Annotated in this window: 51 protein-coding genes (2 of these 51 cut by a window edge); 17 read left to right on the top strand and 34 right to left on the bottom strand. The window is 65.0% G+C overall.

From position 1 onward, the window contains the following. From LK539_RS01600 to LK539_RS01680, 17 genes are all read right to left on the bottom strand, one after another. Positions 1-550: the 5' portion of an XRE family transcriptional regulator gene (locus LK539_RS01600; protein WP_227799155.1), read on the bottom strand. The gene continues 29 nt to the left of window position 1, outside the view; 550 of the gene's 579 nt are visible here — the first part of the coding sequence; its start codon is at positions 548-550; the stop codon falls past the left edge of the window. A 102-nt stretch (positions 551-652) separates the two neighbouring features. Next, positions 653-2,233, bottom strand: coding sequence for an alkyl hydroperoxide reductase subunit F (gene ahpF, locus LK539_RS01605; RefSeq protein WP_227799156.1), 1,581 nt, complete (start codon positions 2,231-2,233; stop codon positions 653-655). A gap of 122 nt (positions 2,234-2,355) precedes the next feature. Beyond that, positions 2,356-2,919 carry an alkyl hydroperoxide reductase subunit C gene (ahpC, locus tag LK539_RS01610; protein ID WP_227799157.1) on the bottom strand — a complete coding sequence of 188 codons (564 nt, stop codon included), beginning with the start codon at positions 2,917-2,919 and terminating at the stop codon, positions 2,356-2,358. A 334-nt stretch (positions 2,920-3,253) separates the two neighbouring features. Beyond that, the gene (locus tag LK539_RS01615) at positions 3,254-4,468 is read right to left on the bottom strand and encodes a hybrid sensor histidine kinase/response regulator (protein WP_227799158.1); all 1,215 of its coding nucleotides are present in this window, start codon (positions 4,466-4,468) and stop codon (positions 3,254-3,256) included. Continuing rightward, on the bottom strand, positions 4,465-5,082 hold the full coding sequence (locus LK539_RS01620; protein WP_227799159.1) for a chemotaxis protein CheB: 618 nt from the start codon (positions 5,080-5,082) through the stop codon (positions 4,465-4,467). The genes LK539_RS01615 and LK539_RS01620 overlap by 4 nt, the downstream gene beginning before the upstream one ends. Further along, on the bottom strand, positions 5,079-5,927 hold the full coding sequence (locus tag LK539_RS01625) for a protein-glutamate O-methyltransferase CheR (RefSeq protein ID WP_227799160.1): 849 nt from the start codon (positions 5,925-5,927) through the stop codon (positions 5,079-5,081). The genes LK539_RS01620 and LK539_RS01625 overlap by 4 nt, the downstream gene beginning before the upstream one ends. 2 nt (positions 5,928-5,929) lie before the next feature. After that, positions 5,930-9,412, bottom strand: a complete 3,483-nt coding sequence (locus LK539_RS01630; RefSeq protein WP_227799161.1) for a response regulator — start codon at positions 9,410-9,412, stop codon at positions 5,930-5,932. Between the two features lie 121 nt (positions 9,413-9,533). Beyond that, positions 9,534-12,101, bottom strand: coding sequence for an excinuclease ABC subunit UvrA (gene uvrA / locus LK539_RS01635; RefSeq protein ID WP_227799162.1), 2,568 nt, complete (start codon positions 12,099-12,101; stop codon positions 9,534-9,536). Positions 12,102-12,368: 267 nt separating this feature from the next. Next, complete coding sequence (locus tag LK539_RS01640; protein WP_227799163.1) at positions 12,369-13,247, bottom strand: DUF6602 domain-containing protein; 879 nt, start codon at positions 13,245-13,247, stop codon at positions 12,369-12,371. 117 nt (positions 13,248-13,364) lie between these two features. Continuing rightward, the gene (locus tag LK539_RS01645) at positions 13,365-14,489 is read right to left on the bottom strand and encodes a PIN domain-containing protein (protein WP_227799164.1); all 1,125 of its coding nucleotides are present in this window, start codon (positions 14,487-14,489) and stop codon (positions 13,365-13,367) included. Between the two features lie 207 nt (positions 14,490-14,696). Then, complete coding sequence (locus tag LK539_RS01650; RefSeq protein ID WP_227799165.1) at positions 14,697-15,941, bottom strand: glycosyltransferase; 1,245 nt, start codon at positions 15,939-15,941, stop codon at positions 14,697-14,699. Positions 15,942-15,947: 6 nt separating this feature from the next. After that, positions 15,948-16,484 (bottom strand): pyridoxamine 5'-phosphate oxidase family protein, encoded by a 537-nt coding sequence (locus LK539_RS01655; protein WP_227799166.1) that lies wholly within the window; start codon positions 16,482-16,484, stop codon positions 15,948-15,950. A 96-nt stretch (positions 16,485-16,580) separates the two neighbouring features. Beyond that, positions 16,581-17,027: a MarR family winged helix-turn-helix transcriptional regulator gene (locus tag LK539_RS01660; protein WP_227799167.1), complete on the bottom strand. Its 447-nt coding sequence runs from the start codon at positions 17,025-17,027 to the stop codon at positions 16,581-16,583. Continuing rightward, positions 17,014-17,901 carry an alpha/beta fold hydrolase gene (locus tag LK539_RS01665; RefSeq protein ID WP_227799168.1) on the bottom strand — a complete coding sequence of 296 codons (888 nt, stop codon included), beginning with the start codon at positions 17,899-17,901 and terminating at the stop codon, positions 17,014-17,016. Before LK539_RS01665 ends, LK539_RS01660 begins: the two co-directional genes overlap by 14 nt. A 70-nt stretch (positions 17,902-17,971) precedes the next feature. Beyond that, complete coding sequence (locus LK539_RS01670) at positions 17,972-19,039, bottom strand: SDR family oxidoreductase (protein WP_227799169.1); 1,068 nt, start codon at positions 19,037-19,039, stop codon at positions 17,972-17,974. A 59-nt stretch (positions 19,040-19,098) separates the two neighbouring features. Further along, positions 19,099-19,566 carry a DUF1854 domain-containing protein gene (locus LK539_RS01675; RefSeq protein WP_227799170.1) on the bottom strand — a complete coding sequence of 156 codons (468 nt, stop codon included), beginning with the start codon at positions 19,564-19,566 and terminating at the stop codon, positions 19,099-19,101. Further along, a complete protein-coding gene (locus tag LK539_RS01680; RefSeq protein WP_227799171.1) occupies positions 19,566-21,845 on the bottom strand; it encodes an ABC transporter ATP-binding protein in 2,280 nt (759 codons plus the stop codon). The genes LK539_RS01675 and LK539_RS01680 overlap by 1 nt, the downstream gene beginning before the upstream one ends. A gap of 311 nt (positions 21,846-22,156) precedes the next feature. Here LK539_RS01680 and cphA (LK539_RS01685) point away from each other — a divergent pair, with 311 nt between their 5' ends. The 6 genes from cphA (LK539_RS01685) (at position 22,157) to LK539_RS01710 (ending at position 31,995) form a co-directional block, all read left to right on the top strand. Beyond that, positions 22,157-24,331, top strand: a complete 2,175-nt coding sequence (gene cphA, locus LK539_RS01685; protein ID WP_227799172.1) for a cyanophycin synthetase — start codon at positions 22,157-22,159, stop codon at positions 24,329-24,331. 69 nt (positions 24,332-24,400) lie between these two features. Then, positions 24,401-26,971: a cyanophycin synthetase gene (gene cphA / locus LK539_RS01690; protein ID WP_227799173.1), complete on the top strand. Its 2,571-nt coding sequence runs from the start codon at positions 24,401-24,403 to the stop codon at positions 26,969-26,971. Then, a complete protein-coding gene (locus tag LK539_RS01695) occupies positions 26,971-27,822 on the top strand; it encodes a MaoC/PaaZ C-terminal domain-containing protein (RefSeq protein ID WP_227799174.1) in 852 nt (283 codons plus the stop codon). The genes cphA (LK539_RS01690) and LK539_RS01695 overlap by 1 nt, the downstream gene beginning before the upstream one ends. Positions 27,823-27,966: 144 nt before the next feature. Then, positions 27,967-28,206: a hypothetical protein gene (locus LK539_RS01700; protein WP_227799175.1), complete on the top strand. Its 240-nt coding sequence runs from the start codon at positions 27,967-27,969 to the stop codon at positions 28,204-28,206. A 151-nt stretch (positions 28,207-28,357) separates the two neighbouring features. Continuing rightward, positions 28,358-31,024: a DNA mismatch repair protein MutS gene (gene mutS, locus LK539_RS01705; protein ID WP_227799176.1), complete on the top strand. Its 2,667-nt coding sequence runs from the start codon at positions 28,358-28,360 to the stop codon at positions 31,022-31,024. Beyond that, the gene (locus tag LK539_RS01710) at positions 31,024-31,995 is read left to right on the top strand and encodes a hypothetical protein (RefSeq protein ID WP_227799177.1); all 972 of its coding nucleotides are present in this window, start codon (positions 31,024-31,026) and stop codon (positions 31,993-31,995) included. The genes mutS and LK539_RS01710 overlap by 1 nt, the downstream gene beginning before the upstream one ends. A 194-nt stretch (positions 31,996-32,189) precedes the next feature. On the opposite strand, the gene LK539_RS01715 is transcribed toward LK539_RS01710, so the two are convergent. Further along, positions 32,190-32,723, bottom strand: coding sequence for a peptidylprolyl isomerase (locus LK539_RS01715; RefSeq protein ID WP_227799178.1), 534 nt, complete (start codon positions 32,721-32,723; stop codon positions 32,190-32,192). Positions 32,724-32,801: 78 nt separating this feature from the next. Between LK539_RS01715 and LK539_RS01720 the strand changes: the two genes are divergently transcribed. The 3 genes from LK539_RS01720 to LK539_RS01730 all read left to right on the top strand — a co-directional run bounded on the left by LK539_RS01720 (position 32,802) and on the right by LK539_RS01730 (position 34,963). After that, positions 32,802-33,923: a cupin domain-containing protein gene (locus LK539_RS01720; protein WP_227799179.1), complete on the top strand. Its 1,122-nt coding sequence runs from the start codon at positions 32,802-32,804 to the stop codon at positions 33,921-33,923. 12 nt (positions 33,924-33,935) lie between these two features. Next, entirely contained in the window at positions 33,936-34,415 is a 480-nt protein-coding gene (locus tag LK539_RS01725) for a hypothetical protein (protein ID WP_227799180.1), read from the top strand. 269 nt (positions 34,416-34,684) lie between these two features. Continuing rightward, a complete protein-coding gene (locus LK539_RS01730; RefSeq protein WP_227799181.1) occupies positions 34,685-34,963 on the top strand; it encodes a hypothetical protein in 279 nt (92 codons plus the stop codon). Between the two features lie 144 nt (positions 34,964-35,107). Here LK539_RS01730 and bamC read toward each other — a convergent pair whose 3' ends face one another. The 10 genes from bamC to LK539_RS01780 all read right to left on the bottom strand — a co-directional run bounded on the left by bamC (position 35,108) and on the right by LK539_RS01780 (position 43,421). After that, the gene (bamC, locus tag LK539_RS01735; protein WP_227799182.1) at positions 35,108-36,256 is read right to left on the bottom strand and encodes an outer membrane protein assembly factor BamC; all 1,149 of its coding nucleotides are present in this window, start codon (positions 36,254-36,256) and stop codon (positions 35,108-35,110) included. Between the two features lie 40 nt (positions 36,257-36,296). Beyond that, positions 36,297-37,178: a 4-hydroxy-tetrahydrodipicolinate synthase gene (dapA, locus tag LK539_RS01740; RefSeq protein ID WP_227799183.1), complete on the bottom strand. Its 882-nt coding sequence runs from the start codon at positions 37,176-37,178 to the stop codon at positions 36,297-36,299. Positions 37,179-37,235: 57 nt separating this feature from the next. Then, positions 37,236-37,802 (bottom strand): bifunctional 2-polyprenyl-6-hydroxyphenol methylase/3-demethylubiquinol 3-O-methyltransferase UbiG, encoded by a 567-nt coding sequence (locus LK539_RS01745; RefSeq protein WP_227799766.1) that lies wholly within the window; start codon positions 37,800-37,802, stop codon positions 37,236-37,238. 15 nt (positions 37,803-37,817) lie between these two features. Then, a complete protein-coding gene (locus tag LK539_RS01750; protein WP_227799184.1) occupies positions 37,818-38,477 on the bottom strand; it encodes a site-2 protease family protein in 660 nt (219 codons plus the stop codon). 80 nt (positions 38,478-38,557) lie between these two features. Next, on the bottom strand, positions 38,558-39,181 hold the full coding sequence (locus LK539_RS01755) for an L-threonylcarbamoyladenylate synthase (protein WP_227799185.1): 624 nt from the start codon (positions 39,179-39,181) through the stop codon (positions 38,558-38,560). Positions 39,182-39,199: 18 nt separating this feature from the next. After that, positions 39,200-40,075, bottom strand: coding sequence for a protease HtpX (gene htpX, locus LK539_RS01760; protein WP_227799186.1), 876 nt, complete (start codon positions 40,073-40,075; stop codon positions 39,200-39,202). 196 nt (positions 40,076-40,271) lie between these two features. Further along, positions 40,272-41,102 carry a 3',5'-nucleoside bisphosphate phosphatase gene (locus LK539_RS01765; protein ID WP_227799187.1) on the bottom strand — a complete coding sequence of 277 codons (831 nt, stop codon included), beginning with the start codon at positions 41,100-41,102 and terminating at the stop codon, positions 40,272-40,274. An 84-nt stretch (positions 41,103-41,186) separates the two neighbouring features. After that, a complete protein-coding gene (locus tag LK539_RS01770) occupies positions 41,187-41,735 on the bottom strand; it encodes a FlgO family outer membrane protein (protein WP_373889510.1) in 549 nt (182 codons plus the stop codon). A gap of 7 nt (positions 41,736-41,742) precedes the next feature. After that, positions 41,743-42,414 carry a hypothetical protein gene (locus tag LK539_RS01775; protein ID WP_227799189.1) on the bottom strand — a complete coding sequence of 224 codons (672 nt, stop codon included), beginning with the start codon at positions 42,412-42,414 and terminating at the stop codon, positions 41,743-41,745. A 110-nt stretch (positions 42,415-42,524) separates the two neighbouring features. Beyond that, the gene (locus LK539_RS01780; protein ID WP_227799190.1) at positions 42,525-43,421 is read right to left on the bottom strand and encodes an alpha/beta fold hydrolase; all 897 of its coding nucleotides are present in this window, start codon (positions 43,419-43,421) and stop codon (positions 42,525-42,527) included. A gap of 145 nt (positions 43,422-43,566) precedes the next feature. On the opposite strand from LK539_RS01780, the gene LK539_RS01785 reads away from it, so the two are divergent. The 5 genes from LK539_RS01785 to LK539_RS01805 all read left to right on the top strand — a co-directional run bounded on the left by LK539_RS01785 (position 43,567) and on the right by LK539_RS01805 (position 46,975). Beyond that, complete coding sequence (locus LK539_RS01785; protein ID WP_159702913.1) at positions 43,567-44,091, top strand: gamma carbonic anhydrase family protein; 525 nt, start codon at positions 43,567-43,569, stop codon at positions 44,089-44,091. 3 nt (positions 44,092-44,094) lie between these two features. Next, a complete protein-coding gene (hslO, locus tag LK539_RS01790) occupies positions 44,095-45,048 on the top strand; it encodes an Hsp33 family molecular chaperone HslO (RefSeq protein ID WP_227799191.1) in 954 nt (317 codons plus the stop codon). A gap of 33 nt (positions 45,049-45,081) precedes the next feature. Then, a complete protein-coding gene (locus LK539_RS01795) occupies positions 45,082-45,510 on the top strand; it encodes a thioesterase family protein (protein ID WP_227799192.1) in 429 nt (142 codons plus the stop codon). A gap of 179 nt (positions 45,511-45,689) precedes the next feature. Beyond that, positions 45,690-46,304 (top strand): DVUA0089 family protein, encoded by a 615-nt coding sequence (locus LK539_RS01800; RefSeq protein ID WP_227799193.1) that lies wholly within the window; start codon positions 45,690-45,692, stop codon positions 46,302-46,304. A 164-nt stretch (positions 46,305-46,468) separates the two neighbouring features. Next, on the top strand, positions 46,469-46,975 hold the full coding sequence (locus LK539_RS01805) for a Dps family protein (protein ID WP_227799194.1): 507 nt from the start codon (positions 46,469-46,471) through the stop codon (positions 46,973-46,975). Positions 46,976-47,259: 284 nt separating this feature from the next. Here the strand turns inward: LK539_RS01805 and LK539_RS01810 are convergent, their stop codons facing one another. The 5 genes from LK539_RS01810 to LK539_RS01830 all read right to left on the bottom strand — a co-directional run bounded on the left by LK539_RS01810 (position 47,260) and on the right by LK539_RS01830 (position 51,871). Then, on the bottom strand, positions 47,260-47,520 hold the full coding sequence (locus LK539_RS01810) for a DNA-binding protein (protein ID WP_227799195.1): 261 nt from the start codon (positions 47,518-47,520) through the stop codon (positions 47,260-47,262). A gap of 16 nt (positions 47,521-47,536) precedes the next feature. Then, a complete protein-coding gene (ftsB, locus tag LK539_RS01815) occupies positions 47,537-47,878 on the bottom strand; it encodes a cell division protein FtsB (RefSeq protein ID WP_227799196.1) in 342 nt (113 codons plus the stop codon). Between the two features lie 48 nt (positions 47,879-47,926). Continuing rightward, on the bottom strand, positions 47,927-49,213 hold the full coding sequence (gene eno / locus LK539_RS01820) for a phosphopyruvate hydratase (protein WP_227799197.1): 1,287 nt from the start codon (positions 49,211-49,213) through the stop codon (positions 47,927-47,929). A 127-nt stretch (positions 49,214-49,340) separates the two neighbouring features. Beyond that, a complete protein-coding gene (kdsA, locus tag LK539_RS01825) occupies positions 49,341-50,195 on the bottom strand; it encodes a 3-deoxy-8-phosphooctulonate synthase (RefSeq protein WP_227799198.1) in 855 nt (284 codons plus the stop codon). Continuing rightward, positions 50,192-51,871 (bottom strand): CTP synthase, encoded by a 1,680-nt coding sequence (locus LK539_RS01830; protein ID WP_227799199.1) that lies wholly within the window; start codon positions 51,869-51,871, stop codon positions 50,192-50,194. The genes kdsA and LK539_RS01830 overlap by 4 nt, the downstream gene beginning before the upstream one ends. A 198-nt stretch (positions 51,872-52,069) precedes the next feature. Between LK539_RS01830 and LK539_RS01835 the strand changes: the two genes are divergently transcribed. From LK539_RS01835 to LK539_RS01845, 3 genes are all read left to right on the top strand, one after another. After that, positions 52,070-53,206, top strand: a complete 1,137-nt coding sequence (locus tag LK539_RS01835) for a YjgN family protein (protein WP_227799200.1) — start codon at positions 52,070-52,072, stop codon at positions 53,204-53,206. A 12-nt stretch (positions 53,207-53,218) separates the two neighbouring features. Then, positions 53,219-54,265 (top strand): M48 family metallopeptidase, encoded by a 1,047-nt coding sequence (locus tag LK539_RS01840; RefSeq protein ID WP_227799201.1) that lies wholly within the window; start codon positions 53,219-53,221, stop codon positions 54,263-54,265. Positions 54,266-54,391: 126 nt separating this feature from the next. Further along, entirely contained in the window at positions 54,392-56,086 is a 1,695-nt protein-coding gene (locus tag LK539_RS01845) for a methyl-accepting chemotaxis protein (protein ID WP_227799202.1), read from the top strand. Positions 56,087-56,159: 73 nt separating this feature from the next. On the opposite strand, the gene LK539_RS01850 is transcribed toward LK539_RS01845, so the two are convergent. Then, positions 56,160-57,287: the 3' portion of an amidohydrolase gene (locus LK539_RS01850; protein ID WP_227799203.1), read on the bottom strand. Its footprint extends 210 nt past the window's final position; the window shows 1,128 of its 1,338 coding nt (coding positions 211-1,338); its start codon lies off the right edge, out of view; its stop codon occupies positions 56,160-56,162.

Here is a 57,287-nt window from a genome sequence, read left to right on the forward strand (position 1 = left end):
TCTGGGTTGCCAGCGCCACCAGGTAGCGTGCCGGCCTGGCGCTCGTATTCTGGAAGGAGACCGGGCGGTCCAGGCGCATGGCCAGGCAATCGCCCGCGGCCAGTTGCCAGCCTTCGTCGCCGGCCGTGATTTCCATCGTTCCCTCGATCATCCAGACCTGCTGCTCGACGCCCTGGGTCGAGGTATCGAAGGCGACCCGCTGGCCCGCCGGGAACACGACCTCGACCAGCTGGATCGGCAAGCGCAGCGGCGGCGACAGGTTGCGCCGGGTGTAGCCGGTGACGGGATCGGTCCACACCGGCTGGTCCGCGGCACGCGATAGCGGCGACGCTTCCGTGCCATCCCCCTGCTCGAACAGCGAGGCCAGCGTGACGCCCAGCGCACTGGCCAGCTTGTCGAGCACCGTGGCGGTCGGGCTGCTTTCGCCCCGCTCGATCAGGGAAATGTTCGACCGGCTGACCCCGCTTAGCTCGGCCAGTGCAGCCAGCGACAGGTCCGCCTCCTCGCGCAAGGCCTTGACCCGGCGCGCAATCAATTCGTTGATGTCCATTCATCCATTATAGTGGATTTTTTATCCTGTAAACCGTCAGGCACCGGCAAAATAAAACGCCATCCCGCAAAGGGATGGCGTTTCTTGTGCCGCTAATCAGACTCAGGCAGCCTTGGCTTCGACCGGGCTTTCCTCTTCCACCGGCTGGCGCATCAGGTAGTCGAATGCTGCCAGCGATGCCTTGGCGCCCTCGCCCACGGCGATCACGATCTGCTTGAACGGCACCGTGGTGACGTCACCGGCCGCGAACACGCCCGGGATCGAGGTCTGGCCCTTGGCGTCGACTTCGATTTCGCCGTGTGCAGACAAGTCCATCGTGCCCTTCAGCCATTCGGCGTTCGGCACCAGGCCGATCTGCACGAACACGCCTTCCAGGTCGATCCGCTTGACCTCGCCGCTGTTGCGGTCCTTGTAGGACAGGCCGTTGACGATCTTGCCGTCGCCATGGATCTCGGTGGTCTGGGCCGACTTGATCACGGTGACGTTCTTCAGCGAGTACAGCTTGCGCTGCAGGACCGCATCCGCACGCAGCTCGGCGCCGAACTCGATCAGGGTCACTTCCTTGACGATACCCGCCAGGTCGATCGCCGCTTCGACGCCCGAGTTGCCGCCGCCGATCACGGACACGCGCTTGCCCTTGAACAGCGGGCCGTCGCAGTGCGGGCAGTAAGCCACGCCGTGGTTGCGGTATTCGCGCTCGCCCGGCACGTTGATCTCGCGCCAGCGGGCGCCGGTGGCGATGATCACCGACTTCGATTTCAGCACGGCGCCGGTTTCGGTGTGCACTTCGATCAGCTTGCCTTCAACCAGCTTGTTGGCGCGCTGGGTGTTCATGATGTCGACTTCATAGTGCTTGACGTGCTCTTCGAGGGCGACGGCGAACTTCGGACCGTCGGTTTCCTTCATCGAGACGAAGTTCTCGATGGCGAGCGTGTCCAGCACCTGGCCGCCGAAGCGGTCGGCCAGCACGCCGGTACGGATGCCTTTGCGGGCGGCGTAGATGGCCGCGGCCGCGCCGGCAGGACCGCCGCCGACGATCAGCACGTCGAACGGGTCTTTCTTGTTCAGTTCTGCCGCCTTGCGGGCGCCGGCATTGGTGTCGATCTTCGACAGGATCTCTTCCACGCTGGTACGGCCCTGGCCAAAGTGCTGGCCGTTCAGGAACATCATCGGTACCGCCATGATCTGGCGCGCTTCGACTTCGCTCTTGAACACGCCGCCGTCGATGGCGACGACCTTGATGCGCGGGTTAATCACCGACATCGCGTTCAGCGCCTGCACCACTTCCGGGCAGTTATGGCAGGACAGCGAGATGAAGGTTTCGAAGACATAGTCGCCGTCCAGGTTCTGGATCTGGTCAATCACGGCCTGGTCGAGCTTGATCGGGTGGCCACCCACCTGCAGCAGGGCCAGCACCAGCGAGCTGAATTCGTGGCCCAGCGGGATACCGGCGAAATCGACGCCGATATCGGTGCCCACGCGCCTGATCGAGAACGAAGGCTTGCGGGCATTGTTGCCGTCGTTGCGCACGGTGATCTTGTCGCTCAACGCGGCGATTTCGCGGAGCAGTTCATCCATTTCGCGCGCTTTCGGCGAATCATCCAACGATGCAACGAGCTCAATCGGCTGCACCACTTTTTCCAGATAGGCTTGCAACTGCTTCTTGAGGGTTGCGTCCAGCATGATGTTTTCCTTGACTATGACGTTGTTCTTAAAGGGTATGACAGTGCCTGGGATCAAAAACAGACCCCTGAAATGCACCGGGCCGCCACGGCGGCCCGGGACAGGTACTACGGAACGACTGATTAGATCTTGCCGACCAGGTCCAGCGACGGGGTCAGGGTTTCAGCGCCTTCGGTCCACTTGGCCGGGCACACTTCGCCCGGGTGCGATGCGACGTACTGGGCAGCCTTGACTTTGCGCATCAGTTCCGATGCGTCACGGCCGATGCCGTTGTCGTGCACTTCCATGATCTTGATCTGGCCTTCCGGATTGATCACGAAGGTGCCGCGCAGAGCCATGCCTTCTTCTTCGATCATGACTTCGAAGTTGCGCGACAGGGTGCCGGTCGGGTCGCCGATCAGCGGGTAGTTGACTTTCTTGATAGCGTCCGAGGTGTCGTGCCATGCCTTGTGGGCGAAGTGGCTGTCGGTCGACACGCCGTAGACGTTCACGCCCATCTTTGCGAATTCCGGCTGGAATGCAGCCAGGTCTTCCAGTTCGGTCGGGCAGACGAAGGTGAAGTCAGCCGGGTAGAACATCAGAACCGACCAGGTGCCCTTGAAGTTCTCTTCCGTCAGATCGACAAACTTGCCGTTGTGGTAAGCGGTTGCCTTGAACGGCTTGATCTGGGTGTTGATGAGGGACATGTATTCTCCTGTTTTCGGGTGGTTAAGGATTTGATAGACGCCAGTGTACCGAGCTGGACATCTTTTGTGAAATTGATTGAAACGATACTGTCGATTGATTTTTACTATCGAACAAGTATATCTCCCCCTTACGGGGCAATAACCGGCCGGCAATCGGCGCGATCCGTGAAGTGTGGACGAAACGACAGCGGCGCGCAAGCTGCGCGCCAATCGTATCCGCGAAATCGATAGATTTTCGTAGGGTGGTCGGGTTCCCCGACCGCGCGTTCAGCAGGTGCGAGCACGGTTGTGACGCAGGCCGGAGCTGGACGCGCGGTCGGCAGAGCCGACCACCCTACGCGATCGTCGGCACCGCCGCCGTCTGCTCGCAGGTCGGCAGCACAAGGGTGAAGGTCGAGCCCTCCCCCGGCCTGCTGGTCACGCGCAGTTCGCCCCCGTGCGAGATCGCCAGCTGGCGCGAGATGTACAGGCCCAGTCCGAGCCCTTTCGGCTCGCCGTTGCGGGCGCCCCGCTCGTAGGGCTCGAAGATGCGTTCCAGGTCGCTCTGGGCGATACCCTTGCCTTCGTCGCGCACATGGATGCTGACCGTATCCTGTGCGTACTGGACGCTCACCTCGACCGGCTGGCCGCCGCCGTAGCGCAGCGCATTGGTGAGCAGGTTGACCACCACCTGCTCGATGCGGAACTCGTCCCAGCAGCCCTGCACGGGCGGATGCGGCAACAGCGACAGCTTGCAGCCGGTGGCGGCGGCCTGCAGCGACAGGTCGCTCACCACGCGTTCCAGCAGGTCCATCAGCTCGACCGCCGCCGGGCGGATCGACAGCTGGCCGCTGCGCATGCGCGAGACGTCCAGCATGTCGTCGATCAGGCGGATCATCGACTTGATCTGGCGCTCGTCGCGCCGGATCATGGCTTCGAACTGGTCCGGGCTGATCGAGGCCAGCGTGCCGCGCTTGAGCTGCAGGCTGCGCATCTGCGTTTCCAGGAACAGGGTGTTGAGCGGCGTGCGCAGCTCGTGCGCCACCAGCGACATGAACTCGTCGCGCATGCGCAGGGAGCGCTGCAGCTCTTCCTGGGTCTGGTGCAGCTCGCGCAGCAGGGTTTCCTGCTCCTGGCGGCTGCGCTCGAGCGCGGCCATCTGGCGCTGCATCTGGCGCCGCTGCTGGTCGAGCGTGACGAACACGTTGACCTTGCTGCGCACGGCGTCCGAGTCGAGCGGCTTGTAGAGGAAGTCGACCGCGCCCGTCTCGTAGCCCTTGAAGGCGTAGTTCAGTTCGCGCCCGGCGGCCGACACGAACACGATCGGGATGTTGCGGGTGCGCTCGGTACCGCGCATCAATTCGGCCAGCTCGAAGCCGTCCATGCCGGGCATCTGGACGTCGAGGATGGCGAGCGCGAACTCGTGTTCAAGCATCAGCGCCAGCGCATCCATGCCCGAGGAGGCCTGGAACACGAGGCGCCCTTCGCCGCGGATCAGGGCGTCGAGCGCGCGCAGGTTTTCCGGCAGGTCGTCGACGATCAGGAGTTTGCTTGGGTCTTGGGCGCTCATGGGTTCCTCAGCATGGGAAGCAGTGTCCGGATGGCGGACAGCGGCAGCACGAGATCGGGGGCGCAGCGGCGGATGGCTTCCTCGGGCATCGCGCTGGCCTGGGCTTCGTTCGGGTCCTGCACCACCGTCAGGCCGCCGCGTTCGCGGATCCGGCACATGCCGTCGGCGCCGTCGTGGTTGGCGCCGGTCAGCAGGATGCCGGCCATGGCCGGGCCGTAGGCGTCGGCGGCGGACTCCATCAGGACGTCGATCGCCGGACGCGCGAACTGGACCGGCGGCTCGCAGCTCAGCGAGAAGCAGCGGTCGCGCTCGATCGACAGATGATAGCCCGAACCGGCAAAATAGATCACGCCGGGCTCCAGCTGCTCCTTGTCGCGCGCCTCGCGCACCGGCAAGGCGGCGCGCAGATCGAACAGCTCGGCCAGGCGGCTGTCGCGGTCGGCGGGCACGTGCAGGATGCAGACCACCGTGGAGCGGTAGTCCACCGGGATCTCTGGCAGCAGGCCGATCAGGGCATCGACCCCGCCGGCCGAGCCGCCGATCACGACCAGCTCGGTGCGGCGCCCGCGCAGTGCCTCGCCGACCTGGCCAATGGCGCTCAGGGGAATGCTCATGCGGCGCCCTTGCGGTAGATGCGCTCGCGCCGCGCCAGCACGTCGAAGCGGTCGACGTAGCTGGAGAACTCGATGCTCTCCTTGCTGCCCAGCCCCATGAAGCCGCGGTAGCACAGCGATTCGTGGAACAGGCCGAGCACGCGGTCCTGCAGCTTGCGGTTGAAATAGATCAGGACGTTGCGGCAGCTGACGAAATGGGTCTCCGAGAACACGCTATCAGTCGCCAGGCTGTGGTCGGCGAAGGTGACGTTCTCCACCAGCGAGCGGTCGAACAGGGCGCCGTCGTAGGCTGCCGTGTAGTAGTCGGAAAAAGCGCGCTTGCCGCCCGCCTTCTGGTAGTTCTCGGTGTACTGGCGCATGGCCTCCACCTTGAACACCCCGCGCCGCGCCGCTTCCAGCGATGCCGGATTGATGTCGGTGGCGTAGATCAGCGAGCGTTCGAGCAGCCCCTCTTCCTGCAACAGGATGGCCAGGGAATACACTTCCTCGCCGGTGCTGCAGCCGGCCACCCAGAGCTTCAGCGACGGATAGGTCCGCAGGAAAGGAAGGACGTGCTCGCGCAGCGCGATCCAGTATTCCGGATCGCGGAACATCTCGGTGACGGGAATCGTCAGGTACTGCAGCAGCTGGGCGAAACCGTCCGGCTCGTGCATGACCTTGGCCTGCAGGCTGGATACGGTGTCGCATTCCATCTCGCGCATGGCCACCAAGATGCGGCGCTTCTGCGAGGCTCCGGTGTAGTCGCGGAAGTCGTAGTTGTACTTCAGGTACACCGCCTCCACGAGCATTTTCAGCTCGATGTCGAAATCGTCCGGCGGATTGGGATCGAGGGGAAGCATTGTCATCCTTAGATGCGTTCCAGTGCCGGCATCCACACCCGGAGCAGCGAGTACAGGCGCGAGAGGTCGATCGGTTTGGCCAGGTAATCGTTGGCGCCGGCAGCCAGGCACTGCTCCTGGTCGTCCTTCATCGCCTTGGCCGTGATGGCGATGACCGGCAGGCGGTCGAAGCGGCCGTCGGCACGGATGCGGCGCGTCGCTTCCAGGCCATCCATGCCCGGCATCATCACGTCCATCAGCACCAGGTCGATGCCCGGCACCTCGTCGAGCTTGGCCAATGCTTCGAAGCCGTTGCGTCCCACCTCGACTTTCGCGCCGCGCGACTCGAGCGCGCTGGTCAGCGCGAACACGTTGCGCACGTCGTCGTCCACCAGCAGGATGGTACGCCCTTCGAACACGCGGTCGCGTCCGCGCACGGCCTTCAGCATGGTCTGGCGCTCGGACGACAGCTCGCTCTCGACCTTGTGCAGGAACAGCGTGACTTCGTCCAGCAGGCGCTCGGGCGAACGGGCGCCCTTGATGATGATCGAGCGCGAATACTTGAGCAGTTCGGCCTCCTCGTCGCGCGTCAGGTTGCGGCCGGTGTACACGATCACCGGCGGGAAGGAGCACAGCTCCTCATGCGACATGCGCTCGAGCAGCTCCCTGCCCTGCATGTCGGGCAGCTTGAGGTCGATGATCATGCAGTCGAAGGTCTGCTCTTTCAGCAGCGTGAGGGCTTCGCCGCCCGTACCCACCGCCGCGATCTGCACGTCGGCGTCGGCGATCAGCTGCACCACGCTCTCGCGCTGGCGCTCGTCGTCCTCGACCAGCAGCACGCGCTTGATCTTCTGGCTCGATTTTTCCTGCAGCTTGCGGAACACCTCTTCCAGCTGCTCGCGCGAGGTGGGTTTCAGGGCGTAGCCGATCGCGCCCAGGTGCAGGGCTTCGCCGCCGTTCTCGATGCTCGAGACGATGTGCACCGGGATGTGGCGGGTAGCCGGGTTGTCCTTCAGTTGCTGCAGCACCGACAGGCCGGAGCTGTCGGGCAGGCGGATGTCGAGCAGCACGGCGTCCGGCTTCTGGGCCGAGGCCAGCGCCAGGCCTTCGCCGGCGCTCAAGGCCACCAGGCAGCGGTAATCGAGTTCGTGCGCCAGGTCGAACAGGATGCGCGCGAATTCCGGTTCGTCTTCGATCACCAGCACCGTGCGCGTGCCGGCCGCCGGTTCGTCGCGGTCGTCCGGGAAGCTGGCCAGCGGCTCGGTCTGGGCTGGAGTGGCCGCCGCGGCCGGCGCCGGCGTGGGTGCGGCCGCCGGCTGGAACTGCACCTGCGCCGGCGCCAGCGTCGGCGCCGCCGGCGGGGTCGCCGCCACCGCGCCGCTCTTCGGCAGGCTCAGGGTGAACAGGCTGCCCTCGCCCGGATTGCTGGACAAGCTCAGGTTGCCGCCCAGCAGGTTGGTCAGGTCGCGCGAGATCGACAGGCCCAGGCCGGTGCCGCCGAAGCGGCGGCTGGTGGTGCCGTCGGCCTGGTGGAAGGCGTCGAAGATCTTTTCCTGCTGGTCCGGCGCGATGCCGATGCCGGAGTCGCGCACGCCGAACTGGACCCAGCCTTCCGGCGTCACGCCCACGCTCATGGCAACCCGGCCGCTGTCGGTGAACTTGACGGCGTTCGACAGCAGGTTCTTGAGGATCTGCTCGACGCGCTGGCGGTCGGTGGTGATCGATGCAGGCACGTTCGGCTCGATGCTGACGCTGAAGTCGAGCGCCTTCTGGCGCGCCAGCGGTTCGAAGGTGCGCGCCAGGCCCTCGACCATGCGGCGCAGCGGCACTTCTTCCGGCACCAGTTCCAGCTTGCCCGCTTCGACCTTCGAGATGTCGAGGATGTCGTTGATCAGGTGTAGCAGGTCGTTGCCGGCCGAGTAGATGGTCTGGGCGAAGCGCACCTGTTCGTCGTTCAGGTTGCCGGCCGCGTTATCGGCCAGCAGCTTGGCCAGGATCAGCGAGCTGTTGAGCGGCGTGCGCAGCTCGTGCGACATATTGGCCAGGAACTCGGACTTGTAGCGGCTGGCGCGCTCCAGCTCGAGCGCGCGCTGGCGCAGCTGTTCCTGGGCCGCGGTCAGGGAAGCGTTCTTCATGTCCAGCGCCAGGGCCTGCTCGGCCAGCTGGTCGTTGGTGGCGCGCAGCTCGGACTGCTGGTTCTCCAGCGCGGTCTGCGATTCTTCCAGCGCGCGCGACTGCTCTTCCAGCTCCTCGTTGGCGGTGCGCAGCTCTTCCTGCTGCACCTGCAGTTCTTCGTTCAGGGTCTGGGTCTCTTCCAGCGCATGCTGCAGGCGCTGGCGGTACAGCACCGCCGCCATCGACGCGCCCACGGCCGGGGCGATCAGCTCCATGAACTCGCGGTCGCGCGCCTGCACCGGGTGCAGGAAGCCGATCTCGATCACGCCCTTGACCTTGCCGTAGTTGTAGACCGGCGCGATCAGGATCTCGCGCGGCGAGGCTTCGCCCAGCGCCGATCCCACCTTGATGTAATTGTCGGGCAGTTCGCGCAGGTGCAGGATGCGGTTCTCGTTGGCGGCCTGGCTGGCCAGCGACTCGGTCGGCTGGATCAGCTGGGCATGGTCGGCGGCATCGTGCGCGAAGCCATAGGCGCCGATGCGGCGCAGCACGCCCTCTTCGCTGCGCACGTACATGGCCGACACCACGCCTTCCAGGTAGCGCGTCACCTGTACCAGCACTGCCTCGGCCAGCGGCTCGAGCGCATGGATGCCGGCGCTGCGGGTCGCCAGTTCGGCCTGGCCGGTGCGCAGCCAGTCCTGGTGGCGCAGCTGGGCATTGTGCTCGGCCTCGTGGTCGAGCACTTCCTGGTAGGACTGCGATAGGCCCACCAGCTGGCGGCGGCCGAACAGCGCCAGGCCGATACCGACCAGCAGGCTCAGGAGCAGGAAGCTCGCCACCGACCAGGTGGTGACGCGGCGCGCGGAATCGTTGCGTTCCTGCAGCAGGCGGCGCTCGGCGTCGAGCATGAGTTCGAAGGTGCGGCGGATCTCGTCGGTCAGGTTCTTGCCGCGCCCGGTTCGCACGGCGCCCACGACGTCGCCGTCGGCGCGGCGCAAGGCGATCATCTCGTTGGCAAACGCTTCCCACTGGGCCTGGGCCGACTGGATCCGGCGCACGCGGTCGGTCTGCACCTGGTTGTCCTCGACCATTCGCCCCAGGCTGCGCAAGCCGTCCTGCATGCGCTGGCGCGCCAGGTAATAGGGTGACAGGAAAGTCTCGTCGCCGGCGATCAGGTAGCCGCGCATGCCGGTTTCCATCTCGGCGGAGAGCTTGCTGACTTCCTGCGACTGGCCGATCACCCGCTCCGAGTGCTCGACCCAAGTCAGGACATTGATCAGGTAAGCGATGATGGCGACGAAGACGATCGCCGTGACGACGCTCAGCGCCAGGGGCAAGGCCACATTGCGGGAAAGAATGCGGCGAAACTGCGAATTATCGATGGATGAGCCGGGCATGCGCGACGAAAAGTTAGGAAAAAAATATCCTAAGTGTAACGCAAAGCTTGTCTTTTCTCGCACACAATTGAATGAATGAAATGCATCTCCATTGTCTTATCAGAAATACATTTCTACAAATTCAACTTGCAATGTGTCGGGCCAGGTAGGGCGCGGTGCGGCTTGTCTTGCACCGCGCCACCTCTTCCGGCGGCCCGGCGCAGATCAGCTTGCCGCCTTCATCGCCTGCGCCCGGGCCGACGTCGATCACCCAGTCGCAGCCGGCCACCACCCGCATGGTGTGCTCGACCAGGATCACCGTATTGCCGGCGTCGACCAGGCGGTTCAGCTGGAGCATCAGGCGGTCAGCGTCACGCGGGTGCAGGCCGGTGGTCGGCTCGTCCAGCACGTAGAGCGTGTTGCCGCGGCCGGCGCGCTGCAGCTCGGTGGCCAGCTTGATGCGCTGGGCTTCGCCGCCGGACAGTTCGGTGGCCGGCTGGCCCAGGCGCAGGTAGTCCAGCCCCACCTCGACCAGCACCTCCAGTGCGCGCTCGACCAGCGCCTCGCCCTTGAAGAAGTCGGCCGCCTCGCCTACCGTCATGCCCAGCACCTCGGCAATGTTCTTGCCGCGGTAGCGCACCTCGAGGGTCTTGGCGTTGTAGCGCGCGCCCTCGCAGGTCGGGCATGGCGCATACACGCTGGGCAGGAACAGCAGCTCGACCATGACCGAGCCTTCGCCGGCGCAGTGTTCGCAGCGGCCCTTGGCCACATTGAAGGAGAAGCGCCCGGCATCGAAGCGGCGCTTCTTCGCGTCCGGCGTGGCCGCGAACAGCTTGCGCACCTGGTCGAACAGGCCGGTATAGGTGGCCAGGTTCGAACGCGGGGTGCGCCCGATCGGCTTCTGGTCCACCCGCACCATGCGCCGGATCTGGTCCATGCCTGCCACGATGCGGCCTTCGAGCAGCAAGGGCGCTTCCTGTTCCAGCCCAGGCTCTTCAAGCTCGGGCGCTTCCGCTTCAGCCGTCCCCTGCCCGAGCGCCGCGCCGACCAGCTCGACCAGCACCTGGCTGACCAGGCTCGATTTTCCGGAGCCGGACACGCCGGTCACCGCCGTCATGACGCCCAGCGGGAAGGCGGCCTCGATGCCGTCCAGGTTGTTGCGGCGTACGTCCTCCAGCCTGAGCCAGCCGATCGGCTCGCGCGGCCTGCGTTTTGCCAAGGGCGCCTCGTCGAACAGGTAACGCCGGGTCTGCGATTGTTCGACCTGCTTCAGGCCCTCGGGCGCGCCGCTGTACAGTACCTTCCCGCCCCGCTCGCCCGCCTGCGGACCGACGTCGACGATCCAGTCGGCCTTGCGGATCACGTCGAGCGCGTGCTCGACCACGAACAGCGAATTGCCGGCGCTTTTCAGCTGGTCCAGCGCATCGAGCAGGGCCTCGGTGTCGGCCGGGTGCAGGCCGGCCGAGGGCTCGTCCAGCACGTAGACCACGCCGAACAGGTTGGAGCGCACCTGGGTCGCCAGGCGCAGGCGCTGCAGCTCGCCCGGCGACAGGGTCGGCGTGCTGCGCTCCAGCGCCAGGTAGCCCAGGCCCAGGTCGAGCAGCACGCCCAGGCGCGCGCACAGGTCCTGGGCGATGCGCTGGGTGACGATCATCTGTTCCGGGTGTTCCTTGGCGCGCGTCTTGTCCTTGGCCGCCTTGCCCGACGCGTAGGGTTTCAACAGGTCGGCCAGGCGCGCCAGCGGCATGCGCGACAGCTCCATGATGTCGATGCCGGAAAAGGTCACCGACAGCGCTTCCTGGCGCAGCCGCTTGCCGCGGCATAGCGGGCATTCGGTACTGACCATGTAGCGCGCGACGCGCTTCTTCATCGAGGCGCTCTCGGTGTTGGCGAAGGTCTGCAGTACGTAACGGCGCGCGCCGGTGAAGGTGCCCTGGTAGCTGGGCGTTTCCTTGCGCCTCAAGGCCGCCTTCGTTTCCTTCGGGGTCAGCCCGGCGTAGACGGGAACGGTGGGCGTCTCGTCGGTGAACAGGATCCAGTCGCGGTCCTTCTTCGGCAGCTCGCGCCAGGGCGTGTCGACGTCATAGCCCATGGTGACCAGGATGTCGCGCAGGTTCTGGCCGTGCCAGGCCGGCGGCCAGGCCGCGACCGCACGCTCGCGGATGGTAAGCGTATCGTCCGGCACCAGCGACTGCTCGGTCACCTCGTAGACCCGGCCCAGGCCCGAGCACTGCGGGCAGGCGCCTTCCGGGGTATTCGGCGAAAAGGATTCGGCGTACAGCAGCTCCTGGCCGGGCGGATAGTCGCCGGCGCGCGAATACAGCATGCGCAGGGAGTTCGACAGGGTCGACACGCTGCCGACCGAGGAACGCGCCGTGGGCGAACCGCGCTGCTGCTGCAGGGCCACCGCGGGCGGCAGGCCGTCGATCTCGTCGACCTCCGGCACCGGCATCTGGTGGAACAGGCGGCGCGCATAGGGCGACACCGATTCCAGGTAGCGCCGCTGGGCTTCCGCGTACAGGGTGCCGAAGGCGAGCGAAGACTTGCCCGAGCCGGACACGCCGGTGAACACCACCAGGCTGCCCCTCGGGATGTCGACATCGACGTCCTTCAGGTTGTGCTCGCGGGCGCCGCGCACACGGACATAGCCGGTGCGGCTTTCGCCGGCGTGAGAAGTGCTGTGTTCGTGCTGCGTTGGCTTGTGGCGCATGGCTACCCCAGGGTCCGGTTCAAGTCCTATTGCACCCTACTCCGGGGATATTGACCGTGCGCTTACGAACAGTTCAGCGGCACAGCGAGGCCAACCGCTCGCGCAGTGCGTGAAGTCAGCCGGGCGGCTCTCGGCGGCCACCCGGCGGCAGGCCTCGGCCGTGGTGCCGATTCCGCCGTGGTGCACGAGGGCCGCCCCGTGCGGCAGCAGCGCCCGCAGCGGCACGTAGTCCTGCCACGGCACGGCATGGCTAAGCATGGCAAAGCGTCAACGCAGACGAGTACACGGGATCGCCCCTAGCCTCTTGTCATGGGGCCTTCGCGAAGGGAATGCTGTGTAACCAGGGCGCCGCAGGTTTCGACGTGTTTTATCGTAAAAAACACTAAGCAGCCCAGTCAATAGAAATTGCAGTCCAAGATGAGATTCGCCATCCTGATGTTTGAAGCCAATATATTCGGCGTGCTTAATGTTCTTTTCTGGGCGTCGCTTGAAGACACTCCATTCATCAAGCGCCCCAATAAATCCAACAAGCTTGTCGAACGAAATGTCCGATTTTCCAGCGTATGCCAAATCTACTTGCGCAAATATCCAGTCCAATGTATCTGTGCGAGACTTCTCGATTTTCGACCTCACGGAAACGAGTGCAAGAAACGGACCGCGAACTTTGTCGGCGCGATCATTGGAACTCAGCGTCTCACAAAGAGTGGCAGCATTAAATAATGCCTCGCATTCTTTCTTGACATCTCCGTCGTTTAAATGTTTTTTAACCGAAATTATTCCAACCACACCCTCAGGCGGCACAATAGCGCTACTCCCGAAACGCTGAAATACAGGATAATTACTGGAATCGAATACGATGATGTCAAGCTGGGTGGAGTGGCAATCCAACTCCCCTTCCCTCTCCTTTCCAGCTTCACCGGTCTTGACCGCAGGGCGCAGAATAAAGCCCGTCAAGACCTCCAGCCCATTCGGTAGAAAGCGACCGAGATATTCTCTAACAAGGTCTTCGACAAACCTGCCGTCTTCACCCTTATGCTCGGCACCTTCCCCTTTCGGTGCCGGAATGAGGGTTTCAAACTGTTGATACGTCTTAACCAACGCATCTACCTCACTCGACCAGTAGGTCTGAATTCTTTTTCCATCCATTCGAAGTCTTTTGCCCTATAAAATAAATCGCATCACATCTTCTAAACCGACTAATTCCGATCATGCCATGTACTCAACGACCGTAATTGCTCACCTCAAAGACTTTCTCGGACACCGTTAGATCCTTGACAGCGATAACAGCAAGGGATCGAATGTAAGATCTTTTAATAAAGCACCGGATTTATAATCAAAATCGATATAGTTAAACATGAATTCAGAATGGTTTTGCATATCACGAAACTCATTTTCCCACTCGTCTCTTTTTGAGAAACCTTTTCGCTCGACGAATTGATTCACGCTACCGGAAAATATAAAGTCTGAGTCCATGAAATTTGCGAACCTCCAATCATCCATATAGAAGGAGCAAGTGATTTCAATCTCAACTATGCCTGAAATCTCCATGACTCCGACGTCGCCATCCTCCACAACCGCACATTCTCTGACTTTACAATTTATGTTATGAATATCCACATTAATGAGAAAACTCCCCAATATCTCGTCTTCAAAACCATGAAAGTCGGACAATATTGCATTCTCTAATTTCTCCGAGATTTCTTTGCGGGTTTGAGGAATGTTTGTACTCTTATACTTGTCTGCTAAATCGCTACTTAATGCTTGAAACAATACAGTATACGAGGATGCGGCCGAAACGTAGTGCATTCCGAACGACTGTTCGAGTTCCACAATCCCACTTTTATCATTTTTCGCCGAGCCAACAAAATCCTGAAGATTGGCCGTTAAGAGTATTGCTTTCACAGAAGATGATATTGAATCAAAGTAATCGCTAATTGATTGCAAAATCAGAAAATCTTTATAACCCTTCTCGGTATTCTTTTCATTTCCGAAAGGAGCGGTAGCCTCATACATCCGCCCAACAACAGCTTGGTGCGAAATAGTTGGGTAAGGCAGCACAATAACTTCATTCTTTTTTATGAAGTCATTCAGCCTTGTCTTGTATCTTACTTCGGAATTCGCGATTTTTTTGACTATGCTTTTCTTATTCAGCTCAGCCGGTTCTGCAACGAATTTATTGACATCTTCGATTGCTTTGGTCAGCTGCGACAATTTGGAATTAAATTCTCGCCGAAAGTTTCCAATCAATTCGTCGTACACCACCATCGGCAAACATAGCCTGAACCCGAATAGCCCTCTTGTTTTGACAAGCTTTGTTAATTCACGCCCGGAGAACCTGGCGTCCTTGATTAACATATTTGTATCAATTATTACATGACTTATCGACATTTTTAAATAAGAACCTTAAGTACCAGGTCGTTAGGAAACAGCCATCGCAAACCGCGCGTGCGTCTGGCTCAACCGTACAAATCATCTGAAAAATGATTACCTAACGAAGCAGGGTTGGCCACCGGCGACACTGCTGAGTGTAGACCGCACCTAGCTTTCGAGGCAACTCACGATCACGTGCAAGCTCTAGACGCATCGGCGAGTACGTCACTTGATCGATATTAGTCGCCTGCACAGCGGCGCAAGGTCCGCAGGCACCGTCATGGCGGCTGCCCTGGCGCAGGCTTTGGCCACGCTCTCTTTTCCTACGACGTCATTCAGTCGCTTTCCAAGCCTTTGCGAGTTCAGCCGGGCGGCGCGCAGGCTGGTCCCCACGCCAAGGGCCTGCACCCGCGCCGCATTGTCGAACTGGTCGTGCGCCAGCGGCACCACCAGCTGCGGCGTGCCTGCACGCAAGGCTTCGGCCGTGGTGCCGATGCCGCCGTGGTGCACCAGGGCCGCCATGTGCGGCAGCAGCACGCGCAGTGGTACATAGTCCTGCCACAGCACGGGCGTCGGCAGCTGGGCCGGCAGCTGCTCGCGGTGCGGCGTGAGCAGGATGGCGCGCAGGCCGCGCCGCGCGCAGGCATCCAGCGCGCAGCGGAAGTAATACCTTGCCTGGCGGTTGCCGGTGCCGGGCGTGAACACCACCGGCGGCGCCCCCGCCGCCAGGAAGCGCGCCACTTCCGGCGCCAGCTCGACCTGGGGCGATGGATCGTAGAGTGGAAAACCGGTGCGCTGCAAGGGCTGCGGCCAGTCGGGCTGGGTCGGCGCGAACCATTCGGGGAACAGGGTCACCGACAGGTCGGGCACCTTCATCAGGAAGTCGACCAGGTCGGCAACCGGCGCCAGGCCCTGCGCGGCACGCGCCGCGTTCACGTCCGGCAGCGCCACCGGGTTGATCAGTGCATCACCCAGCTTGCGCCACAGCCAGCGCCGGGCGCCCTGCGGCACCCAGCGCGGCACTGGCCACGGTCCCAGCAGCAGCGGGTCATGCACGGTCGGCAGGTTCGAGGGGGCGAGATAGGCGGCGGCCACCTTCAGGCCGGGCCGCTGGGCCCGGCACAGGTCGGCCTCAGGCAGCGCCAGCGGATGGACCAGCAACACGACCCGCTCGCCGGGCGGCAGTGCGGCGACCCAGGCCGGCACCCGCGCCATCGCCGGCCGGGTCGCGTTCCACACCACAGCCAGGCCGCGCGTCGGATGCCACAGGTCGGGATGGTCGAGCACCGCCTCGTCGGCCGGCAGGCCATGGAATGCCAGCCCGGTCGGTTCGACGAAGGGCGCATGCTGCGACGGCCCGAGCATGCTGACCCGGTGCCCTGCTTCGCGTAGCGCAAGCGCCACGCGCATGAAGGGGAACAGGTCGCCGGCCGAACCGATGGTGACGACGACAACGTGCAACTGCGGCATCGTGCTTCAGAAGCTGAGCGTGCCTTCGATCGAATCGTCGAGCGTCTTGCCGATCACGGCGCCGACCACCACCTTGGCGCCGGCCACTGCGTCGCCGTGCTTGTTGTCCCAGTAGTAGCCGCTGCGCGGGGTGACGCGGATGGCGGTGATGCGCGGGTCGTCCTCGCCTTCGGTGAACCAGGTCTTGAGCATGAAGTTCCACAGGTCGTGGATCTTGGTGCGGTCGGTCAGCACCTCGGCATGTCCCTCGATTTCCAGGAAGCCGGCGTGGGCGTTCTTCTGGAAGTAGAGTTTCACTGCCGGATTGGCTTCGATTTCGGCGTTCTTGTGGCTGTCGCTGGCGCTCAGGAACCACAGGTGGCCGGCGTCATCCGCCTCGCGCACGCTCATCGGGCGCACGCCGCGGTTCGGCCCCAGGCCGCCCTGGGTCACGAAGAAGCAGCTGTCGGCGTCTTCCGCCATTTCTTTCAGTCGAAGGACGGCGTCCTGGCCGGCCAGGTCTTGCCGGTTCTGTTCCGGCTGGTTGCGGTTGATCGAATCCATGGGCTCTCCCGGTTGCAGGTTGACAGATGAGAGGACTGTAGCTGGTCAAGGCTGCCCGGTATGTGGGCGCGCGTACGCAGGCCGTCGCCCATTTGGTCACTGGCGGGACAGCCCCGGTTCCAGTGTGGCGGCCTGCTCCAGCCAGCGCGCGACCACCTGCAGTTCTTCCGGCGTAAATCCTGCGCTCAGCCGCGCATTCAGCTCGACCAGCACCTCGCCGGCGCGCGCGCTGGCGGCCGCCCCTGCCGCCGTCATGTGCAGGCGCGTCAGGCGCGCGTCATGCTCGTCGGCCAGGCGCTCGACTATGCCGGCCGCCTGCATGCGCTTGGACAGGTTGGTCACGGCCGCAGGCGCGACGCCCAGCTCGGCGGCGACTTCGCCGATCGCGGCCGATTGCTCGCGGCGCGACTGCAGCACGAACAGCAGGCCGACCTGGGCGGCGCTGATGCCTTCCCAGGATTCGGGGCGCAGCTCGATCCAGCGCTGCAGCGCGCGCTGGGCGCGATTGAGAAGCTGGACGAACCTTGGCTTAGCGGGCGGCATGGCGTGGCGCCTCCACTTGTTCCAGCTGCGCATGCAGCCAGTCGGCCACCTGCGGCCACAGGGCCGCCTCGCAGCGCCGGCGGAAGAAGCCCATGTGTCCCACCGCCGGCACGCCGCTAGCCCTCGGGTCGATGTTGCGCCGCTCGATGCGGGCGTTCACCAGGTGCGACACCAGCATGTCCACCGCCTGGGGATTGGCCCAGGGATCGTCGTCAAAGCCCAGCACCAAGAGCGGGAGCTCGACCCGCGCCATGCGACGCCCCGCGTCCATGGATGGGTCATCAAAAAAGTAACGCGGCAGCGCGGTCCAGCGCGCCCACTGCAGCATGACGCCGCGCGGCAGGTCTTCACCCAGGCCGATGCGCTTGCCCGGCATGTAGCCGAACACCCCGCACAGCAGCGGCGCCAGCACGCGCAGCACGAAGCGCACCCGCAGGCGCTCCTTGAGGCCACGTACGGTATGGGTAGCGCCCGCATGCGAAGCCACCAGCACGGCGGCGCGCAGGCGCGCCGTTTCCGGCGACAGGCCGATCGCATGGCCGCCCACGCTGTGCCCCACCGCCAGCAGCGGCAGTCCAGGGAAGCGCCCTTCGGCCCAGCGCGTGACGGCGGCGACGTCCTTGTCGATCCAGGCCGACATGGTGGCCTTGAAGCCGCGCAGGGTATGTGGACGGGAGCGGCCGGTGCCACGGTAGTCGTAGGTGACGACGTTGAAGCCCTGACCTGCCAGCCAGGCGGCAAAGGCGGCGTAATAGTCCTGCGTGACGGCGGTCGCCGGGTGCAGCAGCACGGTGGCGACGGCGCCGGGCACCGCCCAGCAGCTGGCTTCGACCGGAATGCGGCCGGCGGGAATCGAGAGATGTTCGGGATGCATGGCGCATTATATCGTTAACGTGTTAACGACTTTAGCACCAGTCTGGGCGGCTGGCAACCCGCCAAAAGGCTCAGGGAATCAGGCGGGCGGCGCGCAGCTGGGCGAACAGGTCGAAGAAGGACTCGTCGGTGGCCTGGTAGGCCGTGAAGCCGAGCTTGCGGCTGTTCGCCATGTCGGTCATCACCTCGATGGGGCGGCCGAGATCCAGGTCGGTATGCCAGGGCGAGGCCAGGCGGTCGAGATCCGGTTCCGCCAGGCCGTGGCGCGTGGCGATGTCGCGCCACAGGGCGTGGTCGCTCGCCATCGCGGCCTCCAGGGGCTGGACCGTACCGCTGAAGCCCGATGCCCGCACGCCGAACCAGTCGGCAATCCGCCCCCACAGCCAGCTCCAGCGGAACAGGTCGCCGTTGACGATATTGAAGGCTTCGTTGCGTGCGGCGTCGGTATTCGCCGCCCACACCAGCTGCTTGGCCAGCATGCGCGCATCGGTCACGTCCGACAAGCCATTCCACTGCGCCTCCGAGCCAGGGAACTGGAAAGGACGCCCGGTCTCCTTGCAGATGCTCGCATACACGGCCAGCGTGGTGCCGAGGTTCATGGCATTGCCGACCGCCATGCCGACGATCGAATGCGGACGGTGCACGGTCCAGGTAAAGCGGTCGCGTTCGGCCGCCGCGTAGACCTCGTCTTCCTGGGCATAGTAAAAATTCTCGACGGCCAGGCGCGGCTGGCTTTCGCGCAGCGGCGTGTCCGGCAGCGTGCCGGAAGCGGCATAGGCTTCGAAGGGACCGAGGTAGTGTTTGAGGCCGGTGACCAGGGCAACATGGCGCAGGGTCTTGCGACCGGACAGGCTGGAGAGGAGATTGCGCACCATGGCCGCGTTGACGCGGATGTTCTCGCTTTCCGTCGCCTGGCGCATCCAGGTGGTGATGAAGACGTGGGTCGGCGAGACGTCCGCCAGTGCCGCCTTCAGGCCCGCTTCGTCGAGCAGGTCGGCCGCGACCGGCGTCACGCCGGGAATGTCGGCGTTGGGACGACGCGCCAGACCGTAGACCTGCCAACCATCCGCCATCAGCGCCCGGGCCGTATAGCTGCCCCCGATCCCGCTCACACCCACTACCAGTGCAGTCCGTTGCATCGCCGCCTCCCTTCGTGTCAGAAGGAAGACGGTAGCATGGATGGAAGATGCGACGCGCCTTACAGGAAGCGGTCGAGGATCCTGCGGCTGTGCTTATCGATGTGGAACATGTCGCGCACCAGGAAGTTGATGCCGTGGTTGTCCGCGATCAGCAGCGAAGCTTCGCCAACGCGGCGGATGTCCTCGTCCACCTTGAGCACGAACTCGGTGTCGCCGCGGTCGGTCGTCACGAACCAGGTGCAGGGCGTGGCAAAGCTCGACACATCCTTGATGTGCAGGATCTCGGGAATGAACTCGCGCCCTTCGATCTCTTCCTGCACCAGGGTGCGGACCGCTTCCGGCACCTCGGCCAGGTCGTCGATCCAGGCCACTTCCTTGCCGCCTTCGCGCACCAGCGAGATGCCGCGCGTCGGCGCCTGGATCGGGAAGGCGCGCACCGGGATCACGCCGACGTGTTCTTCGCCTTCCGCGGTGGTCAATACCAGCTTGCCGAACGGGTCGCGGCGCAGTTGAAAGGTGGTACTCATCAATCGTCCTTGTCGTCGGGGTCCTGGTCCACGTTGCGCGCCTGCGCTTCGTAGAGGCGGTGGTAGGCGCCTTCGCGCGCCATCAGCGCGTCGTGGCTGCCCTCTTCCACCACCACGCCGCGGTCCAGCACCACCAGGCGGTCGGCCCGGTGCAGCGTGGACAGGCGGTGGGCGATGGCGATCGTGGTACGGCCCTGCACCAGGTTGTCGAGCGCCTTCTGGATCTCTTTTTCGGTTTCCGAGTCCACCGAGGACGTCGCTTCGTCCAGGATCAGGATCGGCGGGTCGATCAGGAGCGCGCGCGCGATCGAGATGCGCTGGCGCTCGCCGCCGGACAGGCCCTGGCCGCGCTCACCCACCATCGAATCGTAGCCCTGCGGCAGGCGCAGGATGAACTCGTGTGCATGGGCCGCGCGCGCCGCCGCGATGATCTCTTCGCGGGTCGCGTGCGGCTTGCCGTAGGCGATATTCTCGGCAATCGTGCCGAAGAACAGGAAAGGCTCCTGCAGCACCAGGCCGATATGGCGGCGGTAGTCGCTGACGGCGAACGAGCGGATGTCGGTGCCGTCCAGCAGGATCGCGCCTTCGGCCACGTCGTAGAAGCGGCAGATCAGGTTGACGAGCGTGCTCTTGCCCGAGCCCGAATGGCCGACCAGGCCGACCATCTCGCCTGCGCGAATCTTCAGTGAGATGCCGCGGTTGACGGCGCGGTTGCCGTAACGGAAACCGACTTCGCGCAGCTCGATATTGCCTGCCACCTTGTCCACCTTGACCGGGTTCACCGGGTCCGGCACGCTCGACACGTGGTCGAGGATGTCGAAGATGCGCTTGGCGGCCGAGGCCGACTTTTGCGTCACCGAGACGATGCGGCTCATCGAGTCGAGCTTGACGTAGAAGCGGCCGCTGTAGGCGATGAAGGCCGACAGGGTACCCACCGTGATCTCGCCCTGTGAGACCTGCCAGATACCGAAGCACCAGATCACCAGCAGGCCGATCTCCGTCAGCAGCGACACGGTCGGCGAGAACAGCGACCAGACCTTGTTCAATTTGTCGTTGACGGCCAGGTTGTGCCTGTTCGCCTCGCGGAAGCGCAGCGCTTCGCGCTTTTCCTGGGCAAAGGCCTTGACCACGCGGATGCCGGGGATGGTATCGGCCAGCACGTTGGTGACCTCGCCCCAGACCCGGTCGATCTTCTCGAAGCCGGTGCGCAGCTTGTCGCGCACCACGTGGATCATCCAGGCGATGAAGGGCAGCGGCACCAGGGTCACCAAGGCCAGCCAGGGATTCATGCTGAACAGGATCACGCCCGTCATGATGATCAGGAGGACGTCCGATAGGAAGTCGAGCAGGTGCAGCGACAGGAAGACACTGATCCGGTCCGACCCACTGCCGATGCGCGACATCAGGTCGCCGGTGCGCTTGCCGCCGAAGTATTCGAGCGACAGGCGCAGCAGGTGCTCATAGGTGGTCGAGCGCAGGTCGGCGCTGATGCGCTCGGAGGCCAGCGCCAGCACGTAGGTCTTGCCCCAGCCCAGGGCCCAGGCCAGCATTGCGGCCCCGAACAGCCCGCCCATATATAAATAGACGAGCGAGGTATCGATAGTCTGGCCGTTCTGGTACGGGATCAGGACGTTGTCCATCAGTGGCTTGGTCAGGTAGGGCGGAATCATGTGCGCCCCGGTCGAACCGAGCATCAGGAGGAAGCCGAGCAGCAGCTGGCCCTTGTAGGGTTTGGCGAAGCGCCACAGGCGCAACAGGGTCCAGGTCGAGGGCGGGGTGTGCAGCACCTTGGCGCAGACCGCGCACTCGGCGTCGTCGGCTTCGAGCGGCGCCTTGCAGGTCGGGCAAGTGTGCTGGTCGGGCGGCACCACCGGCACGCCGCTGGCGTGGCTTTTCGCCTGTTCGTTGAAATGATCGACCACCCGGATCGCGCCCAGGTTCTGGCCAAGGGTAAAGCGCCAGGCCGCCAGCAGGCGTTCCGGATCGACCAGTTCGAGGTGGCCGACGCCGGCGTGGTCGTGGTGGCGCAGCTGCAGGCCGCTGCGGTAGGACCAGTCGCGCCAGGCATCCTCACCCGGGGCGCGCGCCAGCAGGCGGCGGTTGGTGACCACCACCAGGCCCCGCTTGAAATGTAATTTCGCGTCGAGGTCAACCTCGACGCTCGTCAAAACGTTTTCCCCTGGTGCAAGCTGTTTCGCAACGTCATTTTGCCAGTGTTCCGGCAAAGCGCTGGCGGCCACCGCCAGGGACGGCGGAATAGCAAGTTGTTGAGTTGTCATGTATTGCGCCCGACATCAGGCATGGGTTCTGGTGGGAGTAAGCGGCAAGACAGCGCGGCGGCGCATGGGACTGCCGGGATGCCCGTTTGCGTGAAACGCTCCACAAACAGGCATAACGTTTCTGGGTATCCTTTGGATGACAGGAATAACCTAATTGGCAGAAAACGTTTCGGCACGGTAAGCTTCGGGCCGGCAAGTATACATGATGTGCGCTACGGAACACCGGCTTTGGGTACCGTAGCGACAGGCAGGCAACCAAAGGTAACGCCGGCGGCGCGCAGGAAGCCCGCGGCTGGCAAAGACATTTTTTCATGAACAAGAAGAACGACATCAAGTTCCTCCGCGTGACCCACCTGCGCGGCCCGAACATCTGGACCTACCGCCCGGTGATCGAGGCCTGGCTCGACATCGGGGAGCTCGAAGACTTCCCCTCGAACACCCTGCCCGGTTTCACCGAGCGCCTGACCGCCTGGCTGCCGGGGCTGGCCGCCCACCATTGCGGCGTCGGCTACGAAGGCGGCTTCCTGGAGCGCCTGCGCGACGGCACCTGGGCCGGCCACATCCTCGAGCATGTCGTGCTCGAACTGCAGAACATGGCCGGCATGAAGACCGGCTTCGGCAAGACCCGCTCCACCAGCCAGCGCGGCGTGTACAAGATGGCATTCCGCACCCGCGACCCGGTCGTCGGCCGCGCTGCCCTCGATGCCGGCCACCGCCTGATGATGGCCGCCATCAACGACACCCCCTTCGACATGGCCGCCACGGTGCAGGAACTGACCGACCTGGTCGACCGCTGGTGCCTGGGCCCGTCCACCGCGCACATCGTCGATGCCGCCACCGATCGCCGCATCCCCTCGATCCGCCTCACCGAAGGCAATCTGGTGCAGCTTGGCCACGGTGCTGCCCAGCGCCGCATCTGGACCGCCGAGACCGACCGCACCAGCGCCATCGGCGAAGGCATCGCCAGCGACAAGGACCTGACCAAGACCCTGCTCGGCGCCGTAGGCGTGCCGGTGCCGGAAGGCGCCCTGGTACGCAGCGCCGAAGCGGCCTGGGAAGAAGCGCAGGACATCGGCCTGCCGGTGGTGGTCAAGCCGGTCGACGCCAACCATGGCCGCGGCGTGACCCTGAACCTGATGAGCGAGGCCGACGTCATCGCCGCCTACGCGATCGCCGCCGAAGCCGGCGACAGCAGCGCCGTGCTGGTCGAGCGCTTCGTCCCGGGTAACGAGCACCGCCTGCTGGTGGTCGGCCGCCAGGTGGTGGCCGCCGCGCGCGGCGAGTCGCTGTGGGTCACGGGTGACGGCAAGTCGAGCGTGATCGCCCTGTGCGACAGCCAGATCAACACCGATCCGCGCCGCGGCGAGAGCGAGGAACATCCGCTCGGCCGCGTGAATCCCTTTGACAGCGAGATCATGCTGGACCTGAAGCGCCAGGGCCTGACACCGGAATCGGTGCCGCAGGCGGGCCAGAAAGTGCTGATCCAGCTGAACGGCAACGTCGCGGACGACGTCACCGACCTGATCCACCCGGAAGTCGCGCATGCGGCAGCCCTGGCCGCGCGTGTCGTCGGCCTCGACATCGCCGGCATCGACCTGGTGTGCGAAGACATCACCCGCCCGCTGGAAGAACAGCGCGGCGCGATCATCGAAGTCAACTCGAGCCCGGGCCTGCTGGCCCACATCAAGCCCGCCAGCGGTACGCCGCGCAAGGTCGGGAAGGCCATCGTCGACCACCTGTTTGCCGAGGGCGAGACCGGCCGCATCCCGGTGGTGGGCGTCACCGGCACCCTCGGCACCAGCCTGATCGCGCGCCTGGTGGGCTGCCTGGTCCACATCACCGGCAAGCACGTCGGCGTGGCCAACGGCGAAGGCCTGTACCTCGACGCGCGCGAAGTGAGCAACCGCGACTCCACCGGCTTCGAAGCCGGCCAGCGCCTCCTGATCAACCGCACCGTGCAGACCGCCGTGTTCGAGTCGAACGCGCGCACCATCCTGGCCGAGGGCCTGCCCTACGACCGCTGCACGGTCGGCATCGTCACCGACATGGAAGGCCTCGATCGCCTGGCCGAGTACCACATCCACGACCAGGACGCGCTGCGCAACGTGATCCGCAGCCAGGTCGACGTGATCCTGCCGGAAGGCGCGGCGGTGCTGAACGCAGCCAATGAACAGGTGGCGGCGCTGGCGGAACTGTCGGACGGCCGTGTGATCTTCTACGCGCTCGACGAACAGCATCCGGTGATGGCGCAGCACCGCGCGGCCGGAGAACGCATCGTGTTCGTGCGCGACAAGCGCATCATGCTGGCCGAAGGTTTTGAAGAAACGGCGCTGCTCGACCTGGCAAAGATTCCGCCGGCGACCGTGAAGTACCCGGAGAGCGTGCTGGCGGCGGTGGCCGCGGCCTGGGCGCTGGGCGTGCCTTCGGACCTGATCTGCGGCGGCCTGCGCGCGTTTGACGCCACCCCGAAGAAAACGAATCACTAAAAAAGAACGGCCCGGCAAACGCCGGGCCTTGGCGCAGCCCCTGCCGCGCCCCGAAAGGATTGAAGGTTTATGGAAGTATCTCGCGTACGGGCCCTGCGTGGCCCCAACCTGTGGAGCCATCACACTTCGGTGGAGGCGATCGTCTCCTGCACGCCTGAAGAAGAATCGATCCGCGAACTGGCCGGTTTCGAGACCCGCCTGCGCGCCCGCTTCCCCCAGGTCGGCGAACTGCAGCCCTACGGCCATGACGACACCGTGTCGCTGGCCCAGGTGCTCGAGAGCGTGGCCCTGGCCCTGCAAGCCGAAGCCGGCTGCCCGGTGACTTTCAGCCGCACCACCGCAACGGTCGAACGCGGCATCTACCAGGTGGTGGTCGAATACAGCGAGGAAGACGTCGGCCGCCTGGCCCTCGAACTGGCCGAGCAGCTGGTCGATGCGGCCCGCAAGGACACGCCCTTCGACCTGGAAGGCGCCCTGGCGCGCCTGCGCGACGTCGACGAAGACGTGCGCCTCGGCCCGTCCACCGGCGCCATCGTCGACGCGGCGGTCGCCCGCAACATCCCCTTCCGCCGCCTGACCGAGGGCAGCCTGGTGCAGTTCGGCTGGGGCAGCCGCCAGCGCCGCATCCAGGCCGCCGAGATCGACGCCACCGGCGCGATCGCCGAGACCATCGCCCAGGACAAGGAGCTGACCAAGAAGCTGCTGGACGCCGCCGGCGTGCCGGTGCCGATGGGCCGCAGCGTGAGCGATCCGGAAGACGCCTGGGCCGCTGCCCTGGAAGTCGGCCTGCCGGTCGTGATCAAGCCGAAGGACGGCAACCAGGGCAAGGGCGTGACGGTCAACGTCACCACCAAGGAACAGCTGGTCGCGGGCTTTCACACCGCCTCCGAATTCCGCGACGACATCCTGGTTGAGCGCTACCTGCCGGGCCACGACTACCGCATGCTCGTCATCGGCGACAGGCTGGTGGCCGCCGCGCGCCGCGATCCGCCCTTCGTGGTCGGCGACGGCGTGCGCACCGTGCGCGCCCTGGTCGAGGAAGTCAACAAGGACCCGCGCCGCGGCGAAGGACATTCGACTTCGCTCACCAAGATCCGTTTCGACGACATCGCCCTGGCCACCCTGGCCGCGCGCGGCATGAATGCCGACTCGGTGCCCGACAAGGGCCAGCGCGTGGTACTGCGCAATAACGCGAATCTCTCCACGGGCGGCACCGCCACCGACGTCACCGACGACGTCCATCCGGAGGTCGCCGAGCGCTGCATCGCCGCCGCCCACATGGTCGGCCTGGACATCTGCGGCGTCGACCTGGTGTGCGACAGCGTGCTGAAACCCATCGAGGACCAGCACGGCGGCATCGTCGAAGTGAACGCCGCGCCGGGCCTGCGCATGCACCTGTCGCCTTCGTTCGGCAAGAGCCGTCCGATCGGCGAAGCCATCATGGACACCCTGTTCGCACCGGGCGACGACGGCCGCATCCCGGTGGTGGCCGTGACCGGCACCAATGGCAAGACCACCACCGTGCGCCTGATCGCCCACCTGCTCACCGCATCGGGCCTGCGCACCGGCATGACCAATACCGACGGCGTCTACATCGAAGGCCGCCGCATCGACAGCGGCGACTGCTCAGGCCCGCGCAGCGCGCGCAACGTGCTGCTGCACCCGGACGTCGACGCCGCCGTGTTCGAGACCGCCCGCGGCGGCCTGCTGCGCGAAGGCCTGGCTTTTGATCGCTGCCAGGTCGCGGTGGTGACCAACATCGGCGCCGGCGACCACCTCGGCCTGAACTACATCACCACGCTGGAAGACCTCGCGGTCCTGAAGCGCGTGATTGTCCAGAACGTGGCCGATGGCGGCATGGCCGTGCTGAACGCCGCCGACCCGACCGTGGCCGCGATGGCCGAAGTCACCCGCGGCGACGTCACCTTCTTCGCGCTCGACGGCGGCAACCCGATCATGACGATGCACCGTGCCCAGGGCCGCCGCGTCGTCTTCGTCGAGGACGGCCACCTGGTCGCCGCCCATGGCAAGCAGGAACACCGTGTCCCGTTGGCGGACGTACCGATCACCCGCGGCGGCGCCGTCGGCTTCCAGGTTGAAAACGTGATTGCCTCCGTAGCCGCGGCCTGGGCCGTCGGCATCGACTGGGACAAGATCCGCCTGGGCCTGAAAACCTTCGTGGGCGAGAGCGACAATGCGCCGGGCCGCTTCAACGTGTTCGACTACCGCGGCGCCACCGTAATCGCCGACTACGGCCATAACCCGGATGCGATCGCCGCGCTGGTGAATGCCGTGGAAGGCATGCCGGCCAAGCGCCGCTCAGTGGTGATCAGCGGCGCCGGCGACCGCCGCGACCAGGACATCACCCAGCAGACCGAAATCCTCGGCAAGGCCTTCGACGACGTGCTGCTGTACCAGGACCAGTGCCAGCGCGGCCGTGCCGACGGCGAAGTCGTGGCGCTGTTGCGCAAGGGCCTGCTTGGTGCCACCCGCACCAGCTTCGTGGACGAGATCAACGGCGAGTTCGTCGCCATCGACAGCGCCTTGGCGCGCCTGCAGCCGGGCGACCTGTGCCTGATCCTGATCGACCAGGTCGACGAAGCGCTGGCCCACATCAAGCAACGCGTCGCCGAGGGCTGATGCCCACGTCCTCACTTGCCCCTGTGCCGGCGCTGCCGGCCATGGGTGTCTTCACCTTGCTGCGGGCCCTGTTCAAGCGTCCGCGGCGCCCTCTTCCTTCCGCGCTGCCGGAACTCGTCACCGAATACCGTCTTGACAGCCTGCCGCTGGACGACATCGCACGCTACCGTTCCGCCTTCGGCTTCAACGGCGAGCGGGTGCCGCTGACCTGGTGGTACCTGCTGGCCCAGCGTCCGCACCTGGCGACCATGCTGGAACCGGCGTTTCCGTTCCGGATCGTCGGGCTGGTCCACATGGACAATGCGCTGGAAGAGCATGGCGCGGCCGCGCCGGGGCAGCCGATGTTGATTCGCACCATGCTGCGGCTGCTTCCGCCGTCTTCCAGCGGCGCGCTGCGCTGCGTGCTGGAGACCACGGGCACTGCGGACGGGGTGCCGGTCTTCAGCTGCGCCAGCACTTACCTGATCCGGCGCGGTTCGCGTGGCGGCACGAAACCCGCCGAGCCCGAAGTCACTTCTCCGGCCGCACCCATCGCCCAGTGGACGCTCGATGCAGGTGCCGGCCGCCGCTATGCGCGGCTGTCAGGCGACTGGAATCCGATTCACCTGGCGCGATGGAGCGCGCGGCTGATGGGCATGCGTGCGCCGATCATCCATGGCATGCACACGCTGGCGGCAAGCTGCGCCGCCATCGAAAAAGACCGGGGCCGACAGGTAATGCGCATCGCATGCCGCTTCCGGGCGCCGGTGGCTCTCGGAAGCAGCGTGACACTGCGCGCCGGCCCAGACGGCGAGTTTGTCGTGGAGTCCGGCGACAAGGTGGCGGTAACGGGAAACTGCAGCTTGCGCTGAACTTGGTCGGTTTTCAACTGGGACATTTTGTCCCGATGCTTGGCCATCCCTTTTGAGTAGAATGCCTTAGCGCGTGCATGGCAGTCGCCGACGTTTCCCCCTCCCTCACCCGCATTCGCAACTCACCTGGAAGTACTCAGCATCATGGATTGGTTCCCCATCGTCTTCGGCACATTCAAGGTTGTCGCCCTCTCCATCGGCATGTTCTTCGCCGTCAAATGGCATTACGATCAAGGGCAGAAGAACACGGACAAGAAAATGGACAAGCGCGCGGTGCTGGTCGCAACCGGCAAGCTGACCGCCCTCTTCATGCTGGCGCTCCTGGCCCTGGGACTGCTTACCTTCTTCCTTGCCAGGCATCTCGGCCTGGACCTGGGCTTCTGATCGCAATCGTCCTCGCATCCATGTAGTGTTTCGGCAGCAACGCAACGCCGGTGCGCCAAGATTGTCCGTTTTACAGCGTCCAGCCACCCGAACGCGGTAAAATGACGAGCCCTGGCTCAGCACCCGCCTTGCCGTACCGAATCACTTAGACATGAACGCTCCCAACGAAATCAACGCTGCCGCCATCAAGACCGGCGCGACGGAAAAAGTCACACCCATGATGCAGCAGTACCTGCGCATCAAGGCCGATTACCCCACCATGCTGGTGTTCTACCGCATGGGCGATTTCTATGAGCTGTTCCACGACGATGCGCAGAAGGCGGCGCGCCTGCTGGGCATCACGCTGACCGCGCGCGGCACGGCGAACGGCCAGCCGATCCCGATGTGCGGCGTCCCCTTCCACTCGCTCGACGGCTACCTAGCCAAGCTGGTCAAGATCGGCGAATCCTGTGCGATCTGCGAGCAGATCGGCGACCCGGCGTTGAGCAAGGGCCCGGTCGAGCGCAAGGTGGTGCGCGTGGTCACGCCCGGCACCCTGACTGACAGCGACCTGCTGCCGGAAAAGGCCGAGCGCCCCCTGCTGGCGATGTGCATGCTCAGCCAACGAAAGACCGTCACCGTCGGCCTGGCCTGGCTGTCGCTCGCCAGCGGCGTGCTGCGCCTGATGGAATTCGCAGGCGAGCAGCGCACGGTCAAATCGCGCCTGGCGCATGAACTCGAACGCATCGCACCGGCCGAGATCCTGCGCGCAGACTGCGCCGACCTGTTCGAATCCGAGCCGGTGGCGCACACCAACCGCGTGCCGGAATGGCACTTCGACGTACTCAAGGGCCACGGCGCCCTGCTCGAGCAGCTGGGCGTGGCCACCCTCACCGGCTTCGGCGCGGACGGCATGGGCGCGGCTTTTGGCGCGGCCGGTGCCCTGCTGCGCTATGCGCAGTCGACCCAGGGCCGGTCCCTGGGACACGTGAAAAGCCTGGCCTGCGAAACGGAAAACGAATACATCGGCCTGGACGCCGCGACGCGCCGCAACCTGGAGCTGACCGAAACCATCCGCGGCCAGGAGTCGCCGACGCTGTTCTCGCTGCTCGACGGCTGCCGCACCGCGATGGGTTCGCGCCTGCTGCGCCACTGGCTGCACCATGCGCGCCGCAACCAGCGCGTGGCCCGCTCGCGGCACGAGGCGATCGAAGCGCTGGCGCAGGCCGACGCGATCCACGGCTTGTCCAGCACGCTGGCGAACGTGCCCGACATCGAACGCATCACCACCCGCATCGCCCTGCTGACGGCACGCCCGCGCGACCTGTCCTGCCTGCGCGACGGCCTCAAGACCTTGCCGGCCCTGCGCGAGGCGGTGGCGCGCTGCTTCATCCCGGGCGACACCTGCCTGCTGCGCGAGATCCACGACCTGCTCGCGCCACCCGATGACTGCCTCGACCTGCTGTCGCGCGCGATCGCGGAAGAACCGAGCGTGATGGTGCGCGACGGCGGCGTGTTTGCGCGTGGCTTCGACGCCGAGCTCGATGAACTACGCGCGCTGTCCGAGAACGCCGGCCAGTTCCTCGTCGACCTGGAAACGCGCGAGCGCGCCCGCACGGGCATCGCCAACCTGCGCGTCGAGTACAACCGCGTGCACGGTTTCTACATCGAGGTCACCAACGGCCAGGCCGACAAGGTGCCGCTCGACTACCAGCGCCGCCAGACCCTCAAGAACTGCGAGCGCTACATCACGCCGGAACTGAAAGCTTTCGAGGACAAGGCCCTGTCGGCCCAGGACCGCGCGCTGGCGCGCGAGAAGATGCTGTACGACGTGCTGCTCGCCGACCTGGCGCCCTTCATCGTCAGGCTGCAGGAAGTCGCCGGCGGCCTGGCGCAGCTCGACACCCTGGTCGCGCTCACCTCGCACGCGGTGCGCAACAACTGGTGCGCGCCGCAACTGGTGGACGAGCCCTGCCTGCACATCGTCGAAGGCCGCCACCCGGTGGTGGAAAACCAGATCGAGCGCTTCATCGCCAACGACTGCGCCCTGGCGGACGAGCGCCGCATGCTGCTCATCACCGGCCCGAACATGGGCGGTAAATCGACCTTCATGCGCCAGGTGGCCCTGATCACCCTGCTCGCCTACGTCGGCAGCTACGTGCCGGCGACGCGTGCAACCATCGGCCCGATCGACCGCATCTTTACCCGTATCGGCGCCAGCGACGACCTGGCCAACGGCCGCTCGACTTTCATGGTCGAGATGACCGAGTCGGCGGCGATCCTGAACGGCGCTACCGAGAAATCGCTCGTGCTGATGGACGAAGTGGGCCGCGGCACCTCGACCTTCGACGGCCTCGCGCTGGCCTGGGCCATCGCGCGCCACCTGATCGAGACCAGCCGCAGCTTCACGCTGTTCGCGACCCACTATTTCGAGCTAACCCAGCTGCCCGAGACCCACGCGAGCGCGGTCAACGTGCACCTGTCCGCGGTCGAGCACAAGGACAGCATCGTGTTCCTGCACGCGGTGCAGGATGGCCCGGCCTCGCAGAGCTATGGCCTGCAGGTGGCGCAGCTGGCGGGCGTGCCGCCCGCCGTGATCCGCGCCGCGCGCAAACACCTGGCGCGCCTCGAATCGCAGGCGCTCGACACGACGCCGCAACTGGACCTGTTCGCCGCGCCCTGCGACGAGCCTGAGGAAGCGCCGGCCGACGTCGATGCGGCGGCAGGCGATGGCCGCGACGATGAACTGTCGAACGCCCTGGCGGCGATCGATCCCGACGCCTTGACGCCGCGCGAGGCGCTCGAACGCCTCTACGAGCTGAAGAGGCTCGCGGCCTGATGCCGGCGCGCCGCTCCTTCCTCGTCGCCAGCCTGCTCGCGGCAGCCGTGCTTGCGGCGCCGGGCGCCGCGCGCGACAGGAAGAAGGCGGCGGAAGTCGTCAAGGATCCGGACGCACACCATTTCGCCGTCGTGGGCCACCGCGCGCTCGAGGGCGGCGAAGCGGCGCTGAAGGAAGTGCTCGCTGAGGCGAAGGACGAGGACCTCGCCTTCCTCGTCGTCACCGGCATCAAGGGCGAACAGGAAGCCTGCGGCGACCGCGTTTACCAGAAACGGCGCGACCTGTTCGACAAGGCGGCACGCCCGGTCATCCTGTCCCTCAGCGGCAGCGACTGGACCGGCTGCCGCAACTCGGCCGGCCGCACCAATGCCATCGAACGCCTGAACCGGCTGCGCGAGCTGTTCTACGGCGAACCGGAGTCGCTCGGCAAGGACAAGCTGCCCGTGACACGCCTGTCGAGCAGCCCGCGTTTTCGCAGCTATGCCGAGAACGCGCACTGGCAGGTCGGCAAGGTCCTATACGCCACCATCAACCTGCCGGCCGCGAACAACCACTACCTGCCGGCGGCGGGGCGCAACAGCGAATACGAAGACCGGGCGGTGGCCAACCGCTTCTGGCTGAACCGCCTGTTCGCGATCGCGAAGCAGGACAAGGTGGACGCAGTGGTGCTGTTCGCCGAAGGGAATATGCAGCCGCTGCTGCAGCCCGCCAACGGCCTGCGCGCCCTGCTGCAGCGTACGCCGACCGGGCACGACGGGTTCGCCGACACGCGGCGCCAGGTGCAGATGCAGGCGGCCAAGTTCAGGGGGCGGGTGCTGGTGGTGGACAGCGCGGGGCTGCCGAAGGATACGCGACCGGGGATCGAGTGGCGCGGGAATCTGGGTCACTTGTCCGTCGGGGCGCACGCGGTGGAGCTGCGGGTGGCGGGCAAGGGGGAGAATGTGTTCAGCCTTGGGGACGTGATGCGCTGAGCGCGTTACGTGAGTGGCTGATCATGCAAATTGGATCCCGGCCTTCGCCGGGATGACGGTCTATAGGGTAACGGGCGAATATACGCTAGCGCGCTTCTAGCGTTAGCCCAAGCACGTCGTTCCGGCGAAGGCCGGAACCCAAGTTTGGTCCGCAGCCCGCAGCGCATCAGAGCGCCGCAGGCGCGAAAGACGAATTACAGCGGCTGACTACGGAAGTGATCACCCTCTTCGCTGTCATCCATCTCTCCATGGTGGTGACCATGCGCGCCATGCACGTGGCCGTGGGCGATTTCTTCCGCCGTAGCTTCGCGCACGTCGATCACCGACAGGTCGAAACGCAGCGCCATGCCGGCCAGCGGGTGGTTGCCGTCCAGGACGACCTTGTCGTCCGCGATGTCGGTGACGGTGAAGATGGTCGGTTCGTCGTCCACGCCTTCAGCCACGCCTTCGAACTGCATGCCGACTTCGAGCGGCTCCGGCAGGCGCTTGCGGTCCTCGACCTTGACCAGTTCCGGATCGTAGTCGCCGAAGGCATCTTCCGGCTCGACCTGGATGGTCGACGAGTAGCCGGCTTCCTTGCCGTCGAGTTCTTCTTCGATCTTCGGCAGGGTGTTTTCGTAGCCGCCGTGCAGGTAGACCATCGGCTGGGAGCCCTCTTCGATGAGGTTGTTCTGGGCGTCCGACAGTTTATAGTTGACCGACACGACCGTATTCTTGGCAATCTTCATCGCACATCCTTTCGTAGTAAGCTGCGGATTATACCCCCCGCCCGTCTATAACACTTGTCTCGCTGGTTATAATGGCGCATGAAAAAATTACAGCTTCTCGGGAACATTACTCCCGCCCAATTCCTGCGCGATTACTGGCATAAGAAACCTCTGCTGATCCGCCAGGCCATTCCCGGCTTCAAGCCCCTGCTGAAATTCGAAAAGCTGGCCGAGCTCGCCAAGCAGAACTACGTCGAATCGCGCCTGGTCACCCTGCGCGACGGCCAGTGGGACATGCAGCACGGTCCGCTGACCGAATTGCCGGCCCGCAGCGAGCGCGAATGGACCATGCTGGTCCAGGGCGTCAACCTGTACGACGAGCGCGCCGACGAGCTGCTGCGCCAGTTCCGCTTTGTGCCGGATGCACGCCTCGACGACTTGATGGTAAGCGTGGCCGGCGACGGCGGCGGTGTCGGCCCCCACTTCGACTCGTACGACGTGTTCCTGCTGCAGGCCCAGGGCAAGCGCCGCTGGAAGATCAGCGCCCAGCAGGACCTGAGCCTGGTCGAAGGCCTGCCGCTCAAGATCCTCGCCAACTTCGAGCCGGAAGAAGAATTCGTGCTGGAGCCGGGCGACATGCTCTACCTGCCGCCGCACTACGCCCACGACGGCGTGGCCGAAGGCGAATGCATGACCTATTCGATCGGTTTCCGCTCGCCGTCCTACCAGGAGCTGGGCGAAGCCTTCCTGCAATTCATGGCCGATTCGATCGACCTTCCTGGCCGCTACGCCGACCCCGAACTGCAGCTGCCGAAGAACCCGGCCGAGATCCCGCGCGAAATGCTCAGCACCATCACGGAAGAGCTCAACAAGGTGCGCTGGGACGAAGAAGACGTCAGCATCTTCCTGGGCGAATACCTGTCCGAGCCGAAGCACAACGTATTCTTTACCGGCCCGGCCAAGCCGCTGACGGTGGGCCGCTTCATGGAGACGGCCGGCAAAAAGGGTCTGAAGCTCTCGAGCAAGACCCTGATGCTCTACCGCGGCAAGAACGTCTTCATCAATGGCGAATCCTTCGCCGTGGGCCGCGCCGACAAGGCGGTTCTGGACGTGCTGGCCAACGAACGGCGCCTGGACGGCGCCCTCCTGGCGAGCGCCACCGACGACGTGCTGGAAGCGCTGTACACCTGGTACCAGGACGGCTGGGTCGAACTGGGCTGACGGGAAAAGACCATGCAGGAACAGAACACGACGCGTTTCGATACCCGGGCGGAATTCGAAGCGCAGTTCCGCGCCTGCCTGGCCGCCGCCCGCACCCGCCTCGACCTGTTCGATCCCGACTTCGCGGTCTTCCCGTTGGGCTCGATCGAGGTCGATGCAGCGCTATGCGATTTCCTGAAGCGCGGCGGCGTGCTGCGCCTGGCGATGCATACGCCTGCTTACATCGAACGCCACTACCCGCGCTTTATCCGCCTGCTGCGCGACTACAGCCACCTGCTTGAATGCCGCGCCACGCCCAAGACCCTGAAACAGCTGACGGATTCGTTCTGCATCGTCGACGAGGTCCACGTCCTGCGGCGTTTCCACAGTGAGCACATGCGCGGGGAAGCGGCATTTGGCTCGCCCGGCGCCGTCGACCTCCCGCGCCACCGCTTCGATGCAATTTGGGAAGAGTCAAAAGCTGCTCTTCAGTCAACCAGAACCGGCTTGTGAACGTTATAAGCAGGCCGAGCCTTGCGAGCCGTACTAGTGGTTGCATCTTGTAACAATATGAAGCTTATACGATCGCAAATTACTTTCGCCAGAGCATGAGTTTGCTATTGCGATTCAGTAAATTTGGCTATAATATCAGGTCAGGAAGGTTCCGTTGCCTATCTGGCAGTATTGCTTTCTTTGAAAGCACGAGAATTCCTCTGAGCAATAATTACCGGTAATTATTATTCAAACAAGCAGTACTTACTTTTGAAATATTAAGGAAAATCATGAAAAAATCCCTGCTGATCGTTTCCCTGATGGCTGTTGCTCTGGCTGCTTGCAGCAAGAAAGAAGAAGCTGCTCCTGCTGCTCCGGCTGCTGTCGAAGCACCGGCTGCAACCACCGACGCTGCTGCAACCACCACCCCGGCCGCTACCGACGCAACCGTCGCTGCTCCGGCTGACGCTGCTGCTGCCGCTTCGGCTGCTGCTTCGACCGCTGCTGACGCTGCTGCTGCTGCTTCGACCGCTGCTTCGCAAGCTGCTGACGCTGCTGCAACCAAGTAATCAGCGCGATCTGATTCAGAACCGGCCTGCGGGCCGGTTTTTTTTCGCCTGTACTCCTGACGCTGCTGTTCCTTGCAAACCAGCAGCGCATAAAAAAACCGGCCATCAGGCCGGTTTCTCATCAAGCGCCGAAACGCCCGCGTATTACTTCAACTCATCCGACAGCAGCTTCAGGATCTTCGCCCCGGTCTCGCCGGTCTCCGACTTCCCGTCATTGGTCTGCACGGTCACCTGGCTGGTCGACGCGCCCTGCTCCGCCTTGACGAGCACGCGGTAGCGCTGGGCTTCCTTGGCCTTGTCCTCGGCGCTGCCGAAGGTGAACAGCTTCTTGAGGAAGCCTTCCTTGTTGGCCGCATCCGGATCGACGTAGCGGACGAAGTACACGCCCTGCACGCGGTCGCGGTCTTCGACGGTGAAGCCGACCCGGTCCAGCGCCAGGCCGACGCGGCGCCAGGCGCGGTCGAAGCCTTCGTTCAGTTCCACGGCATTGCCCACCAGCGTGGCCTGTTGCGGTGCCACCGGCGCATTCGCGACCATGGTCTCGGCCTGTTTGGTTTCCTTCACGCCGGTCAGCTGCGCCACCAGGCGGCCCAGGAACTGCGACTCCAGGCCCGGGTCGTTCGGACGCACGGTCCAGATCGTGGTTTCCTTCTGCGCACCCTGCAGCACTTCTTCGGCGCCGCGGTGGCTGATATAGACCTCGGTCGAGCCGTCCGGCAGGCGCTCGAGGCGGGTGCGGAACTTGTCGCGCTCGCCAGTCGAGTAGGCGCGGTCGAACACCTTGCCCAGGGCGTTGCGGATGAAGTCCTGCGGGATCTTCGAGCGGTTCTCGACCCAGTTGGTTTCCATGGTGCCGGTCGTGACCGACTCGGTCTCGATGGCGAAGCCCTGGTTTTCCCAGAACTGGCGCAGCTGCGGCCACAGTTGTTCCGGGGTCTGCTTGACCACCAGCCAGCGCTGGTCGCCGTTGCGCTGCACGCTCACCGCCTCGGTCGAGACCGGGCCGATGGCTTCCGTGGAACCCGCCACTGGCGCCACGCCCGGCTGGCCCGCGCGCTGCTGCTGGAAGCCCGACGCGGTGGCCACGCCCTTGCCGTCCGGGACGGCGTAGCGGTTGTCGCGCTGCAGCGCGGTCAGGTCCGGCGGGACTTCGAGGTTGGCAGCCCGCTTGGCGCCCCGGTAGTCGACTTTGTCCGATTCGAAGATGGTGGTGCAGGCCGAGAGGCTCAGCGCGATGGCGGTAAGCGTCAGCACGCGCGCGGCGGCAGGAGTCGTGTTAGTGCGGTTAGTCATGGCTTTCGATATCAGGTACTGGAAACCGGAACCCGCGGGTTCAGGCAGTGAGAAGGCCCGCCTGGGCCAGTGCGCCACGCACGGTATCGTGGTACGAAGAAGAGAGCGGCGCCAGCGGCAGGCGCAGGCCGAACGGGATCTTGCCCATTTCGCCCAGGGCCCACTTGACCGGAACCGGGTTCGGTTCGACGAACAGCTTGGCGTGCAGGTCGAGCACGCGGTTGTTGATCTCGACAGCGCGCGCCACCTCGCCGGCCATCGCGGCCACGCACAGTTCGTGCATCGCGCGCGGGGCCACGTTGGCGGTCACCGAGATGTTGCCGGCGGCGCCGCAGAACATCAGGGCCATCGCGGTCGGATCGTCGCCCGAGTACACCGCGAAGGATTTATCCACCATGCGCAGCAGCTCGATGCCGCGGCCGATGTTGCCGGTGGCGTCCTTGATGCCGACGATGTTGTCGATCGGCGCCAGGCGCGCGACGGTCTCGTTGCTCATATCGGCAACGGTACGGCCAGGGACGTTGTACAGGATGACCGGCAGGTCGACCGCTTCCGCGATCGCCTTGAAGTGGCGGTACATGCCTTCCTGGGTCGGGCGGTTGTAGTACGGGACCACCTGCAGCGTGGCGTCGGCGCCGACCTGCTTGGCGTGGGTGGTCAGGGCGATGGCCTCGACGGTCGAGTTGCCGCCGGCGCCGGCGATCACCGGGATGCGGCCGCGAGCGTGTTCCACCGCGATCTTGATCAGTTCGGCGTGCTCCTCGGGGGAGACGGTGGCCGATTCGCCGGTGGTGCCGACGATCACGATGCCGTCGGTGCCTTCCGCGATGTGCCAGTCGATCAGCTTGCGCAAGGAATCGCGGTCAAGACTGCCGTCTTCGAACATCGGGGTGACGATTGCTACGATGCTGCCCTTAATCATATGCGTTGGCCGTGCCGGAAAGTAAATAAAAGTCTGATTGTAGCGGATCGCCCGCCACTATGGTTCATTCACGACCACATTATGGTCGAGCTTTGCCTCGGTTTTGGCAAAGGCCGGGCCAGCCGCGCACAGGCGCTGTACCTGTGCCGGGTGCGGGCGGTCGACGTGGCCGTCTTCATAGGCCAGCACCTGCAACCCGCCCTCGTGTGCCAGGCCGAGCAATTCCCCAGGCGCCAGCAGGAAGTCCGGATTCGATGGCTTACCGTAGATCTGGTTCCCCTGCGCAAAGGTCTCGTAGACCAGGATCCCGTCCGGGCGCAGGCTGGCGGCGAGCTGCGCGAACAGCGGGCGGTGCAGGTAATTGGTGACGACGATCAGCGAGAAGCGCCCCGCCTCGAAGGGCCAGACGGCACCCTCGGCTTCCAGGTCGTGCTGCAGCGTCGCGACCTTCGGGCCGGCCAGCGCGGCCAAGAACTCGGCATTGCGGTCGAGCGCGGTCACCTGCAGGCCGCGCGCCGCCAGGTAGCGCGTGTGGCGGCCGCTGCCGCAGGCCAGGTCAAGCGCCTCGCCCGCTGCCGCCAGGGGCGCGAAGCGCGCGACCCAGGGCGAGACCGGCAGGTTCATCATGTTCATGGCGGATCAGCCGAACAGGAATTGCAAGGGCAGCGACAGCACCAGCAAGAGCTGCAGCGCGATGTTCTGCAGTCCAATAATCCACCAATCCAGCAGGCGCAGGAACACGAGCGCCAGCACGATGATGAAGCCATAGCGCTCGAGCTGCGAGAAGCGGTAGGCCAGCGGACGCGGCAGCGCGCTGGTCAGGATCCGCCCGCCGTCGAGCGGCAGGATCGGAATCAGGTTGAAGGCGAACATCAGCAGGTTGACCTTGACGCCGGCCACCGCCACCTCGTGCAGGAAGCCGTCGTTGCCGGAGAAGTTGGCCACCAGGGTCGCCAGCACCAGCCAGCCGAAGCCCATCACGAGATTGGCGGCCGGGCCCGCGAACGCCACCAGGGCCGAGTGCAGGCGCGGATTGCGCAGCGCGCCGAAGTCCACCGGCACCGGCTTGGCATAGCCGAAAGTGAAGGCGCCCTGGGTACCGAAATACAGCAGCAGCGGCATGGCGACGGTGCCGAAGGGGTCGATGTGCTTGAACGGATCCAGCGTCATGCGGCCCGCGACGAAGGCGGTGGCATCGCCGTATCGCTTGGCTGCGAAGGCGTGGGCGGCTTCGTGCAAGGTGATTGCGAAGATCAGGGGTAGTGCATAGACCGTAACGGCCCGAATCATTTCATCCATGACAGGATTCTATCAGAGGCGGGGAGCCCGGCCATTAGGGGATGCTGAAGCCCTCCCGCCGGGCTGCGTGGATGGACGGCTTACAAGCCGAATGCGGCGGGGTCGCCCCTGCCTTCGCGCACCAGTTCCGGCGCCGGGCCGGTCAGGTCGATGACGGTGGTCGCTTCCAGGGTGCCGGCGCCGCCGTCGATCACCAGCTCGATCTGCTTGCCGAGGCGCTCGATCACTTCGTCGGGATCGGACAGCATGTGGTCGTCGCCCGGCAGCTGCAGCGTGGTGCCGATCAGCGGCTCGCCCAGTTCTTCAAGCAGCGCCAGCAGGATGTGGTTCTCGGGGACGCGCACGCCGATGGTCTTGCGCGACGGGTGCGACAGGCGGCGCGGGACTTCGCGCGTCGCTTCCAGGATGACGGTGTAGGGTCCCGGCATGGTTGCCTTGAGCAGGCGGTATTGCGTGTTGTCGACGCGCGCGAAGTGCGCGATCTCGGACAGGTCGCGCACCAGCAGCGTCAGGTGGTGCTTGTCGTCGACGCCGCGGATGCGGCGCAGCTTCTCGACCGCGTTCTTGTCGTCGAGCCGGCACACCAGCGCATAGGCCGAGTCGGTCGGCGCGGCGACGATCCCGCCCGAGCTGATGATCTGCGCGGCCTGCTTCACGAGGCGCGGCTGCGGGTTCTCGGGGTGGATCTGGAAATGTTGGGCCATCGTTGGTCTTTCTTCTTGTTAGCGAAGCGCCTGCAGCGCGGCAATGCGCTGCTCCATCGGCGGGTGGGTCGAGAACAGGGCGCCCCAGCCGCCGCCGCTGCCCGAGATGCCGGACGCGGCCATCGACGAGGGCAGCGCGCCGGGCGCCAGGCCTCCGAGGCGGGCCAGCGCATGCTGCATCGGCACCGAAGAGCCGATCAGCTTGGCGGAGCCGGCGTCGGCGCGGAATTCGCGCTTGCGCGAGAACCAGGCCACGATGATCGAGGCCAGGATGCCGAACACGATTTCGCACACGAACACGGTCACCATGTAGCCGATGCCGGGACCGCGGTCCTCGCTGCGGAAGATCAGCTTGTCGACAAAGAAGCCGACCACGCGCGCCAGGAACACGACAAAGGTGTTCACCACGCCCTGGATCAGGGTCAGCGTGATCATGTCGCCGTTCGCGATGTGCGCCACTTCGTGGCCGAGCACGGCCTCGACCTCGTCCTGGTTCATGTTGGCCAGCAGCCCCGTGGACACCGCCACCAGGGCCGAATTCTTGAAGGCGCCGGTGGCGAAGGCGTTCGGCTCGCCCTCGTAGACCGCGACTTCCGGCATCTTGACGCCGGCGCGCTCGCTGAGGCGGCGCACGGTATCGACCAGCCATTGTTCGGTGCCGTTGGCGGGACGTTCGATGACGCGCGCGCCGGTCGACCACTTGGCCATCGGTTTGCTCATCAGGAGCGAGATGATCGAACCGGTGAAGCCGACCACCAGCGAGAACACGGCGAGTGCGCCGACGTTGATCCCCTGCCCCGTCACGGCGCGACCCACCCCGAGCAGGTTGAGCACGAGCGACACCACCAGCACGACGGCGAGGTTGGTGGCGAGGAACAGAACGATGCGTTTCATGGACGGGCCTCCTGGCAGCTTGAAGATGTCAGGCTGCCAAGATTGGGCTGTTCAGCAGATTTTTCAAGTAGGGTGGGCGGCTGTGCCGCCCACGCGGTGATACGAGGACAAGGATCTGCCTTGGCCGTGCTGGCGAACGTTGACCGCGTGGGCGGGAGACCCGCCCACCCTACAGAAAATCGGGCGAAATCGCGGATTAGAACCAGTCGTGCCAGACCGGCGTCAGGCCGGCCGGCAGCGGCGGCAGCTCGGCGAACTCGACGCGCGACTCACCCGGCGCGTGGAAGTCGGTCCCGCGCGAGGCCAGGAAGCCGTAGCGCCGCGCCAGCTCGGCATAAGTCTGGTACTGGTCCGGCGTATGGCTGCCGGTGACGACTTCGATGGCATTGCCGCCCAACTGGCGGAACTCGTCGAACAGCGCGCCTTCGGCCGTGTCGCTGAACGGATAGCGCCCCGGATGGGCGATGACCGGAATGCCGCCGGCGCCCTTGATCCAGCCGACCGCCTGCGCCAGGGTCGCCCAGCGGTGCGGCACATAGCCCGGCTTGCCTTCGGTCAGGTATTTACGAAAGACTTCCGAGGTCGAGCCGCAGGCGCTGATTTCCACCAAGTAGCGGGCGAAGTGGGTGCGCGAGATCAGGTCCGGGTTGCCGACGTAGCGCAGCGCGCCTTCGTAGGCCCCTGGAATGCCGGCATCGGCCAGCTGGGCCGCGATTTCCTTGGCACGTGCCTGGCGCCCGTTGCGGGTGGCGGCCAGGCCCTCGATCAAGTCCCGGTTGTCCTCGTCGACCTGCAGGCCGACGATGTGTACGGTCTCGTTCGCCCAGGTGACCGAGATCTCGACCCCGGCCACGAAACGCATGCCGAGCTCGCCCGCAACCTTGCGTGCGGCCTTGATGCCGCCGATTTCGTCGTGGTCGGTCAGCGCCCAGACGTCGACCCCGCTGTTGCGAGCGTAGGCCGCGACGGCCTCGGGAGCGAGCACGCCGTCGGAGACGTTGGAATGGCAGTGAAGATCGACTTTCATGTCACGGCAAAGACAATGGCTCTGGAGCGGCACATTGTACGCGCCAATCGGCCTGCCGTGCTGCCGGGAATAAGCTCTTTGCCCTCAGTTGGACTGCAGCATCGAGCGCACCGTGCCCTCTTTGGCCAGCACGTAGTCGTGGCCGGCGAGCACCAGGTTGGTGGTCGGCTGGATGACCTTGATGTTCACGAACACGGCTTCGCGCGTTTCGGCGTAGGAACCAACGACGACGGCCTGGGCGTTGTGGCTGTGGGCGACGTCGCCGATCTCGCGGGTGAGCATCAGTTCGCCCTGGTTCCGCTTGAGGTAGACGCTGTTGCGCAGCTTCATTTCCAGCATCTTCATGCCGCCCTGCGCCAGGCGGGTCGACAGTTGCTCGGACACGAGGCGGCCCAGCATCGAGGTCTGCTCAAGGGCGTCGATGTTGACGATGGTCGCCATGATCAGGGGCTTCTCGTCGCCCAGCTTGCCGCGCAGCTGCAGCGCCAGCGCATCGGCGGCGCGGTAGTTGGCGGCAACGAAGGCGTTGGCCGAGACCGAGGTGTAATTGGTGTCTTCCTGCGGCTGGCTCGAGCAGGCGCCCAGCAGCAGCGGCAGGGCCAGGACGGCGGCGCGAAGGATCGTGGAACGCATCATGGCATCAGTGGTTGCGGACCGCGAAGGTCTTGGAGGGCTGGAAGGCGGCGTCGTACAGGGCGCGGTCGCTGTCCGTCGTGTAGTACACGGAGGTGACGCGGGCGTAGTAGCGCGCATCGTCGGCCAGCGACAGGTTGACGATGATCTCGGTCTGCGGCGTGTCGCCGGTGGCGAACTGCGAGCGGAACCAGGCATAGGCGTCCTGGCCGGCGATCGCCGCCGTGGCCAGCCACTCGATGCTGTGGTCGATGCCGGTCAGCACCCAGGCGCCGGCCACCAGTGCGGTGCGCTCGCCGGCGAACTTGTACTGCGGGCGCTTGGGCGAGAACGCCACCACCTGGGTGTCGAGTTCGATGCGCAGCGTGTTCGCATCCGGCACCTTGACCACGGTGTAGCCGTCATACACCAGCGCCGTCACCAGGTGGGCGCTGACGCCCTGGGCGAACGCGCTCGACTGCTGCGACGTCACGTACAGCGGGCGGCGCGCATTCACCTTCAGCGATGGGCCGAGCTGGCTCGCCATGTGGCGCGCGATCACGCCCCAGTGGGCGGCCGCCTGCAGCTTGGCCTGCTGGGTGCTGGGGAAATTGGTGGCTACCGGGGCCGGGCTGTAGGGAACGGCGCAGCCTGCCGTCAGGATGGCGCCGCAGAGCGCAAGGCCGGCTCGAAATCGCATGTGTGTCCTGTCAGTCTGTCTCGATGGCGCCGGATGGCGCGGGGTTCGGGATGGGACTGTAGCACAGGCGTTTCTCTGCGGCAATTCGCGTTGGGTTTGGTGAGGGGTGCTTACAACGCCGGCACGTCTTCTCCGGTCAGGAAGGCTTCGATCATCCTTGCCAACAACTCCGGCTGGTCGTGATGCAGCATGTGCCCCGCCCCCGGCATCATGCGCGCCGTAACCTTCGCCAGGTGCTCGCGGCGGCGGTCGATTTCCGCCCGGGCCTGCTCCTTCGGCCCCATCCAGCGCCACATTTCGGTCTCTTCGGCTTCGATCCACAGCACCGGCGCCGTGATCTGGGTCCAGCAGGCCAGTACTTCGTCCGCGTGGTACAGCAGCGGTCCGGTCATCTTGTGCGCCGGATCGCCCAGGATGCGCCACTGGCCGTCGGCGTCCAGGGCCGACCAGTGCCCGGCCAGGAAGGCCGCGCGCTCGATGGGAAGGCGCGGGTTGGTCTTCTGCAGGCGCGCCGCGACCTCTTCCAGGCTGGCGTAGCCGCGCATCTCGGGCCTGGCCTTCAGCTCGTCCAGCCACTTGGCGTAGCGGCCCGGCGCCTGCGAGGGCCGGGTCGCCGGCAGGCCGAAGCCTTCCAGGTTGATGAGTTTGGCAATGCGCTGCGGCCGGATGCCCGCGTACAGGCTGACGATGTTGCCGCCCATGCTGTGGCCGAGCAGATTGATTTTCTCGTCCGGCGCGTAATGGTCGAGCACCGCTTCCAGGTCGGCCAGGTAGTCGGGGAACCAGTAGGTGTCCGACGGCGCGCGTTCGCTCAGCCCGAAGCCGCGCCAGTCGAACGCGATCACGTGCCAATCCCCTGCGAGACAGTCGACCACGAACTGAAACGAAGCGGAGACGTCCATCCAGCCGTGCTGCATGAAGATCTTCGGGGCGCCTTCGCGGCCCCAGTGGCGCACGTGGGTACGCAGGCCGCGCACGGTGAGGAATTCGGAACGGGACGGGATCATGGATTTTATGCCAAAAAAGTACGACCGTTCGCATTATAACGCCCCGCTTGATATTCCGCTCGCCAGCCCCATCTTCCACCGACCGGACGATGGCAGGCGCAGGGATTACAATAGCGGCATTCCCACGCTTCCAACGAGCACATCCATGGCGATTTACCAGCTGGGCGAGCACGCCCCCGAGATCGACGCGTCAAGCTTCGTGGCCGATTCGGCAACCCTGATCGGCAAGGTCACGCTCGAGGCCAATGCCTCGGTGTGGTACGGCGCGACGCTGCGCGGCGACAACGAACGCATCACCATCGGCGAGAACAGCAATGTGCAGGAAGGCACGGTGATGCACACCGACATGGGCTTCCCGCTCACGCTGGGCAAGAACGTGACCGTCGGCCACCAGGCCATGCTGCACGGCTGCACAGTCGGCGATGGCTCGCTGATCGGCATCCAGGCAGTCATCCTGAATGGCGCCCGGATCGGCAAGGGCTGCCTGGTGGGCGCCGGCGCCCTGGTCACCGAGGGCAAGGAGTTCCCGGACGGATCGCTGATCCTCGGTTCCCCTGCCAAGGTGGTGCGCACCCTGACGGAAGAAGACCTGCTGCGCCTGCAGGCCAGCGCCGCGAGCTATGTGGCGCGCGGCCAGATGTTCAAGGCGCAGCTCAAGAAAATCGGATAAAGAATGACCACTGAAAACCGCGATACCCTGCAAAAATTCATCTTCGATAACGCTGCCGTCCGCGGCGAGCTGATCGAGATTTCCGACACCTGGCGCGAGATCCAGGCCCGCCACGCCTACCCGAAGGCGGTGCGCACGGCGCTCGGCGAGATGGTGGCGGCCAGCGCCCTGCTCTCGGCCAACCTGAAGTTCAACGGCGCCATCGTGATGCAGATCTTCGGCGACGGCCCGGTGCGCCTGCTGGTGGTCGAGTGCGACGCCAACCTGCGCATCCGCGCCACCGCGAAACTGGCGCCGGACGCCGAGATCGGCGAGAACGCGACCCTGGAGCAGATGTTCAATGCCCACGGCAAGGGCCGCTTCGTGATCACCCTCGACCCGGTCGACAAGGTGCCGGGCCAGCAGCCCTACCAGGGCGTGGTGCCGCTGATCGGCGAGGACATGGCGACCGTCATCGAGAACTACATGCTGCGCTCCGAGCAGATGGACACACGACTGTGGCTGGCGGCCGACGACCAGGTCTCGCGCGGCATGCTGCTGCAAAAGCTCCCGCGCCACAGCGGCAAGGACGACCAGCAGAAGCAGGCGTCGGAAGCGGAAGACCTGGAGACCTGGAACCGTGCCGTCATGCTGGGCCAGACCCTCAAGCGCGACGAACTCCTGAGCACCGGCATCGAAACCCTGCTCAAGCGCCTGTTCTGGGAAGAGACGATTCGCGTATTCGACCCGCAGCATCCGCAGTTCCACTGCAGCTGCACGCGCGAGAAGGTCGGCAACATGCTCAAGATGCTGGGCCAGGAAGAAGTCGACTCGGCCCTGGCCGACCTGGGCGAGCTGGGGATCAACTGCGACTTCTGCGGCAAGCACTACGCCTTCGACAAGGTCGACTGCGCCCAGCTGTTCGCCAGCGATACCCCGGTCGAAACCATGATGCCGCCGAGCGGTTCCATTAACTGAGCATCAACTAAGTCAAGCAAGGACTGTTGGACGATGAAGGACACGCCCCGTAGCGCATTCCCCCATTTCCTGGCGATCCCGACACGCTGGATGGACAATGACAGCTACGGGCACGTCAACAACGTCAACTACTACAGCTTCTTCGACACGGCGGTGAACCGCTACCTGATCGACGAGAAAGTCCTGGATATCCACCAGGACGGCATCGTCGGCCTGGTGGTGGAAACCGGCTGTTCCTACTTCAGCTCGATCTCTTTCCCGGACACGGTGCACGCCGGCGTACGGGTGGCAAAACTGGGCAACTCCAGCGTGCGCTACGAGATTGCGCTGTATCGCAACGGCGATCCCCTGCCCTCCGCGGCCGGGCACTTCGTCCATGTCTACGTCGACCGCGCGACCAATCGGCCAACGCCGATCCCCGCCAGGGCCCGCGCCGTACTCGAGCGCCTAATGCCCGCCTGAACAGGTCTTGCCCGATCCTGTCGGGATTCCTTACAACATGATTCCTACGGTTAATGACTTTTAAGTAAGCCATTGATTCGTTTAACATTTCACAGTCTGGCATGGATTGTGCTACATGACTGGGAATTTAACGTAAGGAAAGGTTCCTAATGCGCAAGGTTGTAGCAGGTTTATGCTTGATGGCCGGCATCGCCGCCTCGTCGGTCGCCGGAGCGACTGTACTCAACGGTACGATCGCCAACTTCGATGGTGACAAGGATGGCGTCGCAGACGACCTGAACATCGCGCGGATCACGTTCACCGTGAGTGCCGGCACCCAGGTCTTCTTCGATTCCCTGGTACGCGAATCGACTGGCGTTGACCTGAACGGCGACGGACACATCACCGGTTTCGACAGCTACATGATGCTGTTCGACGCTGCCGGAAGGACGCTGACCATCAACGACGATGCGCCGGGCGCCACGGCTGACGGCTCGGTCCATCACTTCGATGCCGCCATCCGCTGGACCTTCGCACAGGCCGGTACCTACATGGTCACGATCGGCCAGGGCACCTACTTCGCGCACGAAGCCCTGCGCGGCTTCGAAGCCAACCGCCCTTACGATGCCTTCATCGGGAACGAGAACTTCGGCGCCTGGCGCCTGACCATGACCGCCAGCGGCGGAACGCTGTCGAACGTGGCGCTGGATGGCGTGTCCGTCTCCGACGTGCCGGAACCGGCGTCCCTGCTGCTGCTGGGCGCCGGACTCGCCGGTGTCGCGGCGGCACGCCGCAAGCGCGCCACCCGCGCATAAGCCTGCGCCTCATGACGGGATCCACAGGGTCCCGTCGCCTCCTGCACCAGAAACGAACCGGGACACTCAAAATACGTATTTTCTCCAAGGGTGCTAAGCTGATGCCTCTTTGACAGTGTTGTCATTCCATACAAACACTCACCGTTGACCTGAGGAGAAACACGATGCACATGGATACCGGAATCGGCACCGAAGACCGTGCCAAGATCGTCGAATCGCTGTCGACCGTCCTTGCGGACGCCTACATGCTGTACCTGAAGACCCACAATTTCCACTGGAACGTCACCGGGCCGATGTTCTCGACCCTGCACGTGCTGTTCGAGGAACAGTACACCGAACAGTGGAATGCCCTGGACGAGATCGCCGAGCGCATCCGCGCCCTGGGCCACTTCGCACCGGCGACGTCGCGCCGCTATGCCGAACTGTCGAGCATCAAGGAAGAACCCGAAGTGCTGTCGTCCAAGGAAATGATCCGCCAACTGGTGGAGGGCAACGAAGTCCTGATCCGCACCCTGCGTGCGAGCGTCAAGGTAGCCGACGAGCTGGACGACTTCCCGACCGCCGACATGCTGACCACCCGCATGGAAGTGCACGAGAAGAACGCCTGGATGCTGCGCTCCTTCCTGGAGCAAGGCGCCGGCGCGCAACAGGGCGACGCTTCGTCGGACTGATCGCGGCATACGCCAACAAAAAACGCGCCGAAAGGCGCGTTTTTCGTTTCCAGGGAAGAATTGTAGGGTGGGCGGCTTGTGAATCGTGCCACTGGCACGATTCACCCCACGCGGTGATAGTTGTGATATGGACAGCCGCACGGGCTGCAGTACTGTGATTTGACCGCGTGGGCGGAATATAGTCCACTGGACTATATTCCCCCGCCCACCCTACGGATGAGCCGCGGTTTCTAAGTGATCGGCATTCGCCGGAGGGCGCGTTGTTCGTTGAAGCGGGGCCCGTTTCAACCGCGGCCGCCCGACATGTGCAGGTCGACCACCTTCATGATCTCGAGCGTGAGATCGAGGTTGAATTCGTCGGCCATCAATGCGGCCTGCAGTTCCTCGCGCGGCATGCCGACGGCCGCCGCCAGCTCGCCCAGGCCGGAGGCCTGCGCCACGGTGCGCATCGCCGCCGTGATCGCGGCGCCCTCGCCGTCCTCGAAAGCGTCGGCCAGGCAGTCGGCGATCGCGTCGAGCGAATCCAGGGGGTTTTCTTGGGTCATATGCTGCCGACGAAGCTCAGTGCTTCGTCTTGTCCTTCGGTGGTGGCGGTGGCGGCGGCACGGTCATCGATTCCGCCGGCTGTTCATCCTTGCGCAGCACCTGCACGAAGATTTCATTCTGCTTGATCATGCCCAGCTCATACCTGGCGCGCTCTTCGACCGCCCCGAAACCGTCGCGCAGGTCGCGCACTTCCGATTCGAGCTTGCCGTTGCGGGCTTCCAGCATCTCGGTCTTGCGGCGGGTCTGTTCGACCTGGTAGCGCATGTCGGCGACGTCGAGCCAGCCGCCCTTCCCCAGCCACAAAGGATACTGGATCAGCAGCAGCAGGACGGCGAGTGCAATGGTAATGAGTCGCATGGTCGTACGAAGAACCGGACAGCCCGCAGGGGCTGCCCGGCATCGGACTTACTTCAGGTTGTAGAACGCGTCGCGGCCCGGGTAGCTGGCGACGTCGCCCAGGTCTTCCTCGATGCGCAGCAGCTGGTTGTACTTGGCCATGCGGTCCGAACGCGACATCGAGCCGGTCTTGATCTGCAGGGCGTTCAGGCCCACCGCGATGTCGGCGATGGTCGAGTCTTCGGTTTCGCCCGAGCGGTGCGAGATCACGGCGGTGTAGCCGGCGCGCTTGGCCATCTCGATGGCGGCGAAGGTCTCGGTCAGGGTGCCGATCTGGTTGATCTTGATGAGGATCGAGTTGGCGATGCCCTTCTGGATGCCCTCTTTGAGGATCTTGGTGTTGGTGACGAACAGGTCGTCGCCGACCAGCTGCACCTTCTTGCCCAGCGCGGCGGTGAGCGTCGCCCAGCCTTCCCAGTCGCCTTCGGCCATCGCATCCTCGATCGAGATGATCGGGTATTTGTCGACCCAGGTGGCGAGCATGTTGGTGAAGTCCTGCGCGCTCAGCTGGATGCCGCCCTCGCCTTCCAGCACGTACTTGCCGTCCTTGTAGAATTCGCTGGCCGCGCAATCCAGGCCCAGCGCGAAGTCCTGGCCGGCCACGTAGCCCGCCTGCTCGATCGCCTGCATGATCAGCTTGATCGCTTCTTCATGGTTGGCCACCGACGGGGCGAAGCCGCCTTCGTCGCCGACCGCGGTGTTCAGGCCCTTCGAATGCAGGATCTTCTTCAGGGTGTGGAACACCTCGGCGCCCCAGCGGATCGCTTCCTTGAACGAGGGTGCGCCCACTGGGATGATCATGAATTCCTGGATGTCCAGGTTGTTGTCCGCGTGCGCGCCGCCGTTGATGACGTTCATCATCGGGACCGGCAGCTGCATGGCGCCCGAACCGCCGAAGTAGCGGTACAGCGGCAGGCCGGCTTCCTCGGCCGCGGCCTTGGCGACGGCCATCGAGACGGCCAGCATCGCGTTGGCGCCCAGGCGGCTCTTGTTTTCGGTGCCGTCGAGATCGATCAGGGTACGGTCCAGGAAGGCCTGTTCATTGGCGTCCAGGCCCATGATCGCTTCGGAGATCTCGGTGTTGATATTCTCGCAGGCCTGCAGCACGCCCTTGCCGAAGTAACGCTTGGGGTCGCCGTCGCGCAGCTCGATGGCTTCGCGCGAACCGGTCGAGGCGCCCGACGGGACGGCGGCGCGGCCCATTACGCCCGACTCCAGCAGGACGTCGCATTCCACGGTCGGATTGCCGCGCGAGTCAATGATTTCGCGGCCGATGATATCAACGATAGCACTCATGTTTTTCAGTCTCCGGAAGGTAAGAATCTGGTGCGGCTAGCAGGCTAGCCCAAAACGATTGGCATTGTAACAAATGCGCGCACACACCCGGCCGCCGGGCGCATGCGCGCATTCTCGTGATGCAGTCTTACTTGAAGCTGGCTTCCAGGAAGCCGGTCTTCTTGACGATGCGGTCAATCTCGACCAGGGTCGTGAGCAGTTCCTTCATGCGGCCCAGCGGCACGGCGTTCGGGCCGTCCGACAGCGCGTTGGCCGGGTCCGGGTGGGTCTCCATGAACAGGCCGGAAACACCGGCCGCCACGGCCGCGCGCGACAGCACCGGCACGTGCTCGCGCTGGCCGCCGGACGAGGTGCCCTGGCCGCCCGGCAGCTGCACCGAGTGGGTCGCGTCGAACACCACCGGGCAGTTCGATTCGCGCATGATGGCGAGCGAACGCATGTCCGACACCAGGTTGTTGTAGCCGAACGAGGCGCCGCGCTCGCAGGCCATGAAGTTATCTTCCGGCAGGCCCGCTTCGCGTGCGGCCGCGCGCGCCTTGTCGATCACGTTCTTCATGTCGCCCGGCGCCAGGAACTGGCCCTTCTTGATGTTGACCGGCTTGCCCGAACGCGCGCAGGCGTTGATGAAGTCGGTCTGGCGGCACAGGAAGGCAGGGGTCTGCAGCACGTCGACCACGCTCGCCACTTCCGGGATCATCTCTTCGTCGTGCACGTCGGTGAGCACGGGCACGCCGAGTTGCTTGCGCACGTCGGCCAGGATCTCCAGGCCCTTCTCGCGGCCCGGGCCGCGGAAGGATTTGCCGGACGAGCGGTTGGCCTTGTCGAAGGACGACTTGTAGATGAAGGGAATGCCCAGCGCGCTGGTGATTTCCTTGAGCGTGCCCGCGGTGTCGAGCGCCATCTGGCGCGATTCGATCACGCAGGTACCGGCGATCAGGAAGATCGGTTTGTCGAGGCCGACATCGAATCCGGCGAGTTTCATGCTGCATCTCCTTGCAGTGCCGACGAGCTGTTCGCCGCCACGTTGGTGTTGGCTGCCTGGTGCTTCAGGGCGGCCTGGATGAACGCCGTGAACAGCGGGTGGCCGTTACGCGGAGTCGACTTGAACTCCGGGTGGAACTGCACGCCGATGTAGAACGGGTGGACCTCGCGCGGCAGTTCCATGATCTCGAGCAGGTCTTCGTTCGGGGTACGCGCCGACACCACCAGTCCGGCCGCTTCGATCTTCGGCAGGTAGTAGTTGTTGCCCTCGTAGCGGTGGCGGTGGCGCTCGGTGACGACGTTGCCGTAGATGTCGGCGGCCAGCGTGCCGGGGTTCACGGCGCAGGTCTGGGCGCCCAGGCGCATGGTGCCGCCCAGGTCCGAGTTGACGTCGCGCTTCTCGACCTTGCCGTCATGGTTCTGCCATTCGGTGATGAGTGCCACCACCGGCTGCTCGGTTTCCGGATCGAACTCGGTCGAGTTCGCGTTCGGCAGGCCGGCCACGTGGCGCGCGTACTCGATCAGCGCGACCTGCATGCCAAGGCAGATGCCGAGGTAGGGGATGCCATTCTCGCGGGCGTAGCGGGCGGCTTGAATCTTGCCTTCCACGCCACGCTTGCCGAAGCCGCCCGGCACCAGAATGGCGTCGTACTTGGCCAGGTGCTCGCAACCCTTGCTTTCGATCTCTTCCGAGTCGAGGTATTCGATGTTGACGCGGCTCTCGGTATGGATGCCGGCGTGGCGCAGCGCCTCGGTCAGCGACTTGTACGATTCGATCAGGTCGACGTACTTGCCCACCATGCCGATGGTGATTTCGTGCTTCGGGTTTTCCAGGGTGTGGATCAGCTTGGTCCACATCGACAGGTCGGCCTTGGGCGCGTCGATGCCGAGCGCTTCCAGGATGATGTCGTCCAGGCCCTGGTCGCACAGCACCTGCGGCACCTTGTAGATGGTGTCCACGTCCCACACCGAGATCACGGCCTGCTCTTCCACGTTGGCGAACAGCGAGATCTTGGCGCGCTCGTCGTCCGGGATGCGGCGGTCGGCGCGGCACAGCAGCGCGTTCGGCGAGATGCCGATCTCGCGCAGCTTCTGCACCGAGTGCTGGGTCGGCTTGGTCTTCAGTTCGCCGGCCGATGCGATATACGGAACCAGGGTCAGGTGCACGAAGGCGGCGCCCTTGCGGCCCGAACGCAGCGACAGCTGGCGCGCGGCTTCCAGGAAGGGCAGCGACTCGATGTCGCCGACGGTACCGCCGATCTCGACCAGCGCCACGTCCACGCCTTCGGCGCCGCGGCGGATGTAGTCCTGGATCTCGTTGGTGATGTGCGGGATCACCTGCACGGTCTTGCCGAGGTACTCGCCGCGGCGCTCTTTACGAATCACGGATTCGTAGATCTGGCCGGTGGTGAAGTTGTTCACCTTCTTCATGCGGGTGCTGATGAAGCGCTCGTAGTGGCCCAGGTCCAGGTCGGTCTCGGCGCCGTCATCGGTGACGAACACTTCGCCGTGCTGGGTAGGGCTCATCGTGCCCGGGTCCACGTTGATGTACGGGTCGAGCTTGAGCATGGTGACTTTGAGGCCGCGCGATTCGAGGATCGCGGCGAGGGAGGCGGCCGCGATCCCTTTGCCCAGGGAAGACACGACGCCGCCAGTGACGAATACGAATTTGGTCATTTGTACTGAAGGTGCCGAATGGCACGCGCGGGAAATTGAAATTATACCTTAATCGGCGCAAATACTTCTGGTCACCCTGCCAAGATCCGCAAAAAGCCCGCATCGCCGCGAACGCGCGCGACGCCGCGCAAGAATATGCCCCATCAATTGACCGAGCTGCCGGGTGGCCACCTATACTGGGCTTTTTGCCTGGCCACCATGCACCTACTTACCGACCCGCGCGCCGAGCCCGGCTTCGACGCACCTGCCGCCGCCCAGCCGCGGCGCCTGACGCTGGCCTTTACCGGCGACGGCCGCGAATACTTCCGCATCTGGGTCGTCAACCTGCTGCTCACACTGGCGACTTTCGGTATCTATTCGGCCTGGGCCAAGGTGCGCCGTCTGCAGTATTTTGACCGCAACACGCTGCTGGCCGGCGCCAGTTTCGACTTCCACGGCAACCCGCGCGCGGTGCTGGTCGGGCGTCTGCTGTCGGTGGTGCTGCTGGTGGCCTACCACTACGCCTTCGGCTTCTCGAGCACCTTCGGCATGGCCGTGATCGTCGGCCTGCTGCTCGCCTTCCCCTGGCTGATGCGCGGCGCGCTGCGCTTCCGCCTCGGGAACACCAGCTACCGCGGCCTGCGCCTGGGCTTTGACGGTTCGGTCCCGGCTGCCTACCTGGCCTGGCTGCCGCCCGCCTTTACCTTCCTGATGCCGGGCGTGCTGCTGGCCCTGTACCCGGAAAAACCCTACCTGGCGGCGCTGCCGGTGCCGCTTTACCTGCTGTGGCCACTGATGCACGCGCGCATCCGGCGCTTCCAGCATGCCCACCTGCTGTTCGGCGACCAGCATTCGCACTACACGGTCAAGTCGCGCCGCTTCTACCGCTTCTACCTGGTGGCGGGCGGCCTGAGCCTGGCGGCGATGATCGGCGCCGGCGTGCTGGCCGGCGTCGTCGGCGCCGCCGCCGGCAGCAAGGCCGGCGTGGCGGTGGCGATCGGCGTGTTCGTCGGCCTGCTGATGGTGTACCTGGCCTACCTCCTCATCGGGCCCTACATGGTGGTGCGCGTGTCCAACCTGGCCTGGTCGAATACCAGCTTCCCAGGCCTGCGCATCCATTCGACCCTGCCGGCGCGCGCCTTCATGAAGCTGCAGACGAAGAACGCGCTGCTCACCATCCTGACCCTGGGCCTGTACCGTCCCTTTGCCGTGGTCAGCGTGTACCGCTTCCGCCTGGCGCACCTGGCGATCGAGGTCGACGGCGACATCGAAGCCACGGCCGCACACGTGGCGACGCGCGGCGGCGCCGCCGGCGACAGCATCGCCGACGGTTTCGGCATCGACCTCAGCTGGTAAGGAAAACCACTCATGAGCACTGCACACTATTTCGACGGCCGCAGCGCACGCCTGCATGTGGTCAACCTGTCCACCGGCGACGGCGCCATCCACCTGCGCGGCGAGACCACGCGCAGTTATTCCCTGGCCGGCACGCGCCTGGCCGAACCCTTCGAGCACGCACCGACCGTGCTGTATTTCGCGGACGGCACCCACGCCGAGCTGCACGACCCGGCCATGCGCCCGGCGCTGGCCGCCGCGCTGGGCTACCGCAAGAGCTGGGTGGTGCGCTGGCAGGAGCACACCGCCGCCGTACTGGTGGCGCTGGCCCTGCTGGTGGCCCTGATCCTGTCGGCCTGGCACTGGGGCATCCCGGCGGCCGCCGAGCGCCTCTCGACCCAGGTCCCGCCCCAGGCCGACCAGGCCCTGGGCCGGAACGCCCTGTCCCTGCTCGAGCGCCAGGGCCTGTTGCAGCCGTCGCGCCTGAGCGAGGACCGGATCGCGGCCATTGGAGCCATCCTGCAGCGGGTGCAGCCGGCCGCGCCGCGCATCCCGCTGCGCCTGCGCGTGGCCGATGCGCCCCGGCTGGGGGCGAATGCCCTGGCCTTCCCCGATGGCACCATCGTGCTCACCGACGAGATGGTGCGCCTCGCGATGGGCAAGAACAACGACCTCGACGCTAAAGCAGCGGCGGTGCTGGCCGGCGTGCTGGCGCACGAAGTCGGCCACATCGAAGAGCGCCACAGCGTGCGCGCGATCACGCGTTCGTCACTGACGGCAGCGCTGTCGGCCACCCTGTTCGGCGACTTCAGCGCGGTGGCCGCGGGCCTGCCGGCGGTGCTGACCAACATGGAGTACTCGCGCGCCATGGAACTGGCAGCCGACGACTATGCGGCGCGCACCCTGCAGGCCCGCGGCATCCCGACCGGACCACTGGCGGACCTGTTCGACTACCTCGACGAGCGCAGAGAGAAAATACCGAAATTCTTCCGCCAGGCGATGTCCTATGCCGCCACCCATCCGGACGGCTATGCCCGCAGCCGGCGCCTGCGCGAGTCGGAGGCCGGAGATGAGCGATAGACAAATGTTGTAAATTGTCTATACAGAAGCAGCATTATGCTGCGTTTACATTTCGGTTGGGCAATAATTGTTACTTTTAATAGTGAACAGGGCGGGCCGGGCAAGGCTCGCCAGCCCATCCGACCTATGCGCACTTTCAACAACCTCAGCATCGGCCTGCGTCTCGCCGCCGGTTTCGCCCTGACCATCGCCACGTCGCTCCTGATCGCCGGCACCGGCATGTGGCGCCTGCACCAGGTCGATACGGCCGCCCAGGCCACCCTTGCCGCCCCGCTGGCCAAGGAACGCCTGATCGCCGAGTGGTACACCCAGATCTTTGCCGCCGTGCGCCGTACCGCCGCCATCGTCAAGAGCAGCGATCCTTCATTGACGGCCTACTTCAAGGAAGACTCGGCGGCCACCGCCAAGCTGTCCTCGGATCTCATCAAGCAGATCGAGCCGCTCCTCGTCGGCGACAAGGAAATCGCCCTGTTCCAGCGCATCCAGGACCAGCGCAAGCAGTACAGCACGGCGCGCGACAATGCCGTCAAGGCCAAGGCCGAAGGCAATCCCGAGCTGGCGGACAAGATCCTCGACGAGGCCTTCACCCCGGCCGCCAAGGCCTACCAGGAATCGGTACGCGAACTGGTTGCCATGCAGCGCACCAACATCGCCGCCACCGCCGCGGACATCGACGGCATCGCCAGGCGCGGCCAGATGGTCATCGGCGGCATGACGGTGTTTGCCGTCCTGCTCGGGGTGCTATCGTCCTGGCTGCTCACGCGCGGCATCACGCGTCCGATCCGCACCGCGGTGCAGGTCGCCGAGACCGTGGCCGCGGGCGACCTGACCCAGCGCATCGATGCCGACAGCCGCGACGAAACCGGCGCCCTGCTGCGCGCCCTCGGCCACATGAACGCCAGCCTGGCGAAGATCGTCAGCGAAGTCCGCAGCGGCACCGACACCATCGGCACCGCCTCCGGCGAGATCAGCGCCGGCAGCCTTGATCTGTCGAGCCGCACCGAACAGCAGGCCGCCTCGCTCGAGGAAACCGCCGCCGCGATGGACCATCTCACCGGCACCGTGCGCCAGAACGCAGACAACGCGCGCCAGGCCAACCAGCTGGCGATCACCGCCTCCAATGTGGCGGTCGATGCCGGAAGCGTGGTCGGCCAGGTGGTCACCACCATGGGCTCGATCAACGAATCCTCGCGCAAGATCGTGGACATCATCGGCGTCATCGACGGCATCGCCTTCCAGACCAACATCCTGGCGCTGAACGCCGCGGTGGAAGCGGCGCGCGCCGGTGAACAGGGCCGCGGCTTCGCCGTGGTCGCCTCTGAAGTGCGGACCCTGGCGCAGCGCTCGGCGGCGGCAGCCAAGGAAATCAAGCTCCTCATCGGCGACTCGGTCGAGAAGGTCGAAGCGGGCACCAGGCTGGTCGACCGCACCGGCGAAACCATGGAACAGGTGGTCACCTCGATCCAGCGCGTCACCGACATCATGGCCGAGATCGCGTCGGCCAGCCAGGAACAGATCCACGGCATCGAACAGGTCAACGGCGCGATCGGCCAGATGGACGAATCGACCCAGCAGAACGCCGCGCTGGTGGAGGAATCGGCTGCCGCCGCGGGCGCGCTGCAGGAACAGGCGCAGCGCCTGGCCGGACTGGTCGGCGTGTTCAAACTGGATGCGCAGATGGCGGCGCCGGCGGCCGCGCGAGCCGCACGTGCGCTGACGGTCGCGCCGAAAGCAGCAGCGCGCAAGGAACCGCGCATGGCCGGCGCCAAGCCGGCAGCACGCGCCAAGCCTGTCGAAACGGAAGAATGGGAAACCTTCTGATCGTTTGACCAGACGGTAAAAAAGGCCGGGCCTGTTTGCACAGGACCCGGCCTTTCTCATTACTGGAGCTGGATTACTTCGCGCCCGGCTTCATCAGGTCGAGCAGCACCGCGGTTTCCGAGGCGATGAAGGAACGCACGGTCGGCTTGAAGTCCGGCTGCCACTGCGGCGAATGGGTGCCCGGCGGGTACTTGCCGGCCTGGCGTGCGGCCGCCAGCTTGCCCGGTTCGACGGCGCCGACGTGCAGCAGGATGGCCTTGACGCCGGCCTGGCCGTAGTTGGCGAAGTCTTCCGAGGTCATCTTGGCCGGCATCTCGCTCACGTTCTGTTCGCCGATGGCGCCCTTGATCGCGGCGACCGCGCGTGCGGTCAGTTCCGGATCGTTGTAGACCGAGTCGGCGCCTGGCTTGATATCGATGGTCGGTTCTTTCGGTGCGCCGGCGGCGATCGCCTCGCCCTTCACTTCACGGGCGATGCTGGCCAGTACGCGCTTGCGTACTTCCGGACGGAAGGTACGCACCGTCAGCATCAGCTTAACCTGGTCCGGCACCACGTTGGCCTGGGTGCCGCCATTGATGCTGCCGACGGTGATCACGACCGGGTCGGCCGGGTTGTTCTCGCGCGAGACCAGGGTCTGCAGCGCCATCACGACGCGCGCCGACATCACGACCGGGTCGCGGGTCTCGTGCGGGGTGGCGCCGTGGCCGCCCTGGCCGAAGATGGTGATGGTGATGGTGTCGGCCGACGCGCGGAACGGGCCCGCGCGGTAGCCCACGTGGCCGGCCGGCAGCGTGCCTTCGTCGTGCATCGACAGCGCATAGTCGGGCTTCGGGAAGCGGGTGAACAGGCCATCCTTCAGCATGGCCGCGGCGCCGGTCAGCGGTTCCTCGGCCGGCTGGCCGACCAGCATCAGGGTGCCGCTCCAGGCTTTGCGGTTGTCCGCCATCAGCTTGGCGGTGGCGTACCAGGCCGACATGTGGACGTCATGGCCGCAGGCGTGCATGGTCGGGACGGTCTCGCCGGCCGCGTTCTTCCCTAGGGCGGTGCTGGCGAACGGCAGGCCGGTCTTTTCCTGGACCGGCAGCGCATCCATTTCGGTACGCAGCATCACGGTCGGGCCGGGGCCGTTCTTCAGGATCGCCACCACGCCGGTCCCGCCGACGCCGGTCGTGACGTCGAAGCCGAGCGCCTTGACGCGTTC

Origin of the sequence: Massilia sp. IC2-476 (assembly GCF_020707295.1) — a bacterium.
Lineage (GTDB): Bacteria > Pseudomonadota > Gammaproteobacteria > Burkholderiales > Burkholderiaceae_D > Telluria.

Bases quoted from the DNA above. Each gene is read 5' to 3' on its own strand.
- ahpF (WP_227799156.1), bottom strand. From the start codon at position 2,233: ATGCTGGACGCAACCCTCAAGAAGCAGTTGCAAGCCTATCTGGAAAAA.
- ahpC (WP_227799157.1), bottom strand. From the start codon at position 2,919: ATGTCCCTCATCAACACCCAGATCAAGCCGTTCAAGGCAACCGCTTAC.
- LK539_RS01615 (WP_227799158.1), bottom strand. From the start codon at position 4,468: ATGAGCGCCCAAGACCCAAGCAAACTCCTGATCGTCGACGACCTGCCG.
- LK539_RS01620 (WP_227799159.1), bottom strand. From the start codon at position 5,082: ATGAGCATTCCCCTGAGCGCCATTGGCCAGGTCGGCGAGGCACTGCGC.
- LK539_RS01625 (WP_227799160.1), bottom strand. From the start codon at position 5,927: ATGACAATGCTTCCCCTCGATCCCAATCCGCCGGACGATTTCGACATC.
- LK539_RS01630 (WP_227799161.1), bottom strand. From the start codon at position 9,412: ATGCCCGGCTCATCCATCGATAATTCGCAGTTTCGCCGCATTCTTTCC.
- uvrA (WP_227799162.1), bottom strand. From the start codon at position 12,101: ATGCGCCACAAGCCAACGCAGCACGAACACAGCACTTCTCACGCCGGC.
- LK539_RS01640 (WP_227799163.1), bottom strand. From the start codon at position 13,247: ATGGATGGAAAAAGAATTCAGACCTACTGGTCGAGTGAGGTAGATGCG.
- LK539_RS01645 (WP_227799164.1), bottom strand. From the start codon at position 14,489: ATGTCGATAAGTCATGTAATAATTGATACAAATATGTTAATCAAGGAC.
- LK539_RS01650 (WP_227799165.1), bottom strand. From the start codon at position 15,941: ATGCCGCAGTTGCACGTTGTCGTCGTCACCATCGGTTCGGCCGGCGAC.
- LK539_RS01655 (WP_227799166.1), bottom strand. From the start codon at position 16,484: ATGGATTCGATCAACCGCAACCAGCCGGAACAGAACCGGCAAGACCTG.
- LK539_RS01660 (WP_227799167.1), bottom strand. From the start codon at position 17,027: ATGCCGCCCGCTAAGCCAAGGTTCGTCCAGCTTCTCAATCGCGCCCAG.
- LK539_RS01665 (WP_227799168.1), bottom strand. From the start codon at position 17,901: ATGCATCCCGAACATCTCTCGATTCCCGCCGGCCGCATTCCGGTCGAA.
- LK539_RS01670 (WP_227799169.1), bottom strand. From the start codon at position 19,039: ATGCAACGGACTGCACTGGTAGTGGGTGTGAGCGGGATCGGGGGCAGC.
- LK539_RS01675 (WP_227799170.1), bottom strand. From the start codon at position 19,566: ATGAGTACCACCTTTCAACTGCGCCGCGACCCGTTCGGCAAGCTGGTA.
- LK539_RS01680 (WP_227799171.1), bottom strand. From the start codon at position 21,845: ATGACAACTCAACAACTTGCTATTCCGCCGTCCCTGGCGGTGGCCGCC.
- cphA (WP_227799172.1), top strand. From the start codon at position 22,157: ATGAACAAGAAGAACGACATCAAGTTCCTCCGCGTGACCCACCTGCGC.
- cphA (WP_227799173.1), top strand. From the start codon at position 24,401: ATGGAAGTATCTCGCGTACGGGCCCTGCGTGGCCCCAACCTGTGGAGC.
- LK539_RS01695 (WP_227799174.1), top strand. From the start codon at position 26,971: ATGCCCACGTCCTCACTTGCCCCTGTGCCGGCGCTGCCGGCCATGGGT.
- LK539_RS01700 (WP_227799175.1), top strand. From the start codon at position 27,967: ATGGATTGGTTCCCCATCGTCTTCGGCACATTCAAGGTTGTCGCCCTC.
- mutS (WP_227799176.1), top strand. From the start codon at position 28,358: ATGAACGCTCCCAACGAAATCAACGCTGCCGCCATCAAGACCGGCGCG.
- LK539_RS01710 (WP_227799177.1), top strand. From the start codon at position 31,024: ATGCCGGCGCGCCGCTCCTTCCTCGTCGCCAGCCTGCTCGCGGCAGCC.
- LK539_RS01715 (WP_227799178.1), bottom strand. From the start codon at position 32,723: ATGAAGATTGCCAAGAATACGGTCGTGTCGGTCAACTATAAACTGTCG.
- LK539_RS01720 (WP_227799179.1), top strand. From the start codon at position 32,802: ATGAAAAAATTACAGCTTCTCGGGAACATTACTCCCGCCCAATTCCTG.
- LK539_RS01725 (WP_227799180.1), top strand. From the start codon at position 33,936: ATGCAGGAACAGAACACGACGCGTTTCGATACCCGGGCGGAATTCGAA.
- LK539_RS01730 (WP_227799181.1), top strand. From the start codon at position 34,685: ATGAAAAAATCCCTGCTGATCGTTTCCCTGATGGCTGTTGCTCTGGCT.
- bamC (WP_227799182.1), bottom strand. From the start codon at position 36,256: ATGACTAACCGCACTAACACGACTCCTGCCGCCGCGCGCGTGCTGACG.
- dapA (WP_227799183.1), bottom strand. From the start codon at position 37,178: ATGATTAAGGGCAGCATCGTAGCAATCGTCACCCCGATGTTCGAAGAC.
- LK539_RS01745 (WP_227799766.1), bottom strand. From the start codon at position 37,802: ATGAACCTGCCGGTCTCGCCCTGGGTCGCGCGCTTCGCGCCCCTGGCG.
- LK539_RS01750 (WP_227799184.1), bottom strand. From the start codon at position 38,477: ATGGATGAAATGATTCGGGCCGTTACGGTCTATGCACTACCCCTGATC.
- LK539_RS01755 (WP_227799185.1), bottom strand. From the start codon at position 39,181: ATGGCCCAACATTTCCAGATCCACCCCGAGAACCCGCAGCCGCGCCTC.
- htpX (WP_227799186.1), bottom strand. From the start codon at position 40,075: ATGAAACGCATCGTTCTGTTCCTCGCCACCAACCTCGCCGTCGTGCTG.
- LK539_RS01765 (WP_227799187.1), bottom strand. From the start codon at position 41,102: ATGAAAGTCGATCTTCACTGCCATTCCAACGTCTCCGACGGCGTGCTC.
- LK539_RS01770 (WP_373889510.1), bottom strand. From the start codon at position 41,735: ATGCGTTCCACGATCCTTCGCGCCGCCGTCCTGGCCCTGCCGCTGCTG.
- LK539_RS01775 (WP_227799189.1), bottom strand. From the start codon at position 42,414: ATGCGATTTCGAGCCGGCCTTGCGCTCTGCGGCGCCATCCTGACGGCA.
- LK539_RS01780 (WP_227799190.1), bottom strand. From the start codon at position 43,421: ATGATCCCGTCCCGTTCCGAATTCCTCACCGTGCGCGGCCTGCGTACC.
- LK539_RS01785 (WP_159702913.1), top strand. From the start codon at position 43,567: ATGGCGATTTACCAGCTGGGCGAGCACGCCCCCGAGATCGACGCGTCA.
- hslO (WP_227799191.1), top strand. From the start codon at position 44,095: ATGACCACTGAAAACCGCGATACCCTGCAAAAATTCATCTTCGATAAC.
- LK539_RS01795 (WP_227799192.1), top strand. From the start codon at position 45,082: ATGAAGGACACGCCCCGTAGCGCATTCCCCCATTTCCTGGCGATCCCG.
- LK539_RS01800 (WP_227799193.1), top strand. From the start codon at position 45,690: ATGGCCGGCATCGCCGCCTCGTCGGTCGCCGGAGCGACTGTACTCAAC.
- LK539_RS01805 (WP_227799194.1), top strand. From the start codon at position 46,469: ATGCACATGGATACCGGAATCGGCACCGAAGACCGTGCCAAGATCGTC.
- LK539_RS01810 (WP_227799195.1), bottom strand. From the start codon at position 47,520: ATGACCCAAGAAAACCCCCTGGATTCGCTCGACGCGATCGCCGACTGC.
- ftsB (WP_227799196.1), bottom strand. From the start codon at position 47,878: ATGCGACTCATTACCATTGCACTCGCCGTCCTGCTGCTGCTGATCCAG.
- eno (WP_227799197.1), bottom strand. From the start codon at position 49,213: ATGAGTGCTATCGTTGATATCATCGGCCGCGAAATCATTGACTCGCGC.
- kdsA (WP_227799198.1), bottom strand. From the start codon at position 50,195: ATGAAACTCGCCGGATTCGATGTCGGCCTCGACAAACCGATCTTCCTG.
- LK539_RS01830 (WP_227799199.1), bottom strand. From the start codon at position 51,871: ATGACCAAATTCGTATTCGTCACTGGCGGCGTCGTGTCTTCCCTGGGC.
- LK539_RS01835 (WP_227799200.1), top strand. From the start codon at position 52,070: ATGCACCTACTTACCGACCCGCGCGCCGAGCCCGGCTTCGACGCACCT.
- LK539_RS01840 (WP_227799201.1), top strand. From the start codon at position 53,219: ATGAGCACTGCACACTATTTCGACGGCCGCAGCGCACGCCTGCATGTG.
- LK539_RS01845 (WP_227799202.1), top strand. From the start codon at position 54,392: ATGCGCACTTTCAACAACCTCAGCATCGGCCTGCGTCTCGCCGCCGGT.